The organism is Domibacillus sp. PGB-M46 (assembly GCF_022668875.1).
Taxonomy (GTDB): domain Bacteria; phylum Bacillota; class Bacilli; order Bacillales; family Domibacillaceae; genus Domibacillus.
Genome location: NZ_JAKGCR010000020.1, coordinates 1 through 57,671 on the forward strand (window position 1 = coordinate 1; position 57,671 = coordinate 57,671).

Sequence of the window (57,671 nt, forward strand, 5' to 3'; positions counted from 1 at the left end):
GACTTGCATGTATTAGGCACGCCGCCAGCGTTCGTCCTGAGCCAGGATCAAACTCTCCAAAAAAATTTGACTTGCTCGTTTGTTTCTATAAAGATGACGGGCATCTTCTATAGAAGTTTAATTCTTAAAACGTTGACGTTTATTTTGTTCAGTTTTCAAAGATCAATTCTCTTTGCTGTCATTTCCGACAGCTAAATAATCATATCATACAGAATGTTTTAAGTCAAAAAACTTTTATCGAGAATATTATCTCAATAAATCATCATTTAACTAGGTAAACTTATCTTTTTTCGCTGGATTCTCTTACAATAGAAGTGAAAAATGTAACAACATCCAAACAAAAAGTCAATACCATCCCTTGAAAATAATTATCTTAAAATAGAAATTATCTTTCTTTTGCTTTACCACTTTGTCAGCGAAGCTTAAAAATATACCATACCATTTTGTTTACATCAACGATTTTTTCGTTGTTTTTACTTCCTGAATTTCATTTTTGCACCTATAAGCATCCAGGATAAGCTTGCGGATTGGTGGCATTCTAATTCAGTATGCAGTTCTTAAAAATGATGGACAGGAATTGTAATAAAGATGATGCATTTCTTTCATTGTACATAAACTGAAAAGGCACTATTTCTTCTTTAAGAAGAAGCAGCGCCTCACATCTTTTTATGATTGATGATATTCCAAACAACTTTGCTCATTTACATTACAATTTTCATGCGTGATAAAAAACCTTTTTCTTCATTATTCTTTTGCATGGCCCGCTGAATGCCCATGCATGTGTCCTGACTTCATTTCAACGGCCAGCCAGTCCACCCGGTAAAAGCGGATCAAAACAGCAATGCCAATAACTGTAGTAAATCCATAAAGCGCAAGCCAGGCACCGATGCTTCCCCAGTGAAGAAGGTTCGTACATATATATGTCAGCGGCACAAAAAACAGCCAGGACAAGACGAGTGAAATTTTCAGCAAAAATGTGGTGTCGCCGATACCCCGCAGGCCGCCTGCGTAAAAGTTAAACCACGCATCAAACAGTTGGAGGAAAGCAGAAATTTGAATTAACTGCACAGCAAGCCCATGTACATCCGGGTCGTTTGTATACATCCCAATAATGGAATCCGCAAATATAAATTCAAGAAGACCCAGAATGAAAATAAATATACTGCCAATAATAGCCGTTTCTGTCCCCATCCTTCTTGCCGCTAATGGGTTTCCGCGGCCAATATCCTGGCCGACTAAAATGGTGGCCGTCGTACCAAAAGCAAAAGCCGGCATGAATCCAAAACTCATGACACTTAAAGCTACTTCATTAGATGCCAGCGCATTCGTGCCCAGCTGTGTCACAAAAATCGTAAAAATAAACATCGCCATACTTTTTGAAAATTCTTCTGCCCCTAATTTTCCGCTTTCTGAAGCAATTAACGTACAATCCGTACGGTCCACCCTCGCTTTTGAGCGTGTACGATAGCGTTTATGCAGGATAATAAAATAAACGTAGGCAGAAAAAAGAAAAATTGTACATTCTCCGATTAATACAGCCCAGGCAGCCCCGATCAAGCCTATTTCAGGAAATCCTGCATTTCCATAAGTCAGCGCGTACGTAAAAAACACCATGACTCCGTTCCCGATGAGGGATGTAACCATGGGGGTTCTTGTATCACCAATTCCCCGGAAAAAGCCATGCAGTACAAAAGTAAACACTGTTGCGGTCATCGCCAAAAAACGGACCGTCAAATAGCCGGTTCCTTCTCTGATCAGATCTTTTGAAGAACCCATTAAGGATAAAATGGCTTCCGAGGCAAACAAACCAGTGAGAATAACGAGTATGTTGGCGATCACACATAAATAAAGAGCAATTGCTGTCTGGTTTACGCCTCGCTTCATGTTATTGGATCCATAGTGCTGGGCTACAAGATAATTTACAGTATGGCCAATCCCGGAAAACAATGCCCATACATTGTACATAATGATATTAGAGACACCAACAATCGCAATGGCTAAAGCACCCAGGTTTCCAACCATAATTAAATTGATCGTGCCGGTCGCGGTCATGGCCGCGAAAGAAGCAATCGAGGGAAGGGCAAGGACCAATATTTTTTTATAATTCATGAAAGCAGCTCTCCTGTTCAAACATTTGATAATTTCAATGAGTATCTAGCAACATGATTGCCGCTTACTTCCGTTTCTCAATTTTGCACTGCTTTTTATATTTAAAGCGATTTCAAAAAAAGCTTTAGTCATTAGAAATCAGGAAAATAGGAAAATAGGAATTCAGTTATTAGGCAGCACACAAATTTTTACAAGAATGGTCCAACTCTATTATACAAAAAGCTTGCAGACTTTGTCCTCTTAATAAGGATCGTGCCTGCAAGCTGAATCTTGGTTAGTTTTTCACCTGAAGAGAAGCATATTCGAACGATGAGAAGGTTTTATACTTTCTATTAAGAGAAGCCATTATTGGAAAAAGGATTTTTTGCTTTTCGTACTTAAAATGTCGCCCATCCATCCCTTTCTTCTTAAGTAACAATAGATTGCCAGCGTACTGATGACCATTAAGCCGCCTGCAAACAGGTAGCCCAGCTTCCATTCCAGCTCGGGCATATGTTTAAAGTTCATCCCCCACACCGCTCCAAGTACTGTGGCTGGAGCAAATAAGGTCGTGATAACGGTCAGTGTTTTCGTAATTTCGTTACCTCGGTGGGCAGAAACAAGGCTTTCAAAATCAAGCAGGGAATCAATTTCTTCTTCGTACGCTCTTACAAGAAACATGGCCCGTTCAAGCCGGTTTTTGGCCAGTTTATATTGTTTCCCTCCTGTCACTTCTTCTCCAAACGCTTCTTTTAAAGCCATGCGGATTTCCATGGCCGGAACAATGAGATTTTTCCAGATGAGCAGCTCTTGATCCGCACGGGCAACCTGGTCCAGTATTTTGATATTATTCCGCTTTTTTATTTTCCAAAATAAATCATGAAGCTCTAATTCAAAAGCATCTATTTTCTTTAAAAAGTGAGAAGTAATATGGCTGACCAAAACAAGAAACCCTTCAATGGGATTTTGAGCTTCATGCATTTTTTCCCTCATTGCTTTAACGTTCACATGATCCAGCTTAAGAAAATCAATATCAACCGTGATCAGCTGTTCCCTCGTTAAATAAAAATGAAAAACCGATTTATCTTCTTCTTCCTTGGCGCTCTGCACATATACGAGAGATCCCCAGAAAGCTTCTTTGCCTTCTGTGCCCGTATCCATATCGATGGCGTTTGTTTGATCTTTCGAGAGATTTTTCAACCACTCTTTACATATAGTATCCGTATTAGGAACCTTTTCTTCTATATTTCCATCATTCAGATTTAATTCGTACCATTGCCATTGTGAAGAATGAAATATGTGTTTCATTTTAATTTGTACCCCCTAGAGAAAAATTCCTGTTCGTTTTATTTCTTTTGCCCCCTCGCTTTCATGCTGATGACTGTCACCTTTTATATAAAATTTTCCTGACTTGTTAAACCAGCTTAATCGTTTAAAAGCTGAACGTTACGCGGCAGAAATATTGCAAGTCCGTAAGAAGCCTTTAAAGTAAAGAATGCCATTCTTATTTGGTTTTTCCCTCGTATCTTTAAAAATACCCTTACTCCTTTGTCAAAAAACGAGGTTTTATGAATCATTCTTTTCCTTTTGACTAAACAAAATTTTTAAAGATTAAACCATCCACCAATAATTTTTTGGCAATTAGAGGTTTAATTGCCTGCTAAACGGGAGAGTAAGAAAAAAAGGGTGAGGTGATAAGATGATCTATGCAGAAATAGCCCTTAAAATCGTAATCGGGCTGATTGGCTTAATTGTCGTAACACGGCTCCTTGGAAAAAAAGAGATGTCTCAGGTGACACCTCTTGATTTTGTATATGCCCTTGTCCTTGGCGGCATTTTAGAAGAGGGTATTTATGATCAGCAGGTATCCATCTGGCAGATTCTTTTTGCGGTTGCTGTATGGGGAGTATCAATCTATGCTATCGAAGTATTGGGGCAGAAAAAAGATGGCGTGAAAGAAATGCTCAAAGGGAAGCCTTCTCTTATTATCCGCAATGGCAAGCTGGATCACAAACAGCTTAAAAAGAATCACTTAGATTTAGAACAGCTGCGAACCATGCTTCGAAAACAAGGCGTTTTCACATTACGGGAAGTACGTGACCTTTATCTCGAGCCCGGCGGAGACATCAGTGTAAAACTACATACAAAATCCGACAGTGTCACTCCCGATATACTTGGCCTTATCCCTGAAGACGATGCTCCTTCTACATTAGTGATTGAAGAAGGAGAAATTAAAGTGAAAGAACTTCAATCGATTGGTAAAACAAAAGAATGGCTTCTTCGTGAATTAAAGAAAGAAAACTATGACAGAATTAAAGATATCTTTTACGGAGAATGGTCAGAAACAAATGGCTTTTATATTCAAACCTATTCCCGCTCTAAATAACGCTGGATAAACAATACACTTTTTTAACACATGTTTAGAAGTTATCAACGTTTGCTTTTAAGACTTTTTCCTTCACGCCTGGCAAGTGTCAGTCGATGGCTTAACAGGATTAAAACAAGCTGCTGTCTGTTTCTAGACAGCCGCTTTTTCTTTGTTCCGGCTTTTCCCTCTATACGGAGAAATAAAGAAATATATTTAATTGAATAAAAACTGCTGCTGGAAGGCGTTCTGCTCGATAAGAATTTGACTTCCATTATCAATTTTTCTTAAAAGGCACCTCTTTTTGCTCCTTTATGCAAATTGTGTAGAAGCTTTTTTTAAAATGATTTAGTATAGTTTTTTAAGCTAAAAGAAAGGGTGAATCGATGACCCGTTTACAGCATTCTAGAACGGTGGTTTTACTGGTTTTTATGATTGGCACATTTGCGATCGGCATGACGGAATATGTAGTGACCGGACTGCTCACCCAATTTGCAAAGGATTTACACGTAGAAGTAGCCACGACCGGGCTGCTGTTAAGTGTGTATGCGATCAGCGTTGCCATCTTTGGGCCTCTTGTTAGAATCATCACGATTAAAATGACCCCAAAGCCTTTATTGATAGGCATGATGGCCATCTTTGTAATCAGTAATATCATTGCGGCTACTGCCCCAACGTTTGAGGTACTGCTTGCCTCCCGGCTTTTATCCGCCTCGATGCACGCACCGTTTTTCGGGCTGTGCATGTCGGTGGCTTTTTACATTTCCGAACCGGAAAAACAGCCGAGTGCGATTGCGGCGGTACAGGGCGGCCTGACCATTGCGATTATGCTTGGTGTTCCGGCTGGCTCATATATCGGCGGCATTTTTGAATGGCGCTATGTCTTCTGGTTTATTACACTGCTTGGTGTAGTGTCGCTGCTTGGCATTATGCTCACCACACCGAACCAGAAGCATGTGGTCGTGCCTAAACTGAAGGAAGAGCTGAAAATTTTTAAAAACAAAAATGTACTGCTTGTGCTTGCTATTATTGTATTTGGCTTTTCTGGTGTGTTTACGGCCTACACGTTCCTGGAACCAATGCTAAGGGAACTATCTGGATTTGGGGTCAGCAGCATTACGATTGGGTTCTTTTTCTTTGGATTAGGTGCCGTAACCGGCAACTTTGTTTCCGGCAGAATTCCAGCAGTCCATTTAACAGAGCGGCTTATTTTAGCGCTCGTAATTTTAGCGGCTGTTTTAGCGCTGTTCACATTCCTGATTCCGTATTACGTGCTTGCTTTCGCTATGTGCTTTTTGTTTGGCGCCGGAACGTTCGGCACAACACCGCTTTTAAATTCAAAAATCATTATCGCCGGACGGGAAGCCCCTTCCTTATCAGGAACTATTGCGGCCTCTGTGTTTAACCTGGCCAACTGCATTGGTGCCACACTTGGGACGATTTTCTTAAACAGCGGCCTAAGCTATACGTGGATTACACTGATTGCGGCCGGAATGATCTTATTCGGCACAGTGATCGCGATCATAACGCACAAAGTAGAGGATAAATCTCTTTATATGCCCAGCAGGCAGCCAGTAGAATCTTGATCATGCAAAACAACCATCCGCATTTTCCAGCAGGAGACTCGGATGGTTGTTTTTTGCTTTTTTATTTTTGAAGAAAGTACCTTTTTTCTTTGTATCGCGTACTCTCCTATAAAGTTTCAGCAGGCAGGCCATTTCTCATAAATACACGCACCATGGCTATTTTGGCTTTTTCTTCGTCCGGTCCATGTATTTCCAGCTTAAAAGTTTTAGAATTCAGCACACTGTAAGTTAGGCCAAGGATACTTTTGGCATCTATATGCTTATCATCTGTACAAATCACAATACTCGACCGAAATGCATTGGCAGTTTGATTAATCTCAACCACTGCTTTTGCCAATGATTTATCTAGGTTCATATGCACGAATGCTCCTGTCTTTATTTAATCAAGTATGCAGCTAGTCGCTGGTCCACTCAAACTCTTTCTAAGTCACAGATGCCCCTTATAACTCCAGAATGCTTCCCGTTTTACGATGCAAAGCATGGATCATTGTAATAAATCACATGTGATAAAACTGCATGGCCGGCCATGTTTTCACAAGCTTCTACTGCCTCTTCTTCTGTATCAAATTCAAACATTTTAATTGCTTCTTTAGAATAAAGCGTGATCACCCACATCGACGTATTCCTCCTGAATATTTAGTTAAAAATTAACCAGCTTTCCTCCTGCTTACTGTTTTTTATCACTTATAAAGGCTTTAAACGAAGGTTACGCCAGCTGGTGGGAAAGTGCATAATTCTTTTTTGTAAACACATTGCCTTCTAAAATTGTTCTTGCCGTGCGGACTACTTTGATGGCACTGATATGCCCGGCAACAAAATCTACTTTCGTTTCCATAATCCCTGCTGGATGAGCCAGCCGGAACACTTCCTGTTTAATATTTATCAAGTCTGACAGAATAGTGTCTTCAAGGAAGGCAGCAGCTGTTGTACAAATGGCACCCGTAATGGCCAGTGCCTGATGTGGTTTCTGCATAGACATCATTCTAATGATAATATCCATATCCGCTGAGTTTCTATGCACCCCTGTACGGTCCGTAAAATCAGCTGGTGCTGCCACGATCGTCATTTTCGGAACAGCTGGCGACTTTAAAGTCGCTTCTTTACGATCCGCAAATCCACACATTTCAGCTGCAATAGAACGAATTTCTTCCAATTCTTTTAATTGGTCCGCTGTATAATCAGCCGGTAATTCTGTACCTTTAAGGCCAATGTCTTGTGCCTGGACAAAAACAAGCGGATTGGCTACATCCACAATAGAAATTGGGATAAGCCGGTCTCTCGTTTTGATCATATCAATCGGATTACCTGTTGGAAATAGTTTTCCAGTCACAGCGCCTTCTGCCTGCGTAAACGACAAGTAAATAGGTGCACCCGTACCCGGAACACCTGGAATAGAACAATCCCCTTCCGCTTTTACCTGTCCGTTTTCCACTTCCACTTCTGCAATGATTAACTTTTTCGTGTTTGTATTGTAAATCCGTACGGTTGTGACCGGTTCTTTTATCGGAACCATCCCCTGCTCAATCGCATACGGCCCAACAGCCGATGAAATATTCCCACAGTTCCCTTTGAAATCCACCATTTGATGATCAATGCTGACCTGCGCAAATGTATACTCCACATCAAATTTAGGAGAGTCAGATTTTTTAATAATGGCCGCTTTGCTTGTTAAAGAGTTAGCGCCGCCTAATCCATCAATCTGGCGCTGGTCCGGGCTTCCCATCACATCAAGCAGGAATTCTTCCCAAAGCGCCGGGTTTGTCGGCATGTGCTGATGATTCAGAAAAACCCCCTTGCTTGTACCGCCTCTCATGATCACTACAGGTACTTTCATCGTCGTTACCACCTTTTCACATTCGATAAGTGTATAGTATGATAAAGATACTGATAAATGAAATACATAATTTTTTCAGTAAAAACAAAAAAAAATTTATAACTAAAAATGGAGGCGGACGGGAATGGATGAAAAAGACTGGGTGGCTCTTCGGGTATTATATGAAGAGAAAAATTTCAGCCGGGCTGCTGAACGTTTATACATTTCACAGCCGGCTCTCACTTATCGTTTAAAAAATCTAGAAAAAGAATTTGGCACAAGCTTGTTTTTTAAAATAAAAAGCGGCATTGAATTTACATCCGAAGGCATTTATTTGGCCGATTATGCAGAAGAAATGATCAAAAAACTGCAAAAAACAAAGGATTACATGCTGAATATGCAAAATGAAGTAAGAGGTACCCTTCGCCTTGGCGTTTCCAGCAATTTTGCCCAGTATAAACTGCCGAAGATTTTAAAAAAATTCTCCGCCCAGTATCCAAATGTTCAGTTCAGTGTAAACACGGGATGGAGCACGGACATTATGCACCTTTTAAATTCCTCCAGTGTGCAGCTGGGCATTTTACGCGGAAACTATGAGTGGTACGGCATTAAAACACTGCTCCATAAAGAGAGGCTTTGTTTAATTTCAAAAGAAGACGTTGATTTGGAAGACCTGCCTGAACTTCCGTTTATCAATTATAAAACGGACAGTTCCCTGAAAAACTTAATGAATGACTGGTGGCATGACCGCTTTCCGGATCCGCCGAGAGTAACGATGGAAAACGACCGGCAGGAAACCTGCAAAGAAATGGTCAAGCAGGGGCTTGGCGTATCGATCCTGCCAGAAATCTGTCTTCAGCCTTCAGACAACCTTCATACATATGGATTGTCTTTTAAAAACGGAGAGCCTGTCCTGAGAAATACCTGGCTTATGTACAGCCAGGATGCGCTGCGGCTTTCTACCGTCAAAACCTTTATCGATTTTTTGAACAAAAAGGAAAATATATAATCATATTCAAAGCGCAGGAACACCTCCTGCGTTTTAGATTATAAATAATTTTTATTAAAAATTTAAAAAATAATGTATTTCCTTTATCTCTTTCTTTGTATTACGCTGAATACAGAGCATATCCTATACGGCCTTTTAACTTGTAAGCGATTACTTTATGAGGAGGGATTTTTATTCTTACATTACTCGGTATATCCATGGTGGTTGTGTTCACGTATTTAATTATGGCTAAACGTTTAACTCCGGTTGCGGCTCTTACCATTGTGCCTATCCTCTTTGCGGTGATCGGCGGGTTCGGTTCCAAACTTGGGGACATGATGATGGAGGGATTGAAAACGGTTGCACCTTCAGCCGCCCTGCTCCTATTCGCTATCCTGTTTTTCGGTGTTTTAATTGATGCGGGTTTGTTTGATCCTCTTATTCAGAAAATGCTGAAGATTGTAAAAGGGGATCCGGTTAAAATCGCAATTGGAACCGCAGTGTTAGCACTGACGGTTGCACTGGATGGAGATGGGACAACGACTCATATGATTACCATCTCAGCTATGTTTCCGCTTTATAAACGTTTAGGGATGAAGCCGCTTGTGCTGGCGACGATTTCCCTGCTTTCTTTAAGCATTATGAGCGGCATGACACCATGGGGCGGTCCTGCCACAAGAGCCATTACCTCGTTAGGTCTTGATGCAGGCGACTTTTTCATTCCACTTCTTCCAACGATGTTTGGCGGTATGGCTTGTGTGATCGGCATTGCTTTTCTTCTAGGTAAAAAGGAACGTGAACGCATTGGGGTTATTGAAATTGATCTTGCTGCGCAGAATCAGGCTTCTCTTTCCGAAGCAGCAGCAGCCTATGCTTTGCAGGAAGATATTAAGCGCCCGAAATTAGTGTGGGTAAACCTGCTGCTGGTTCTTTCGGTTATGGTGATCTTAGTGATGGGGCTTCTTCCGGTGCCCGTACTGTTCTTAATTGGTTTTGTGCTTGCTTCCATGATCAATTACCCGAATTTAGAACAACAGAAAGAACGGATGCTGGCACATGCCGGAAATGCTTTAACGGTAGTAACGCTTGTGTTTGCTGCAGGCATCTTCACTGGTATTTTTGAAGGAACCAAAATGGTCGATGCCATTGCCAATTCACTTGTAGCCATTATTCCTGAATCTTTAGGATCTTTCTTCCCGCTTGTTGTGGCGTTAACCAGCATGCCATTTACATTTGTACTTTCAAATGATGCTTACTATTTCGGTGTGCTCCCCATTTTAGCAGAAGCCGCATCCGCTTACGGAATCGATCCTGTTGAAGTAGCGCGGGCTTCCGTTCTTGGCCAGCCGGTTCATTTTTTAAGCCCGCTTGTAGCTTCTACCCTTCTGCTAGTTGGCATGGTGAAAACAGACCTTGGAGAATTTCAGCGGTATGCCATTAAATGGTCCATTCTTTGTTCCCTTTTCGTCATTGTAGTCGCGGTGCTGACCGGAGCAATTTCTATTTTTTAATAAACAATGAGGGCTGCTCATCAAGAGCAGCCCTCATTGTGTGTAATAACACGTACGATTGTTTTGGCCAGCTTCATCACCGTATGCAGGCGGGTATCGTTTAAAAATTGCGCGGCTGGCAGCGGATCGAGGTAATTCACAACACCGGTTAAATGATAATCTCCTACTGCCGGCAGCACTTTTTTCAATGCCTGGCCCGGCAGAAGAGGCCCTTCCTTCAACAAAACCGCCCCTACCTGCTCTTTTTCTCCGAGCCCCGCATCGATACTAATGATAAACGGCTGCCCAAACCGCCTTTTTACGGCTTTTAATGTACTTTCTAAATTAAACGCATGAACCGGTTCTTCGAGTGTACCGTAAATACAGTAAGAAGTATTTTCTTTTAACATCGTTCCTACTAAAGGTCCCAGCGCGTCGCCAATCGACCGATCTGATCCAACACACAAGAAAATAATTTCCCTGCCTTCATTCAATGGCTGCCGGAGAAGATCATTTAGGACATGGGACATTGTTTCAATCTCCTGGTCTGTGATTCGTGTATTATCATAAACAGAACATAGCACTTTTTGCTTTACCTCTTTGTTCTTTTGGCCGCCGAAAAATCCCATCGTCTTCCCCCTTTGTCTTCATTATAGAACGCTTCGGATCCAAAGGCACCTTCAAACCAGGCGCGCAATGCATTTAAAAACAAAAACATTATATTCTCCTCTTCATATACAAAAATATATGTATACATATATTTTTGTATATAAGTATACACATATACATTTACAATGATGAAAACAAACATGAATAGATATATTTGACACTCTTTGGACTTCGCTAAAAAGTTTAAACAAGGAACAAAAAAGAGCTTTTATAAAAGCTCCCTTCTTGCTTAAATAAAATTCACGCTTTTCACTAATGTCTTAAATTCTTCTTGTCTATCCTCATTTTCAAAAACTCGTTTTGGAACTATATATGCCTCCATTATGCTGATAAAAAGAAAAAAATACGCTTCATTCTCCTCCACTCGCTCAATACCAGACCAGTTTGTTTTTTTCTCGCCTGCACGGTTTTTCTCGGTAAAACCTTTTCTATCCATTACAAGCGTATGCAGTCCAAACATGTTATCATTTCTGCTCTCATTTAACATTTTACTTACATTTCTCTTTATATGCCCGTAAAAGAACTTAGGATACAAAATAACCCATAAGACCGAAGCCACTGCAAACGTAATAAAAAGCCCTGACAGCCATTCTTCTGTCACCCAGGAAACAACCAGCGCAAACAGTAAAAAAAGAACAGGCCCCATCAGACGCTGCATTATTAAAGCACGTTTTACCGTTTCCGATTGCTTGGCAGCATGCAGCTGGAAAGCCAGGTAATCCTCTTTTGTTAAATCGTATGTCAGTTCCATTTTTGTCCCCTTTTTACCATCTCTGTTAGAAAGCTATACTTAGTATGTTAAATAAAATATTGTTTAGCTCATCTTTCCTCTATCATTATCGCATAAACAATGACCGATATATTTTAACACGGTCAAGCCCGCTTTCCTAAAATCTTTTAAGTAGATTGTGATAGACCTATTCGTAACCGCTTTGTATATTTGATGGCTAGTCTCAATATGTTACTTATTTAACGCGATAAAGCTTGAAAGGATCAAAACAGCAAAGCGGTTATGCAGTTCATTGCATGAAAATGAATTTGTCTCTATAATGACCGAAGTGAAAGGAGACGAATTACGTTGTACCAAGTTAAGCAATATTCATTTTTAGTATTAGGCACCTTTATCATTGCCCTATGTTTTAACTTACTGCAAAGTCCGAATCAGATTGCTTCTGGCGGATTAACCGGTGCATCTCTTGTTTTAGGTGATGTATTTCATATTTCTTCAGCTATCATTCTCTGGGCAGCCACACTGGTGCTGCTGATTGGCGGCAGCTGCTTTTTAGGCCTTCATACCATTTTAAAAAATATTATTGGTTCTCTTTTAATTCCTTTTTTCGTTTATGTTACAAAAGAAATCCCTCCGCTTACACATGATCCTCTACTTGCGGCAATTTATGGCGGTTTAGGGGTAGGGCTTGGCTTGGCCGTCGTGTTCCGGGCAGAAGGAAACACGGGCGGGTTTACCCTGATTGCGCAAATTCTGCATAAGAAAAAAGCAATCAAACATAGCACATCCATTATGGTGATGGATGCAGCGGTTATGATTGCAGGAGGAATCGTTTTTTCTCCGGAAAAAGCATTGTACGCATTAGTCGGCGCATTTGTCACCCGGTTAACGATGGATTATGCGTTGCGGGTTCAGCAGAAAAACTCTAAAGTGGCATATATTATTTCTTCAGTGGAATTTGAAAAGCAGATCAGCGAATCTATCTTAACCGAATTGGATCGGGGATTAACGAAGCTTTCTGGTTCAGGCGGCTACACGAATAACGAAAGAATCGTGATGGTGACGGTGCTGGCTCCGTCAAAAATCGCGACATTAAGAGCTCTGGTTCAAGATATTGATTCGCATGCCTTTATTATTTTATGTGAGGCGACGGAAGTATTCGGTGAAGGATTCACCCAGCCGGTTTCTCCTCCTAAGAAGCTTGTTTCTTCCAACGCCATCTAATTACCTGCGCACGCCTCCTTCCCTCCTCTCTTCTGTTTGAATAAAACAGGGTTTGGCAAAAACGTGGTTGATCGTTATGTTAGTTTGAATACTAAACGGGTAACGGAAACTATGGAGTTTGAACACATAGGGAGGAACGGAATATGGCAGATAAGAAATCTCGCGATGGATTAACGGTTGTCATAGCCGGCGCTTCGAGCGGACTTGGAAAAGGCACCGCACGCCGGCTTGCTTCCGAGGGAGCAAACCTTGTACTGGGTGCCCGCCGTACGCAGCTGCTTGAAGAACTTGCGGAAGAATTCGGCCCAAATACAGCCGCTGTTAGGATGGATATTGGAAAAGAAGAAGATGTAAAGAAACTGTTTGATACGGCTATGGAGAAATTTGGCCGTATTGACGTGTGGATGAACATGGCCGGCGTCGGATTAATTGGCCCTTATACGGAACTTCCAACCAAGGATCTGCAGCAGATTGTTCAAACAAATATACTCGGCACTATGTATGGCAGCCATTATGCCCTGCGCCAATTTAAAAAGCAAAAGTCAGGTACACTTATTAACCTTGGCTCCGTAGCCAGTAAAATCGCTTTTCCGTACTACACCGCCTATACAGCGACGAAATATGCAGTAGCCGGGCTGAGCGCCGGGCTTTATCAAGAAATGAAGCTTGAAAACTTTAAGGACATTCATGTATGTGTGGTCCATCCCTGGGCGACCGATACGCCTTGGTTTGATCATGCTGGAAATTACACTGGCCATAAGGCGCAAATGAAACCGATGGACGATGCAGAAAATGTAGTAAGTGCCATTTTAGACTTATTGGATAACCCGCAGGAAAGCGTCGAAGTAGGTGTAAAAACAAAAGGATCCTCGATTTCGAGCAACTTGATGCCGGGATTGACCGAAACCTTGAATGCCAAGTATTTAAATAACGTGATTCAAGACGCTCCCCCTGCTCCTCCAAGCCCAGGTTCTCTGCATGAACCGATGGAAAGCGGCACTGGCGTTTCAGCCGGCCTTCGAGAGCGGATGAAGAAAGAGCAGTAAAAGATTTTCCAAACTTCAATACAAGGGTCCGCCTGCTTCACACAGGCGGACCTTTGTATTTCCATCTATTTGTTAACCATTTTTGGCACGATCGATAATTTCCTGCAATTCCGGCGTAAAACCTTTGATAGCGCGGTTTTCCCATACGGTCACCGGCACGCCTAAAAAGCCGAATTCCTCTACTTCCTGCTGGTACTTCTCACTTGCCCGTACGTCCCTTACTTCAAACGGTACTTTTTCTTCAGTCAGCACCCGTTTTACAAATTCGCACTCCACACAGTCATCCATTGAGTAGACAATTACTTGTTTCATCATAGTCCGGCTGCTTCCTCTGGTCCATTCATACTTGCTTGTTTTTTCATTTTCTCTCTATCCCTCTATCTTCGCTAAATTTTTCTTGTTGCTGTTATTTTATCATATATTGCTGATTCTATATCTATTCAGCCTGACAAACATGTCACTAACCACAAAAACCAGAGAATTTATAATACTCCTACTTACCCATGTTTCTCTATGGTAAAATTTAGAGGTGCTTTTCCAAGTTTGCTAGAAGAACAATGATTATGCTAAAAGGCCAGCCGAAATTTAATCATTAATTGTTTCCGAAGCCATTCTTGTATGAAAGGAAAGATTATATATGCACACAGCGGCAAAACCGCAGCAAGTACAGCCCGTCACCATGTACCGTATTTTGTTTGCCATCAGTTTAGGGCATTTTTTAAATGACTGTATGCAGTCGGTTGTACCGGCACTGTTCCCGATTCTTGAAAAGTCGATGAATCTAAACTATACACAGATCGGCTGGATCGCTTTTGCACTGAATATGACTTCATCCCTTATGCAGCCCGTATTTGGCGTCGTGGCAGATAAACGGCCGTCTCCCTTCCTGCTGCCTATCTCGATGTGCTTAAGTATGATCGGCATGGTCGGTTTGGCCGTGGCGCCAAACTTTTATTTCGTGCTGGCTTCGGTGCTGTTTATTGGATTTGGATCGGCTATTTTTCACCCGGAGGGCTCCCGTGTAGCGTACATGGCTGCAGGAGCAAAGAGAGGGCTGGCCCAATCTATTTACCAAGTAGGCGGCAATACCGGCCAATCGATGGCACCCCTTTTTACCGCGTTTATTTTTATTGGGCTTGGCCAGTTTGGGACGATTTGGTTCGTTCTGTTGGCGGGTCTTGGTGTTTTGATTTTATATGGTGTATCCAAGTGGTACAAAGGAGAAGCAGCTGTCCGAAAGCATGTTAACAAAAAGCAAGCGTCTGACCTTGCCATAAACAAAGAAATTATATTTGCTATAAGCCTTTTGATCTTTCTAGTGTTCGCCCGCTCGTGGTATAGTGCTGGCATTTTAAACTATTTTCAATTTTACGCTATCGAAAAATTTGATTTATCGATCAAAAGTGCGCAGCTGTATGTATTTTTATTTATGATAATGGGCGTATTTGGCACGTTTTTCGGAGGTCCGTTAGCCGATCGTTTCGGAAAACGAAATATTTTGCTTTTTTCTATGCTCGGCGCCGTGCCGTTCACTCTATTCCTGCCCCATGCTTCTCTTGTATTAACTGCGCCGCTGCTTATTTTGGCCGGTTTTATCATTCAATCAAGCTTTAGTGTGACCGTTGTGTATGCACAGGAACTGCTTCCGGGTAAGATAGGCCTTGTTTCAGGATTAATTGTAGGCCTCGCTTTTGGTATGGGAGCCATCGGTGCAGTGATTTTTGGCAAGTTAGCCGATGTATACAGCCTTCAGTTTGTGATGCTGTTTTGCAGTTTTTTACCGCTGCTCGGCCTGTTAACGTGGCTACTTCCGAGTGATAAACGCGTAAAAGAAATCCATGAGATGTCTTGAAACGTTCCCCTCAGCGGGCTCAAAGTGAAGAATAAGCTGCTGAAAACAAAAAGAAAAGCTGGACAAAAGTCCAGCTTTTCTTTTTTAATTATACTTTACTTTCAGTACCAGAATAATTAAGGCGAAAAATAAGGTAATGGAATTGGCCAGTATAACTGGCAGATCGTTCGTGAAAATCCCGTATACTACCCAAAGAGCCAGTCCTGCTGCAAACATACTGTACATCAGCAGGGAAATGCCTTCTGTATTTTTTTCTTTGAGTGTTTTAATCGTTTGAGGCAAAAAGGATAAAGTGGTCAGGCTGGCGCCTAAAATACCAATGATTGTGAAAAGACTCATCGTTCCTCTCTTTTCCGGGCCATTATTTTTTCACCTGGCTTACAGGCTCTAACTGTTTGCCGTTTGTCGCAATGACATTTTTGTACCATTCAAATGAATCTTTCTTGAGACGCTTCATTGAACCGTTTCCTTCGTTGTCACGATCCACATAAATCATGCCGTAGCGCTTCTTCATTTCACCTGTTGTGAAAGACACAATATCGATAATTCCCCATGGTGTGTAGCCCATCAAGTCAACGCCATCGTATGTCACTGCTTTTTCCAATGCTTCGATATGTGATTTCAAGTAATCGATTCTTTGTGTGTCATGAATAGATCCATCTTCTTCTACTGTATCAATCGCACCAAATCCATTTTCGACGATAAAGAGCGGAACTTGATAACGGTCATAGAAACGGTTCAATGTGTAGCGCAGTCCCGTTGGATCAATGGCCCAGCCCCAGTCACTTGATTTGATGTAAGGATTTTCTACGCCATTCGGTAGCCCGCCGTTTACGATATCTCCTGTATTGTCTTGTTCTACATCGCTTTTAACTGTTGTCGACATATAATAGCTGAAACCTAAGTAATCGACTTTACCCTTGCGCAAGATTTCTTCATCTCCGTCTTCAAACGGAATGTTATAGCCTTCTCTTTCAAATTCTTTTAGCGCATAGCTTGGGTAGTAGCCGCGCACTTGTACATCCGCAAAGAAATAACGCTGTCTCATTTCTTCTTCCGCCAGCATCACATCTTCCGGATTAGATGAGTAAGGATAAATCGGTACGTGAGACACCATCGCGCCGATTTGGAACTCTGGGTTAATTTCTTTCCCTTTTGCGACTGCTAGTGCACTGGCAACCAGCTCATGATGCCCAGCCTGATACATGACTTCTTTTGCATTTTCGCCTTCTTTAACCATCACGCCAGAGTTTGTCCATAAGAACAACGGATTGCGGACATCCATTTTGTTGTTGATTTCGTTAAACGTCATCCAGTATTTCACTTTGTTTTTATAACGCTTAAAGCATACTTCAGCAAACTTGGCAAAGAACTCAACCACTTTTCGGTTTCTGAATCCGCCGTATTCCCGTGCCAGATGAAGCGGCATTTCAAAGTGAGACAGGGTAATCACCGGTTCAATGCCATGCTTTAGAAGCTCATCAAATAGATCATCATAAAATTGCAGACCTTCTTCATTTGGTTCCGCTTCATCTCCTTTTGGGAAAATGCGGCTCCAGCCGATTGATGTGCGCAGGCATTTCAATCCCATCTCCGCAAACAGGGCAACATCTTCTTTGTAGCGGTTGTAGAAATCAATTGCTTCATGGTTTGGGTAAAACTCGTTTTCTTCAATCGTGTCGGTAATTTTTCTTGGCACTCCATGCGCGCCTGCTGTCATTACGTCTACGACACTTGGCCCTTTTCCGCCTTGATTCCATCCGCCTTCAAATTGGTGGGCGGCTAGTGCGCCGCCCCATAAAAAGTCTTTTGGCATGTTTGTCATTGTTTTTCCTCCTTATTTTACGACCGTAAACAGTCTGTCACTTAATGTACTTGTTTGGATGTTTTCAACGATTACTTCTTGATAAGCACTTGAGTTTGTAATGATGATTGGTGTGATCGTTGTCAGCCCTTTGCTGTGAACGAAGTTTTTATCAAATTGGATCAGCATATCGCCTTTCTTGAATTTGTCGCCATCGGCCACTTTCAATTCAAACGGCTCTCCATTTAAGTTAACCGTATCAAGGCCAATGTGGACAAGCAATTCAACTCCTGATTCTGAACGAAGGCCGATTGCATGCTTTGTTGGTGCCACCATCACGACCGTTCCATCAAATGGAGCATGCAGCTTGTTGTCTGTCGGCTCAATCGCCAGCCCCTGACCCATAGCACCTGAACTAAATACTTCATCCGGCACTTCAGAAAGCGGGATCACTTTGCCGTTAAATGGAGCGTATATTGCTTCTTCATTGTTATCAGGATTAGTTGATAGCGCTGAAACCTCTTTTTGTCCCTCTTCTGCTGCAAGTTCATTGTCTGCTTTTTTGGCTGTATCTTCACCGTAACCAAAGATTTGAATCAATATGATAGGAAGTACGATCGCAATCGCAACACCCAGTAAAATCCCCCAGATAGACATTGGGTACTCTGGATTAATTCCGTTTACAATCGTGAGCGGTCCTGGAAGTCCTGCATAAGCAAAGTAATATGGATTAAAGAAACTTGCGGCAACCGCACCGATTGCACCGGAAATGCATCCGAAAATAAATGGCTTTTTAAATCGTAATGTTACCCCGTAAATGGCTGGCTCTGTAATACCAAATAGTCCTGTTACACCAGCTGACACACTGACTTTGCGTGTTTCCTGGCTTTTTGCTTTTAAGATCACACCCAGTACTGCACCGACTTGTGCAATAACGGCGATCGTTTGGTACGCCTGGAATGAATCGCGTCCGTATAAATCATAGTTTGCCAGTACCATTGGCGTAATGCCCCAGTGAACGCCGAAGATTACGATCACTTGCCAGAATCCGCCGATGATGGCTCCTGCTACAGCCGGTGCATTTTCAGCTAAGAAGTTGTATCCGTTTGCAATTCCAGTCGCACCCGCTGTTGTAACAGGGCCGATTAAAAGAATTGTGAGCGGAACCATAATGACCAAGGATAAGAATGGAACAAGTAATGGTCTAACAACTTCGTTAATATTCTTGTTTAAAAATCTTTCAAGGTAAGACAAAATCCATACTAAAAATAGCGGCGGCAATACAGACGATGTATACGTCGTTGGAGACAGCGCAAGCCCTAAGAAATTCATGCTGTTTCCTTCTGTAATTTGAGCTGCGATTTCTGCCCATGTTGGACTTACTAATGCCGCACAGCAGGCAACTGCGATATACAAATTGGTTTTAAAATGATTCGCTGCTGTAATTGCGATAAAAATCGGCAGGAACGTAAACGGTGCCCATGAAATAAAACTAAATACTTGATAAGTCCCTGTTTCAGCAAAGCCGGGAAACAATAAATTAATGATGATGAGCGCACCCTGCAAAATACCCGCTGCAGCCAAAATGTAGATAAACGGTGCAAATACGGCTGACATTGTTGCAATAATACGGTTTACAACCGTTCCTTTGTTTTCAGTTTGTACATCACTTGCTTGCAGGTTTACCAGCCCTGCAAACTTCTCGTACACTTCCCCTACGTGCTGGCCAATGACAACTTGAAACTGGCCGCCGTTTTCTACTACGGTGATCACGCCTGGCATGGATGCTACTTTATCTTTTGCTTTTGGATTTGACCGCTTCAGCACTAGTCTTAGCCGTGTCGCACAGCGTGTCGCTCCAAGGACATTTTCTTCTCCGCCAACTGCTTCTAAAATATCTCTTGCAAGCTGAGAATAATCTCTCACTTTTCCGGACATTTGAAACCCTCCTTTAATTGCGTTTTGTTTTGTTAATACGCTTTCATTATAATTGTACCGGTCTAATTTTTCAATACCCAGATAAAAATTTTATTTATAAATAATTTAAAAGGATGGTCGTTCATGAGTTTATGCTATAATGTTGTTATAAATAAAGTGAATAATATCAATACATAAATGAGGACGGACTATGCTAAAATACCAGCAAATCGCAGCGGAAATTGAAAAATACATCGAAGATCATGCGCTTCAGCAGGGAGACAAACTGCCTGTTTTAGAAACATTAATGGCACAGTTTGAAGTAAGCAAAAGCACAATTACGAAATCATTAGATCTATTAGAAAGAAAAGGAGTTGTCTTTCAGGTTCGGGGCAGCGGCATTTTTGTCAGAAGGCATAAGAGAAAAGGTTATATCAGCCTTCTGTCTAACCAGGGGTTTAAAAAGGATTTAGAGGATTATAAAATTACGTCTAAAGTGGTTGAACTAGAAGTCAGAATACCTACCCAAGAAGCAGCCCATAATTTAAATATTGGACTTGATGAGGAAGTGTATTATGTTAAACGGGTCCGTTATATTCAGGAGCAGACGCTATGTTTAGAAGAATCCTACTATAATAAATCCATCGTGACGTATTTAAATAATGAAATTGTGACCGAATCGATCTTTAACTACATTAAAGAAGGATTGGGATTAAAGGTCGGCTTTTCAGATGTATACCTGCATGTAGATAAACTGAACGAGGAAGAAGCGGAGTATTTAGGCTTAAAAAATGGAGACCCTAAGCTTTTAGTGGAAAGTGTTTTTCATTTAACGAACGGACAGCCATTTAACTTCTCAAAAGTGACCTATAACTACCAGCAGTCACAGTTCTTTATCCAGGCAAACAGTCATTTTTCTTAAAATGGCTGTTTTTCCTTTCCAGAGAAATAAGCTAAAGTGATATGAAAACAAAAATAAAAAGACCGCGTTAACAAGCGATCTTGCATGGTCTTATCCCAAGTTCCTCTTCCTAAAAACGTCCATGCGGCTCAAGAATCTACCATATGGACGTTTTCAGCTTTATCTGCAAAATCCCTCTTCAAACCCTCATTAACTGTTATTCGATTCCGCAGGTTTTTCGTAAAGAGACTGTACTTCTTCTGCCGGAAGAGCTAATCCATCATAAATACGCACCTCGTCCATTAACCCCTTGAAAGGAGTGTCCCAATAGTTAACACCTAAGCCAAACACGGCATCCATGGAGGTAAATACATGTGGAAAGCTTCCTCCTGTATATTTTGCTTGACCATTGATATAAAGAACAGCGTTTCCTTCATTGACCGTGAAAGCCAGATGTGTCCACTCACCTGCCGGGATGGTCTTATCTGTCACGGCATCATACCAAGTGTCGCCATTGTGTGACTAAACCATTGTATTTCCCCAGGAGGTTTTTGGTACAATACTGATCCAATGATTAGAGGTTTCTGCGCCAAAGAACGCGGTTGTAAATTCAGTGATTTGATCTGGTTTTACCCACAATGATACAGTGGACGTGTCACCTGTAATTAATCCGTCAGCTAAACGCAGTCCAAAGCTTCCGTTAAACTTAAAGGAAAAAAGCCAGGCATTCGACGATAGAATCGTCGAATGCCTGGCTTAATTAAAACTAGAGGAACTTTTTCAGTGCCCTCATTTATTTGGCTGCCTCTTTTAAAAAACGATATTAACAAGAATATGTTATTATATCCTTTCACTCAAATCTATCATTGAAAAATAAAACATATTCCGGTTATTTGACTTCTATCAGGTAAAGGGCCTCCCTGCAATCCGGGCCATTCACTGTTTTTTTAAGGTTTCGCATGTCTCCATAATAAGTGAGCGGCGGTTTGTCATTAGCATTGTCGGTAAATGCATATTTCTTTTTCTTTTTTTTAATTTCCGAATAGCCATCCTTTTTCTCATATCGAACAATGGCTCCTTCATTTACCGCTTTGATGGCTTCTGTCGGAGTGATAAATTTTTTCTTTGCATTCTCCATAGCATCCTCCTGTTGTGCAAAATAGGTACCCGCTGCCTCTGTCACAACACACGTCACGCTACTAAACTTCTCTTTAACTAATTCTCTACCCATTCGCAAACTGTATAAACAAAATTATTTTAAATTAGGCACAAATCGAAATTAATCTTAAGGATCCAATTGAACTTCCGCCCACTTATTTAACGATTGAAGTGGTGTATTCTCTCCGGAAATGATAAAAAAACGGTCAAGAATATAAGTCTTAACCGGTTTAATCTTATTTCATTTAAAGTTAATTCGATTTAAAATTTTTGCTTTTTGATAATGAAAAATGGATTGGGACCATTCAAAAATGGTGCCGTTCGTTAAGTGCACTGTATTTTCAACAATCAGAGCTGGTTCTTGTGGATTCACCTGAAGTAATTTTGCACTTGCTTCATCAATTTTTTCACAGTTGATGATTTTGTCCGCGAAGCCGATGTTTAACTTTAAGTCGTCTATCAGGTAACTATAAATAGACTTTGTAGCGATCTCTTCGTTTAAGTATGGTACCATATCTTTTTTAAAGTAACTGATTTCAATGGAGAAGGGTTCATCATCGACTACGCGCAGCCGTTTAATATAATAAAGCTTTGTGCCTTCTTCACAGCGCAGCTGCTGTGCTTTTGCTTTATCCGCCTCTATTACCTGTAAAGCTAGAATTTTTGTTTCAATGGTTTTTGAAGCCAAATCTATCGTTAAGCCTCTAAGGCTCCCCAGATTGATATAATCTGTTCCGGATTCTTCTCTTAAAAACATCCCGCTGCCCTGCACTTGATAGATATAGCCGCGGTTCACCAGTTGAAGAATGGCTTTTCGAATTGTATTTCGGCTCACTTCAAACTGTTTTATCAATTCATCTTCTGTCGGCAGTTTTTTCGTTTGACCAAACTTTCCTTCCCGAATGTCCGATTCTAAACGGTCCGCTATTTCTTTATATTTTACAGCCATATAATCTCCCTATCATTCGTTCAATACATACTTGCCTTTATTATACACAAAACCTCTTGATTGGAATCAAGAGGTTTTCTTTTTGTTATAGCTCTTCTCCTCTCGTTTCAATGATTTGCTTGTACCAGTGAAACGACAGTTTTTTCTTACGGTTTAGAGCATCATTATGATCAACGTAAATAAATCCGTATTGCTTTTTAAACCCGTTCAGCCAGCTCAGCAGATCAATGACAGACCATGCGTAATACCCTTTTAAATGAATACCTTCCGCGATGGCACGCTTAATCACTTTTAAATGCTCCTCAATATATTTAATACGCGGAACATCCACGATTTCGCCCTCAATAATCGGATCTTCGTCTCCAAGGCCGTTTTCTGTTACATACATTTTAATATCACCATAGCGGTCTTTTAGCATGTGAAGACCGTCTAAAAATCCTTGAGGCGAGATTTCCCAGCCCCATTTCGTATACGTTTTATCTTCCATTTTCACTGTCCGGTAAAAGCCATCAAAAGATGGGTTTCCAGGAGCCAACGTGGAGGTTTCTCTTGAATGCTCCACGGATGAAACCGCTTCGTAATTTTTTTCTACACGAATCGGCTGGTAATAATTAAGACCGATAAAATCATTTTTTCCTGCATTTCTTCTTAATATATCCAGCTCATCTTTTGTCCAGTTTGGCGTCCAGCCTTTTTCTTTTAATTGCTCTGTCACATAAGATGGATATTCACCTTTTAAGATCGGGTCATAGTACCAAAATGTTTCATATTCATTCGCATGACTGGCAGCGATGATATTTTCCTCCTGATCATCTACGCTGTAAGCTGGCAGAAATACATGCGTAATCCCGATTTCACCATATTGATTCAGCTGTTTATACACTTCTACCGCTTTTGCATGAGCATAGAACACATAGTGCGTTGCCTGAAAGTACTTTTTTTCATCGTTCTGGATACCAGGCGGGTGCGCACCTTTTAAATAACCTAATCCACAAAACATTACCGTTTCATTGAATGTAATCCAATGTTTAACACGATCACCGAATGCCCGGAAACAAATGTCTGCGTATTTGACGAATGCTTCTGCTGTCCGTTTATTTGTCCATCCTCCGTCTTCTTCAAGCGTCAGCGGCAAATCCCAATGGTATAGCGTTACAAACGGGACAATTCCATATTTTAAGCATTCATTGATGATATTGTTGTAAAATTCCAAGCCTTTTTCATTTACTTCCCCGTCTCCTGTTGGCAAAATACGCGCCCACGAAACAGAAAACCGATACGATTCAAGTCCCATCTCGGCCATTAATTCAATATCTTCTTTATAACGATGATAATGATCGATCGCTACATCACCGTTTGTGCCTTCAAATGTTTTTCCTGGGATCTTTGAAAAGACATCCCAGTTAGTCAACCCTTTACCATCTTCATTCCATGCTCCTTCTACCTGATAAGAAGCAGAAGCTGCTCCAAATAAAAAATCGTGTGGAAACTTCATCTCAAATCCTCCGTTTTTATACCAATTTATTTAATTCATAATAATGTATTATATTTATAGGCATAAATTTAATTTGATTATATCCTTTTTTTCAGTACTTGACTACCCAAAATTCAGACGCCGGTACCACTTAAGCCCAAATTACATTGTTGACCTTAATGATGGAATTCCATTCAAGCACCTTCCTAATGGCATGAATACTGCTCAATCAACATATTCACCAGCGAGCTATTTCTAAAAATTTGACATGAACAAAAGGAAAGAATGTTACGTTTTTTTAAGACGGTGGTATAAATATAAAAAGACCACTATATAAGTGGACTTTCTTTAAAATGTTTTGTTTACAAAAGATGATAAACGGGCTTTTTGTTTCGTTCTTACTGGATTCGAGGACTAACTATTAGAGCACTGAGAGGAGCCTGCCAATATGATGGATAAGAATTATGTAAAAAAATTTAAATCTATTGCTTCACACGAAGGCATGAATATAGGGGACCCTTATACTTTTATTGACGACGTTGAAGTAGAACTAGCCGATCTTCTTGAAAACGCTTTAGATAATGAAGAACAGGCCATTAAAATACTAGAAGATCAACAAGAAGGTTTCGAAATACCCTTCTCAATAAAGAGAGCCTTTAATAACCATGATTATCTGGTGATCCACGGCAGCATTATTAAAGACCAAAAAAAATGCGGCAATAAGGCGTTTCCATATTTCTCAAACAGCTATAGTAAAATAGATTTCATAAAAAATGGAAACTATACAGAGCGCAAATTTATATACAAGGACTAACGCTGGCCATTTTCTTAAACCTGCTAGTCATATAAGACGGCATTTTTGAGGACAAAGTTTTAACGGGCAGCTCCCCGTTAGCCACTGAAGCCGAAAATTCCTATTACTCCCTGCTTTTTTTAAACACGTTTATTTCACGAACAAATTTTAGCTTTGATGCTTTGCAGAAACTTTGCGCTTCCCACATTCCTTAGTAAGGCCTTTACCCTCTCATATATTGCGTTTGCAATCTTAATCATTATTTCTTGGTGCTTATTTTGAAGCATATCAGTATGTGGTAATTACGACTTCTCACGATTGCCTAGTTATTCCTCTTGCCGCTAAGTTCCGTAGCTTTTTTGTGCCATTAACATAAATAACGATCTCTTACAGCTGCTTTTCAAACTGTAAATCATAAAAAAGAACCTTTAATCCACAGCAGATTAAAGGTTTGATGTTCTATTATGCTTTATCTGACTTTACGGTTGTGCTGGCGAGCGAAGTGTCCCATACCCGTACAGGTTTGTGTACGCGTGAACAAATTCGTTAAGCACGCACTCGCTTCTTGGACGGACTAGCCAGTCTCTAATTGGCATAAGCAGCCAGGTGGAGTCAAAGAACACCCTTGATGAAAAATCCAGCTTGTATTAACCCTTTAACGCCTTTGTTTCTATACCCGAAGAATTAGCTATGGACCGCTTCTTTTTCGCTTAAACCAAGTACCTGCGCTGTTGAAGCATGAATTTCATGCAGAAGCTCTGGGTTTTCCATTAGCGACAAGCCATAAGAAGGAATCATTTCTTTAATTTTCGGTTCCCATTCTTTCATTTGTTCAGGGAAACATTTTCTCAGCACTTCGAGCATGACATGAACGGCTGTAGAAGCACCCGGAGAAGCGCCAAGCAATGCAGCGATCGACCCATCAGCCGCACTGACGACTTCCGTACCAAATTGCAGTGTTCCTTTGCCGCCGGCCTCCGTATCTTTGATCACCTGCACCCGCTGTCCCGCTACGACTAAATCCCAATCCTCGCTTTTGGCATTCGGGATAAACTCACGCAGCTCTTCCATGCGTTTTTCTTTTGACAACATGACCTGCTGGATCAAATATTTCGTTAATGCCATCTCTTTTACGCCTGCCGATAACATCGTTAAGAGATTATCCGGTTTTACGGAAGTGACTAAATCAAGCATTGAACCGGTTTTTAAAAACTTCGGTGAAAAGCCGGCAAACGGCCCGAACAGCAGTGATTTTTGATTGTCGATAAATCGTGTGTCAAGATGCGGCACAGACATTGGAGGAGCGCCTACCTTTGCTTTGCCGTAAACTTTTGCATGATGCTGTGCCACAACGTCCGGATTTTTGCACACCATAAAGATTCCGCTTACCGGGAATCCGCCAATATGCTTCCCTTCCGGAATACCGGATTTTTGCAGTAAATGTATGCTTCCACCGCCGCCTCCGATAAAGACGAATTTCGCCGTATGGGATTCAACCGTACCGCTGTCAAGGTTCCGCACTTTCAATTCCCACGAGCCGTCGCTCGTACGTTTAAGGTCATTCACGCTATGGTTGTAGTGTACATCGACGTTTTTGCTTTTCAAGTGATCAAACAGCATGCGCGTTAAAGCGCCAAAGTTGACATCTGTGCCAGAGTCGATTTTAGTTGCCGCTATCGGTTCATCCGCTGCGCGGTTCTGCATAATAAGCGGAATCCATTCCATCAGTTTTTTAGGATCCTCGGAAAACTCCATCCCCTGGAACAGCGGGTTATTTGACAGCGCTTTAAAACGCTTTTTTAGAAACGTTACATTTTCTTCTCCCTGCACTAAGCTCATGTGGGGCAGTGGCATAATAAAGTCCTCTGGATTATGTAACAGCCCGCTCTTTACAAGGTAAGACCAAAACTGCATGGAAACTTGAAATTGTTCATTAATGTTGATGGCTTTGCTGATGTCTACAGAGCCGTCCGGTTTCTCGACCGTGTAGTTCAGCTCACACAGTGCCGCATGCCCCGTTCCCGCATTGTTCCATTCGTTAGAGCTTTCCTCTCCTGCTTTTGAGAGCTTCTCAAATACTTTGATGTTCCAGTCCGGTACTAATTCTTTCAGAATTGTTCCCAAAGTTGCACTCATGACTCCAGCACCAATTAAGATAACGTCTGTTTTAGCTTCTCTGTTGCTCATGTTTACCTTCCTTATCCCCTGTATTTGTAAAACCTTAGATGTTACAAAAAGCAAGGCGCCACTTAGAAACACACCTTTTCTGTTTCAATTCTAACTATATCATTATCTATTATAATTATTTATAGAAGGAAATATCCACTGTTTTCTGATAATTATAAGCTATTTAATAAGTTTTAAGCTACTCTTTTAGATCATAAGCCAGTTATTTTTTTTAAAAACCATAAATGAAGAGTTATGAAATGGTTTTCACTTCACCTGGCAGATCAAAACATTTCATACACCATATTTAAATTTCATGTAATAATTTTATGCCTTTTATAAAAAATATTACATGAAAAAGACAATTATTACGAACGTATGTGTGCTATAATAATAAAAAATACACCTATATAAGAGGAATTGTAAAATGAGTGTAGAGAAAATTCAGGAGATTAACAAACTAAAAGCGTTAATGAAAAACTTATTACAATATCGAGAATGTGACATCACGCATAACTTTAGCGGCCTGTCTCTGACATATTGTAATCAATTCAAAACATTCATCATTAAACATATAAGCAGCGGAGAAATCGAAAAACATCATGACATTGATACTTGTTCGTTAGCAATATATGAGAAGTTAAATAATGAGGTGAAAGAAGCTGCTGAATAAGTGTCTTTTTTAAAGCATCAGTATGGCGGAAACAGAAAGTTCCCGGTATCCCTCTGATCTTTTCACAGGCATCTGTTTTGCAGGTGTCCAGCCAGTGGAAGGCGTACTTATGATGCACCACAGTCGTTTAATACCCCGGTTCATTCAAATCGGCCTGATTTTGATTACGGTATTGGTACTGCAACATAAATTTTTTCTTTTTAGTGGTTTATCTTTTCAAGAGAGTGGGTAAAGCGTTAACCTGCCACCTCTTGATTTCTACATACTGATTGCTTTTGCTACGAATTTTCCTCGGCCTTTTCTGTTTTCTTATTCGAGAAGTATCTGTCATTCCATGCAGCTGTTTTTTTACGTTTCTGCCGCAATTGCATAAAATACATTAGACTTTTCCGTTTTTAATCTTCATTCAGTTTATACCTGATTAAACGGCCGCACAGGCCGTTTTTTACTGTTATTCGTTTAACTTTCTACAGCAGCGGATAAATGATTTGGGACGCGGTCTTTAACTTCAATATTACAAATCCACCCTTTTGCTGCGAAGTCATCCCGCAGCCTTTTTTATGTCGTTAATACGGAATGATCACCTTACTTTCTTAAACATACGACAGCTCCTTGTAAAGAAAATAGTTCTTTATTCGATGCAGCTAACTGTTATCGCAGACTAACTAGATGACAAAGATGCTTTTAGTAGACCCGTCTAGTGTCTCATATTTGGCGTATTTAAAGTCTTTCCTCTTCATGAGCCTGGCTTAATCTGCTTGTCAGGATTGCTGCTGTTAAAAAATTGTTTCCTGACCATCGTTTTTTTAATAATCATTTTTTCTATAAAAAAGACCTCTCTAACTGTCAAACTAACAGTTGAAGAGGTCGTTCAATCGCAGACTACGGAATTTTCCTTATCCTGCTTTACGGATCACTATTTTTTTGCCTTTTTTACGCCACTCTTTGTATTCAGCTGCTGCTGTGAACAGAACGTCTGTAGACGAGTTCAGCGCCGTTTCAAATGAGTCTTGTAAAACGCCGATGATAAAGCCTACCCCAACGACTTGCATCGCAATATCAGCCGGAATTCCAAACAAGCTGCACGCCAGCGGAATCAGTAATAAGGACCCACCGGCAACCCCTGAAGCACCGCAAGCACATACAGCGGAAAGTATGCTTAGGATGATTGCCGTTGGAATGTCTACTTCGATGCCAAGCGTGTGAACCGCCGCAAGCGTTAAAACAGAGATCGTCACAGCCGCACCTGCCATATTGATCGTTGCCCCTAACGGAATAGATACGGAATAGCTGTCTTTATCCAAACCTAAATCTTCACACAATCTCATATTAACTGGAATATTGGAAGCGGAGCTGCGTGTAAAGAATGCAGTAATGCCGCTTTCCTTTAAGCACTTAAATACAAGCGGATAAGGGTTTTGGCGGATCATTGCAAACACTATGATTGGATTCACAAAGAGCGCTACGAAAACCATACAGCCAATCAATACAGCAAGCAGTTTTCCGTAGCTAAGCAGCGATTCAAGGCCATTTGTTGTAATCGATTCAATAACCAGGCCCATAATTCCCAGCGGAGCAAACTTAATCACCCACGCCACGATTTTCGATACGGCATCTGAAAAATTCGAAATGAGCGTTTTGGTTGTGTCAGCGGCATTCTTTAGCGCCAAACCAAGAACAATCGCCCAAGCTAAAATGCCGATGTAGTTCGCATTCATAATAGCATTTGCCGGATTATCGACAACATTGAGAAGTAATGTTTTCAATACTTCTGTTACACCGCTGGGAGGCGCGACTCCTTCAGCGCCCTCTGCAAGCGATAAGCTGACAGGAAAAATAAAACTTGCAATAACAGCGATTAAGCCTGCCAAAAATGTTCCTAAAAGATATAGGACAATAATCGACTTCATATTGGTTTTGTGGCCGCTTTTATGCTGAGCGATGGCCGACATAACCAGCACAAGTACCAGTATTGGCGCGACGGCTTTTAAAGCACCGACAAATAAAGTGCCTAAAATGGCCACTGGTTTTGCTGCTTCTGGAATAGTGACAGCCAGAATAATACCGATGATCAAACCGACCAGAATTTGTTTAACCAGGCTCACCTGATTCCACTTCTGCAGTACACTTTTCATAGATGTTCCTCCTATTATCTTAAAATAAATTTATAAAATTGCTCCTAGCGAGCGGCTCTTTTATCATTCCACCTCAAAAGGACAACTGTCTTTCTCATAAATAATATTATAATTAATTTGAGATATATTACAATACTATTTACATTATTAAAAAATGTTGTAATTATCGGAACATTCAAACCAATAAAGCGATAGAAAAATTATTATGCGAATAATTTTTCTATCGCTCTTTATTATCTGAATAACATAATGTCCTTGCGGAGGGGCTGAGTGTCCACCTCAACCAGACATATATTCAAAGCCATAAACTGGAACAAGCCCTCTTATTCGTTTTTCATCGCAAATTTCAGTTTATTTTCCAATGGAATCCAGATTATCACAATAGCACATAAAGCAATCACGGAGCAGGCAGCAAACATGAATGAATAAGAGGTTAACTGCACGATAAATCCCATGACAAGACCCCCAAGCGAAAAGCCTAAATCATAAGAGGCTAAAAAGATGCCCAATAAAATATGCTTTGTTTCCTTTGGCACTGCAAAGGAAATATAGGTCGTTAAAGCTGGATACAGCATGGCCGCTGCTAATCCGTTAAAAACGGCAGCACTATATGCAAATATGCTTGCCACTGGAAGGATCGCCAGCAGGCTTGTACCAATTATAGAGCTGACTAGTATAAGGGAGATAAATTTTGGATGCCATTTTCCATCTGAGGGAATATGCTTGCGGAAAAAGAAACGGCTTGCGACTACCACAATGGCTTGCAGGAACAAATAAAAAGCCGGATTTCCCGTTCCTGTCGTCAGCATGTACAGCGGCAAAAAAGTTGTGATGGCTCCAAAAACACAGGCTCCGATAAGCATCACGATGGATGACAGGATTAAACCATGCTGACTGCGCGCTTCTTTGATTGCTGCAGCCATTTCACGGAATGTAAAAGAAGAGCCAATTTTCTTCTTTTTAGGCAACGGAGATCCTATAAAAAATAACAAAGGAAAAATCGCTAAAAGAAGAATGAATACCCATAAGTAAACAAGATCAAAGCTTGTCCATAAAAGTAGTGCCAGCGCTGGTCCGTAAAGCCCCGGCAGAACGGTGGATAAAGAATAAAGGGACATCCCCTGCCCGCGGTCCTGATCTTTTAATAATTCAGCAATGCCTATTTGCATGGACATGGAGAAAAACGCCGTTGTTCCTCCTTGCAGCACACGCACAATATACAAACTGTCCGGCCCAATCCATACATATAACAAAAGTGCAGCCGCGTGAACGAGCAAAAGCCACTGCATAATTTTAAATAAACTGTGTTTTTCGATCATCTGCCCGGCCCAGGGACGTAAAAACATACAGACAAGCATATACAATCCCATCATGATCCCAATTTCCGCTTCCTCATAGCCTCTTTCTGCTGCTTGCAAAGGGAAAATAATCGTTAATACCGAATTTGCTGTAAAGAAAAACGCAGCGAGTGCGTAGAGTTTTGCCATCTGTGCTGATAACGGCCGATACTTCACGATACAGTCTCCTTTTGGCGTGAATCTTGAATAGAGGCATCACGTTTAATGGATAAACGAGCATCGAGCAAGCGCCGGCTAGTTGGATGCACCATACGAGATAATTCCTTTATGTCCGCTACATATTCAATAATTTCGCCTTGTTCCATAACTGCGACTTCATCAGCAAACAATTTTACAGCATGTAAGTCATGAGTGATAAAAAGATAGGTAAGGTTCTGTGTTTTTTGAAGGCTTTTTAAAAGCTTTAATATGCTGACTTGTACCAATAGATCAAGGCTGTTAATGGATTCATCCAATACAATAAATGACGGGTCAGTGGAAATGGCACGGGCAATGGTTACACGCTGCAGCTGACCTCCGCTTAACTCATGCGGAAATTTTGCCGCGTCTGCCCTTTGCAGGCCGACCTGTACCAATAATTCTTCAACCTTCTGCTGTAAAGCTTCCTTTGACAGCGATAAATGAACTTGCATCGGTTCAGCTATAATATCCTTTATTTTCATACGCGGATTCACTGCACTATAACAATCCTGGAATACAATTTGTAATTCTTTACGCAGCTGCTTTTTTACGCCTGCCTCAGCTTTATGTATATTTTGCGCTTTAAACAGGATTTCTCCGGCTTCCGGTTCTTCTATGCCTAGAATTAGTTTTCCAAGTGTCGTTTTTCCTGAGCCACTTTCCCCGACAAGAGCAAGGCAAATGCCCTCTTTCAGCTTTAGATTCACATTCTTAACTGCTTGAATGTCTTTTTTTCTCCCAAACCAGCCCTGTTTTCGATAGCTTTTTGAAACATTTTTTATTTCCAGCATTCTTATCCCTCTTCTCTAACCCAGCAGCCAGGTTTATACTCATACAGCGGCCCTATTGTCGTTCCTTCCCAAGAATCAGCTAACTTTTCAAGGTCTCCATGCTCGTCTCTTGCAGCCAGTAATGCTTGTGTATAGGAGTGCGCCGGCTGTGCGAGTACCCACTCTGCCGGACCGTATTCTACAACGACCCCCCGGCGCATCACCGCTATGAAATCTGCCATTTTCGCAATAACGCCTAGATCATGCGAAACAATAAGCATGCTTGTTTTTGTTTTTTGATGAAAATGAAGCAGTTCATCCAAAATATCCATCTGTGTCATCGTATCAAGTGCTGTTGTAGGCTCATCGGCAATTAATAAATTAGGCTGCATACAAGCTGCAAGAGCAATCATGATCCGCTGCAGCATTCCGCCGCTCAGTTCATGCGGATAACGATCCAGCAGCTCGTCCTCCGGCAATTGAAAACGGGCCAGCTGTTCGGCTGCCCGCTTTCGTGCGTGATGTTTGGATATGCGTTCATGAGATTGTAATGTTTCAACAAAATGATCCCCAATTTTTACGATAGGATTAAACATGGCCATTGGATTTTGCATAATAAGTGATATCTCTTTCCCACGCAAATGACGCATTTCCCGCTCACTTTTTGCTAATAAAGAGGTACCTTTATATATAATATCACCCGTGTAACGCCGGTTTTGGCGAAACAGCTGCATAATTGCATTGCAGAGCATGGATTTTCCGCTGCCGCTTTCTCCGACGATCCCAACAATTTTCCCCTGGGGAACAGTAAAATTCACATGTGAGACAACTTCTTTTTCACTATTATCTGTTTGGATAAAAACGGATAAATCCCGTATTTCCAGCATGCTTCTTCCTTCTTTCTACTTCATTTTAGGATCTATGGCATCGCGTAATGTATCACCAAACCAATCAAAGATAAGGACCGTCAACGAGATCATAGCCCCTGGTACAAACATAAGCATCGGATTGCTGCTTAAATACATTTTGCTCTCGCTGATCATCATGCCCCACTCTGGCATTGGCGCTGTTACCCCCAGCCCCAGAAAAGACAATTCTGAAATCAGTAAAACTGTACTGCCTGTCCCAATTAACAGCAATAAAAGGATTTGTGGAAAAACAAACGGCAAAATATGGCGCTTTACGATTTTCACAGTGGGAACGCCAGTCATTTTTGCATATTGCACGTATGTACTTTCTTTCAAGCCCCGTACCATGTTTCGAATAATACGCGCATACCCTACCCAGGAAACAATAATGATGGCGATAAACATATTCCAAACGCCGCCGCCTAGTGCTCCTACAATAACAAGAGCAAAAATAAAATGCGGAATGGCCATTAAAATGTCGCAGGCACGCATAAGAACAAGATCCGCTATCCCGCCTAAATATCCTGCTGCAACACCAACAACCATGCTCAGTACAAGCGTCACAGCGAGGACCCCCAGTGCCGTAAACAAAGAAACGCGCGCTCCCATAATGAGGCGTGATAATACACAACGGCCTAAATGATCGGTGCCAAACGGGTAAGCGGCCGACATGCCTTGCAGTTTCATTGCCATATTGGTTGCATACGGATCATTTGGTGCCAGCCACGGTGCAAAAACAGCCGTACTAACAAGCAGTAAAACGATCATGCTGCTGATGATTAATGGAACAGATTTTTTCATCATATGTCGCCTCTCTTTAAACGTGCCCGGGGATCTACGATTGCGCAAAGCAAATCCGCCAGAAAATTAAATATGACGTACAATGTGCCAATGATTAAAATAAAACCCTGCAGCACAGCATAATCTCTCGCTGCCATAGACTCCACAAGATAACGGCCCACACCAGGAATCGCAAAAACCGCTTCAATAATCGCAGCACCGCCCAAAAGCCCTCCGCAAGTCATCGCCAGTGAAGTAAAAAGTGCCGGCAGTATTCCTTTAAGCACGTGTCTGCGAATAATAATAGATTCTTTTACTCCGCGCGCTCTTGCAAAAGCGATATGCGGCTTTTCTATTTCTTCCAGCATGCTTGTCCGGATCAGCCGAATATAATAAGGAATATAACCGAGAGCCAATGTGAATGCCGGCAAAACAGACTGTTCGATTGTGCCCCAGCCCATCAACGGCAGTATACCCCATTTTAAAGACACCACATAAACAAGAACAAAGCCCAGCCAAAAGCTTGGCATAGACGCAGTAGCGAAGACAAGAGCACGTGTAAACCTGTCCACCAAACCTCCCTGCTTCACTACCGACCAAATACCAATAATGCCGCTAATTGCGATAACGATAAAAAAAGCGGCTGCAGCAAGGCCCAGCGTAACTGAAAAGCGGCTCAGCAACTCCTCCGCCACGGGTGTTTTTGTGAGAAAAGACTGACCAAAATCCAATTGCACTGCATTCATCAGCCACAATCCATACTGAAAAAGCAAAGGTTTATTCAACCCTTGCTCTTCTCGTATCTCTTCAATTGCTTCCTCTGTTACAGGCAGATTATTAATCGCAAAATAAGCTTCTACCGGATCGACGGGTATGAGGCGAATAAGGAAAAAAGAAACCAGCGTCACACCCCAAATAGCAGCAAGCATGCTGCCCGCCCGCTTTAACAAAAAAACGCTCATATGTGTTATTTCACCTCATACGTGTTCAGCGGCACTTCGTATTGCTGCATAGAGAATGATAAGTTTTGAACACGTTTATTGGCTGCTAAATAATTGGTCCGGTAAGAGATCGGCATAAAAATTGCTTCCTCGTGGATAGTCTGCAAAATGTTCTCATATAATTTGCGGCGCTCTTCTTCATTTGTTGAACGGATAACTTTTGAAATGTTGTCTGTCAGCTGATCAGATGTCGGGATTCCTTTTTGTGCATAGTATCCGATTTGCTGTTCTCCGGCCATTGTACGGATATACATATGAGGATCATATGGAACGCCCCATGTATCGTTGGCTATTAAATTGAATTCCCCTTTTTTTGCCCGGGCGATCATCAATTGCCATTCCTCGCCGATTAATTGTACATCAATCCCTAATTCACGCCATGCGCCTTGTATATACTCTGCAATGGCTTTATCCACTTGCTCATTGCTGTTATAAGGCATCACCAATGTTAACGTTTCGCCATTCTTCGTGCGGAACTCATTGCCAGGCTCAAGTTTCCACCCGGCTTTTTCTAACAGTTCGATGGATTTGTCTGTATCGTATTGATAAGGATCAAGTGAAATATCACTGTACGGATAACCAGGCGCAAATAAAGACTGTGCTTCTTTTTCAAGATCGTTTAACACATGTTCAATAATAGTTTTCCGATCAAGTGCGTGCTGCAGTGCCAGCCTTACATTTTTATCTTTTGTCGCGCCGTATGTCGAATTAATCGCTAAAATGCGCGTTGAAAGCGGATCTGAAATTTTTGTTTCATACTGCCCGCTCTGTGCCAGTGTTTGATATTCAATCGGAGCAAGCTGGCCGCTGCCAAAGATCAAATCAATGTCACCGTTTTGAAGAGCCATCGTACGTGCCTGTGAATCTGGAATCACTTTGACGATTACTTTTTTAAGCTTCGGCTTTTCTCCCCAGTAGTTTTCATTACGTGAGAATTCTGCGTGACTGTCTTTTTTATAATCTGTTAAAACCCATGGGCCTGTCCCAACCGGCGCTTTGATTCCGTTTTTTGTTCCATCTTCTAGAAAAGCGCTGTCTGCAAGCATACGCAATGGACGAATTAACGTCAGTTCTTGCAGGAATGGATAATATGCTTCTTTCAACTGAACTTTTACGGTTAATTCATCTACTGCTTCAACGTGGTCGATGATCGCTACCGCTTCGAGCCAGCTGTGAGCAGCGCTGTTTTCAAGTACGGCATCAAAATTTCGTTTAACGTTTTCAGCCGTAAGGGTTGTGCCATCTGAGTAAAGAACATTTTCACGCAGCTTAAACGTGTACGTTTTACCGTCTTCTGAAGTTTCCCAAGACGTGGCAAGTGCCGGCTCTATTTTGCCATTTTTACCATATGTAACAAGTGGATCATACAGCATTGCCTGCGCAAACATTTCGTTCTCTGCATATACATGCGGATTCCCCGAGCCAATATCTTTTGCCCAGGACATCGTTAATACATCGGATCCTGTTGTTTCTGAGTTACTGTTCCCCTGTTCTTTTTCCGTGTTGCTACATGCAGCAAGTACGCCAACTAATAAAACAAGTATTAAAGTGAACCAATTTTTCATGACCCTTCTCCTTTTCCCCTTCAACAATGATTATCATTATCAATTATAATGCATATCATAAATTGTTTTCATTTGTTTGTAAAGGTCTTTTTTCCTGTAAGTGCGAACTAATTTACGATACTGAAAGAATGCTAGAACTAGTGGAGTTAAATGGAAGTAGGATAAAAAACTTTTTAATAGCTTGCATTTTCAAAAAATACGTTTAGTCTCCTGCCTGCCATTACTCTATTGAAGCCTTATACCTGCAGTGCTACAGTTAAACATGTAATCAATCAAAATAAAGACAAGGAGGCTGAAACAATGAAATACTACGTGGTAGATGCATTTGCAGAGAAGTTGTTTGAAGGGAATCCTGCCGGGGTTTGTATTATGGAAAGCTGGATTTCTGACGGTCTGATGCAAAACATTGCAGCTGAAAACAACCTTTCAGAAACCGCTTTTGCTGTTAAAGAAGGAGACAGCTATCGATTAAGGTGGTTTACCCCATCTGAAGAAATTGACTTATGCGGGCATGCGACACTTGCCACAGCGTTTGTAATTGCGAATTATTATGAACATGATGCAGAGCGGCTTACCTTCCAGACGATGAGCGGAGAGCTGGCAGTAGAGAAAAAAGGAGACCTATATGAGCTGGACTTCCCAAGCAGAATGCCGGAAGAGGTCCCGTTAACAGAGCAAATGATAGAAGCCCTTGGTGTGACGCCTGTAGAAACGTATATAAGCCGCGATTTGATGTTTGTCCTCGAAAGTGAAGAAGCTGTTCAAAACGCAGCACCCAATTTTTCTAAACTAAAAGAACTGCCGGACGGAGTGGGTGTTTCCATTACGGCAAAAAGTGAAAAATATGATTTTGCATCCCGAAGCTTTTTTCCAAAGTTAAATGTCAATGAAGATCCTGTATGCGGCTCTGCTCATTGCAACTTCATTCCTTTCTGGGCAAACCGTTTGGGCAAACATGAACTGACAGCAAGGCAGCTTTCCAAACGGGGCGGAACATTATACTGCAAGCTGGAGGGTGACCGGGTTAAAATCGCCGGCAGAGCGGTTCTGTACTCCATTGCGGACCTGCAAATCAGGCTATAAACTGGCCTGTACATATAATACAAAACATGGGTGAAAAATGATTTATGATTCTTCACATCTCCTTTTAGCGGTTTTTTCTCATCCAGAACAAAGCAGGAAAGGATCAACAGAATGAAAAAAGGTATTTTACTCTTGATCATCGCCACCCTTCTATGGGCAGGCAACTATATATGCGGCCGTTACTTAGGGCCTGCTTTACCCGCAACACTATTGAATACGATACGCTGGGCTATCTCAACCTTAATTCTCTGGGGGTTACTAGCACTGAATAAAAAACAGCTTCCTCTCATCGCAAAATGGAAAGAATTTTTCATATTAGGCTTCTTGGGCATCTTTGCTTTTTCCACCTTAAATTACATAGGATTAAAGTCGATTAGTGCCTCACAGGCGGGCATGATTTCAGCAGGCATTCCCATTGCCATCTTATTTTTCACCCCCTTCTTTCTTAAGGAGAACATAAAGCTAAAGGCCTGGATTGGTGCAGTAGTATCCATATTGGGCGTGATTCTGCTTGTCTTAGGCAAACAGGGAGCTTCTTCTGAAGGGTCAATTACGGGCGAAGCCGCCATCCTTTTATCCTGTGTGGCCTGGGGCATGTATACCGTTCTCGGCAAAAAATACGGAAGGCAGATCGACCCGCTGACTATGACAGCAGGAGCCGCTTTTTACGGTACCCTGCTCAGTGCCGTCAGCTGTATCGGAACAGTGGATACAGGAGCGATTCATATGACGCCAACTGCATGGCTTTGTATCGTATATGTGAGTACCTTTGCGTCCGTAGCAGCATATTTTGCTTGGAACGCAGGCGTAAAAATCGTGGGGGCCGGACGCGCAGCCCCCTATATTAACCTGCTTCCTGTCTGGACGGTCCTCTTAGGAGTTCTGCTGCTGCAGGAGCAAATATCAGGGCTGACCTTGGCTGGCGGAATCATTACCATCCTGGGAGCGGTTTTAGCCAGCTTATAAATACGGTCTTTTCTTTTATATTTAGTAAAAGGGCATGTTTTGACTTTTCGAAACATGCTCTTATGTTTCTTCTCAAGTATGTACTTTGAGAAATGAAATTTACTATTTTCCTAAAAGTCAATATACACCAGTATAAACAACTATAGGTTATACATATGAAATCTTTTTCGAATGGCTAAAAATCTACTAAAACCGCACTTTAACGGTGAATTTCCGGAACAGTATCAGGAGCCGCCCAGCCTTCAATAAGAAATGAGCCCCCTGCCTGACTGCGGCGAAACCAGTTATAAAGGCTCTGGCAGATTAACAGGCAAAAAAGCGCTTGTTAGAGGCTGGCCGTGCGGCTGCGATTGCTTATGCCCGCGAAGGTGCAGACGTTACGACCAACTACCTGCCTGTGGAACAGCCGGATGCAGAAGAAGTTAAAAAGCTGATTGAAAAAGAAGGCCGGAAAGCAGTTCTAATCCCGGGCGATCTGCGCAGCGAGGATTTATGGTTGAAGAAGCCAACAGCGAGCTTGGCGAATGAGATATCCTGGCGCTCGTTGCTGGTAAACAGCAGACTGTAGAAGACATTATGGATCTTTCGACTCAACAAATCCAAGCGACATTCGAAACAAACGTATTTCTCTGTACTGGACCGTAAAAGCAGCGATGCTTCGTTTATCAGCAGGAGCATCGATTATTACAACCACCTCTGTTGAAGCCTTTAATCAGTCACCGATGCTGTTAGACTATGCAGCAACGAAAGGCACGATTATGAACTTTACAAAAGCATTCGCCAAACAAGCGGCCTCGAAAGGTATCCGGGTAAACTCCGTTGCACCGGGCCCATTTGGACAACTATCCAAATTTCTGGAGGACAGCCGGCCGAAAACATTCCAAAGTTCGGTCAAGGAACTCCGCCTACCCTGCTGCGGCGCGCGGGACAGCCGGTAGAACTATCAGACGTATATGTATTCTTAGCTTCTGATAGCCAGCTACGTTACCGGCCAGATCTATAGCGTAACCGGCGGGATGCCCGCTGCCTAAGGGATCTCTTTTTATTTTCGAATAATATACAAAGCGGCGAATAAGTACCGCTTTGTTTTATGTTGAGTTAAAAAGCAGGAGGTGTCACTGAAAATAAAATACTGACTTCATGGCTGGCTGCGTTTGTCCACCTATGCTCCGTGTGGGCTGGAATTTTAACACTGTCGCCTGTCTGCAGCTCATATTCATCCCCTAACAGCGTTAAACCGATTGGTCCCTTTAATACAAACGCGACTTCTTCCCCTTTATGAGAAAGCGGCTTTTCAGATGAATGGCTGCCGGGGGCCAAGCGCATTATGGCTGTGGCAAGCTGACTCGTAAAGTCAGGCGAAACCAATTCATAATGAAGTCCGTCAATCACCATTTGCTTGCGGTCTTCCTTCCTTACAATCAGCTCTTTTGCATTAATCTCTTCCATAAGAAATGTAAAAACCGGTACATCTAACACTTTCGACAGAGATTTCAGTGTGTGAATGGATGGATTGGCACCGCCTTTTTCAATCTGACTTAACATTGAAGGCGTAATCTCTGCCCGCTTCGCCAATTCCCTTAAAGAAAGACCCAAATTTTTTCTTAATTCTTCTACTTTTTGACCAATGGAAGATCGGTTCATGATGCACCTCTTATTAAATTATATTTAATTTTTTAATTTTTATTGAACAAGTTATTTTACCTGTGTTAAATTAAAATTAACATATTTAATGAAAATGAACAATTAATGGAGGGGCTACATGCTTGCTTTTATCATAATGACGCTGTTTGTAGTAATGAGTCCAGGGGTTGATACCGCCCTGATTACAAAGCGTACAATGGCTGATGGGCGAAAAGCCGGATTTCAGATGGCGGCAGGGATTACAGCCGGTTCTCTTGGCCACACAATTGCAGCGGCATTAGGCTTATCTGCTCTCCTCGTACAATCTGCTATTGCCTTTAGCCTGATTAAATGGGTCGGTGCTGTGTATTTAATTTATCTGGGGGTCACTGCTTTGCTGCCGAAGAAAAAAGAACCTGCACAAGAAAAGCGAGGGCCTACAAAACAAAGATCCGCTTTTCGGGAAGGTCTGCTTTCCAATCTCCTTAATCCAAAAGTAGCGGTATTCTTTTTAACCTTTTTGCCTCAATTTGTTACGAGTTCGGATCGTGCTATGATAGATCTTTTTCTGATGGGCTGTACGTATGCCCTGCTGTCTATTGTCTGGTTTGTGGTGTATGTTTTCTGCCTCCACTTTATCCGCGAATGGCTGTTGTCCCCTGCTGTGCAAAGCTGGACGGAGAAAGCAACAGGAATCGTATTAGTTGGATTTGGCATCAAGCTGTTATTCACAAAAGCCGATTCCGGATAAAGTTTATCCAGCGTTCTAACAGCTAAGCTAAAGCAGTTCTCTTCCGTATTAAAACCCCCGCTTTAGCGGAAATAAAAAAGACCACTTAAAAAAGCGGTCTACTTTAATGGAGCCTTTGTCAAAAAGAGTCAGCAAGGGTTCTTTCTTCTACTCTCTCCTGCGTATCCATGCTGTTTACTCGGCGGGTCTTGGACCCGGATCCATGCCAGAACTCTGCACGGTCATAACAGGGCGAACCGTCATATCTCCATTCACACGGACCTGGCAGGATAAGCGGATATTGTCTTCCACCAGTCCTTTGTCATCAAACGCTTTTTTCTCGATATTGGTTAAATCATCAAAATCGCCTTCCAAAATTTCTACCCGGCAGGTTGTACACCTTGCTTTTCCTCCACATCGGTGAAGAATTCCTACTCCATTATCTTCTAACGCCAGCACCAGCTTCTTCCCTGCTTCCACTTCAAATGTACCTTCTCCTACTACCGTTATGTTCGGCATCATTTTACCTCCTTTAATCAGCGTGTTGAAAAAATCTGCACTTCGTCTACCTTCTCATAAGTTCATTATCTCCAATGAACGCGTCTCTTAAAAACAAAAATACCTTTCAGCTGCTTTTTAGGTATACAATACCCCTTTTCAACTGAAAGGTGTTATTTTCTTGATTAAAAAGTGCTTTGTTCTGAAGATTATATTTAAACAAGATCTCCAGCTGCAGTCATGGAACCCTTTTGAAGGTCATCGGAAAATACACTGTAGGCAATGACTTTATTCTTATATTGCTTCACCACATCAACATGGTCCTCGTAGCGGTAGACAAATAACCGGACATCATTGCGGCCCCTTTTCGTATCGACTACAAATGGAATCCCGCCGTTTTCCGGTTGCAGAAACAAAGATTCATTCCCCGGAAAAATATAATATTTTTTTAAAACAGACGCTTCATTAAATTGTTGAATCACTTGTGCTTTTTCTTCGCCTTCCAGGCGTGTCCCATCAAGCGTAATGGACGTGTTTTCTTCACTGAGTTTGGCATGCATCTCATACTTACGGATAAGCCGTTCCACTGCGCCAGTTGGAAGGCATGTTACTAATATTTTAAACAGACCGAATACCACTGTTAAAAGCAGAGCAGTCGTTGACATCTTCATCATCTCCATTTTTATTTTAAACATAAAGGTGCCTTTTATTCTCTGTTTACTATCATACTAGATTTCCCCAAAAAAGAACCAGCCAATTTATCTCTTTTTAGACCATCCAATATAAAGAATTGGATTGTTTATGTTTGCGGCAAGGATTGAACCGCCTTTAAAGCTTCCGCAAACCGTCCAATTCCCTTTCGGATGGCTTCGGGTTCTTCCCGCCCGAATGTGAATCGGACATAACCTGTTTTTGAACCCATAATACTGCCCGGCACAAAAGCGACGCCTCTTTTCATAGACTCATTTAACAGCCCATATTCATCGACTTCTTCTTTTAATTTGCACCATAAGTGGATACCACCTTGCGGCACGAAAAATTCCACTTGGTCTCCTAGAATCTTTGTCAGACTTGACGTTATTTCATTTCTTTGCGCTTCTAATTTTCCCCTCAACGTTGCAATATGATCGTGAAATTGCTCTGATCCTAGAAATTCTTTCGCTACCCATTGTGGAAAAACACTGTGGCCAAAATCAACCTGCTGTTTGGCATCAGCGAGCCGCTGAATAACCGTGCTTGGGCCAATCACCCAGCCGATCCGAAGCCCTGATGCGACAATTTTGGATAATGAACTCACATACAGCACATTTCCGTTCTCATCCATTGATTTCAGCGTCGGATGCACTTCTCCACTAAAAGACGTTAAGCTGTACGGATCATCTTCAATAACTGGAATACCATATTCGGCTGACAGCTCGAGCACTTTCCGGCGTCTTGCCTGAGACAGGACCGCCCCGCTCGGGTTTTGGTGGTCTGGATTCAAGAAAACCATCCGGATCTTATGCTTTTTATGAAGATCCACCAAATTTTGAGGATTCATGCCCTGTTCATCGACAGGCAGATGAAACGTCTTTAAGCCGGCAGACTGAAAAATCGGCAGAGAATAGCAATAAGAGGGATCCTCTATTGCGACAGCATCTCCGGGCTTGAGCAGGCATTGGATAATCAAATGGAGAGCCTGCTGGGCACCTGAAGTAATCAAAACAGAGGCTGGGTCCGCCTTAATCCTTTTGTATTCTTCAACATGAGCACAGATGGCTTCCCTTAAGGGTTCGTTTCCTTGCGGATGATCATAACCAAGGTAACCAGTAAAAGGCTGGCGGGAAAGAATCTCTTGAAATTCGGTATTCGGAAACAGCGCCGCAGTGAGTTCGCCGCTGGCCAGATTAATCAAATCGTTTTTGTATGTTTCTGTGCGGATACGCTGAACCATAGGAAGATTCGGTAAAAAAGAACCGTCTTCTACATAGCGGCCCCAGTTCGGGACCCGCTTGTGGGCAATCCCCCAAATGTTTGTACTGACTCTGGTGCCGCTTCCCTTTTTTCGTTCAACCACACCTAAAGACTGTAATTCTTCATAAGCCGCCACAACGGTACTTCTGTTCACTTGCAGCTCACTGGCCAAGGCGCGTTCGGAGGGCAGCAGGCTGTCAGGTGAAAATGTGCCTTCAGAAATTCCCTGCTCTATGTAATCTGCAATCTGCTTGTAGATCGGTTTTTTATCCGTCCGGTCCGGTCTCCAGTCCATGTATGTTCCCTTCTTCCCTGATGTCCTTTTTCATTGTTTATATAAAAAAGAGCAACAATCAAAACCTTTTTATCACTAATTTTATTTTAAACCTTAAGCCGTGTAACCATCCACTTTTATCATTTTTCACCCCCCCACTTTATGCGCTGTTGTATGTAAGTAATAGGCTCTGTTACATAATTATCTTGACTGTTTAGCAAAAGAAAAAGGACCTTGTAGGGTCCTTTAGCTGTTCTTTGTTGAGCTGACACCCTCGTTCGTTGAAGAATGTACCGGGAAACAAAGTTACAAAATTCCATAAATCAAGATGGTCATCCATAAATAAATTCGTCTAACTTACTTTCCCTAGCCCTTTATCGCTTTATCAAGACAGATAAGTCACCCTCGAAAACTTTTTCTTCTTTATGGTTATAAGTAGATAACAATACGGTAAGGATACCCGTTTCCTTTTTTGCTGCCTGCTTATCTATAACTTCAACAATGATATGTAATTCATCTCCAGGATAAACGGGTTTTACAAATTTAATGTTATTCATCCGTGTTCCAGCAATAACATCCTCACCGTAGAATCCTTCTTCAACCCAAAGCTTAAATGAAATGGCCAGCGTATGTATACCGGAAGCAATAATTCCGTTAAACCTTCCCTGACTTGCTTTTTCCTCGTCCATATGCATATATTGGGGGTCAAATTCACCTGCAAACCTCATAATATCCTCTTTTGTTAATTTGAATGATTTCGTTTGGAACACCTGTCCAATTGTAAACTCATCTAACTTCATTTCTACACCTCTATTTTGTAATGGTTGAACTCGGTTATGCCCGCGCTGCATACTTAACGAGCGGAAAATAACACCAAGCTTTCTTTCGATATAATAACCTGTTAATTTTAAAAAATTAGTATAGTAAGCCAAACAAAAAAAGAAAAGCCTATAAAACTGGCTTTTCTATCACTGTATCACAATAAAGTCGGTTAAAATAAAACAGTTTCTAACTGTAAGATCTATTTCCGCTTTTTCTTAGATTCATCAAGTTCAACAAATTGGGGATAGAAATGAAATAAAATTAGCCCTGAGAACCCAAGGACAGCAAGAGTAATGATCCAGCTACCGATTGAATTCTCCTGGACGACTGCTGTGCTCAAAGCTAGTGCTACAACGCCAAAACCCGCCAGTACACCCTGTTTTGCGTACATAAATAGCAATAGAATAAAAGCGCTGATCCTTTCTAATGTCCCTCCTGTGTTACATTCCTTAAAAAATTGAATGATAAATAGGACAAGATTCCATGAAATTAAAATTGTGATTCCTGCTGCAAAAATTAAATCGTATAAACCTGCAAACATATTAATCTCCTTACAATGTTTGTGTTCACTAACACATTTAGCGTTCTTTGCGTTACGGTGAATGCAAAATCTAAATGGCTTAAACGAATCGTCAAAATCCCTTTTAACAGATTTACGGTCATGATGCTGTTCACTTTAAACGGGACTACTTTTTTACTTTTGGACTGTACGCACAATATCTATCTTACACCAGATTCAGCAAAATAACACCCGCCAGGATCGATAAGATGGAAAAAATCTTCCTTCTGCTCCGCGATTCTCCAAATACGAAAATACCAATTAATGTGGTACTTACAATCGTCAGCCCCGCCCAAACCGCAAAGACAACGCCTACTTCTAAATATCGGGCAGATAATGACACAAAATAAATACATGTAATAAACAGCCCAAAAGCACCAATTGTCGGCTTGATTACTTTAAAGCCATTTGACATCTTTACACATAGCTGGCCTGCAACACCCAATAAAATGCTCAGGCCCAAAAACACATACCCCATTATAAACGTTCCCCTTCCAGTGATGATTTTGTTCCAGGCTTCGTATTGATAGCCACGGCACCTACGACAATTAAACCAATGCCAAGTAATTTAACCGCGGATATACTCTCATGAAACAAGAGAATCCCCAGAAGGGTAACCAAAGCTGTTCCAGTTCCTGCAAAAACAGCATTCACAATCCCTACTTCGCGATTTGCCGTGATGAAAATATAAATTGCAATAGATAAACAATAAAAGAAAATCGCTAAAACAGTTGGCACAAAAACAGTAAATCCATCCGCCAGGTTAAGAAAAGTGACCCCAATGACTTCAAATAGGATGGAGAGGAGTAATAAGCTATAATAAGCCATATATAAAAGCCCCATTTCAAGGAAGTGTATGTAGTTGAATAATCTTAAATCAATCGAATACTTTGTTGCTGTGGCAGAATACGGCACGTTGACCAAGGCAGCCCATCATCTTCACGTTACGCAGCCTGCTTTAAGCAAACAAATAAAGTTATTTGAGAACGAACTTGGATATAAGCTGTTTGAACGCTCTCATCAAGGGATGAAGCTTACAGACAAAGGAAGGAACCTGTATGAAGATATTTCTCCCCTGTTGCTTGCTCTGAAAAATAAAATGAAGGAACACAGTGTAATTAAAAACATCCGCTTCGGCGTCTCTCCTTTTCTGGCCACCTATTACCTTCCTGAGTTAGAAGCAGAACAGAAGATTAAAATCGATTTTACGGTGACACGGGAAGAATGCAGGGAATTTCTTCCCATGCTTGAATCAGGGAGGATCGATGCTGCGATTGTGCAGGAATACGCTTCCTACCCGGGTCTTTTTTCAAAGTTTCTTTACGAAGAAGAGTTCCAGGCCGTGGTGCCTAAAGGGCATCCTTTAACCGAAAAAACATCTATACATATAAAAGACTGCTTGAATTATCCGCAGGTTTTGCCGCCGGAAGACAGTCAGTTGTATCGTAATATTCAGTTATTTATAAAAGAAAAGAACATCGACCCAGTGAAAATTGTTTGCATGCCCTATCACACTATTATTGATTATGTGATGAAAGGATATGGGATTACCTACCTTCCTGCGCTTATGATTGAACATCTGTCTTACAAAAATCTGCAGTTTATTCAATTAGAAAACAAAGAGCTGATCAGAAAACTATATCTTTTTGCAAATAGCCGCCACGTTTTTGATATAGTCTGGCAGCAGTTACAAAAAGAACATTCTTTGTAGTTATTTTAGCGGCTTTAGGACATCAGAAAAATTGACCAATCGATATAAAGGTATAACTTAAAGTTATACCTTTATGGTCATTCCTTTTTAGAATTGATTATTCGATAGAAAAGTTCCAAAGATCCTTATCATTTGTTTAACTAAAAACCAGGTTAATTTTAAAATATAGAAGACCAGCTCTTTAGCACTAGGTAATAATATGAGATAATATGATATAATACAGTGATTATGGTTGCATTTAGGAGGCAAATATGGACGATTTATTAAAATTAAAAGATAAAACGATTGTTATCATGGGCGTAGCAAATGAGCGAAGCATTGCTTGGGGAGTAGCAAAATCTCTTCACAAAGCGGGCGCAAAACTTATTTTTACATACCGAAAAGAACGTTCACTTCAGAAACTAGAAAAGGCTTTAGCTGCTACCAACATCGAAGCAGAATTGATTGTTCCATGTGATATCAACAGTGACGAAAGCATTCAAGCTGCTTTTTCCCGCATCGGAGAAAAAGCAGGTACCATTCATGGCGTTGTTCATTCCATCGCTTTCGCACATGCAGAAGATCTAAAAGGCGCGTTCATCGACACGTCCCGCGACGGTTTTGCGTTCGCGCAGGATACAAGCGCTTATTCCCTAATCGCGGTAGCGAAAGCAGCAAAACCTTTTATGACAGAAGGCGGCTCTATTATCGCGATGAGTTACCTTGGTGCTGAACGTGTGGTTCCAGGCTACAATGTAATGGGTATCGCTAAAGCATCGCTTGAAGCTTCTGTTAGATATTTAGCAGAAGATTTGGGCGCAAGTGATATTCGAGTAAATGCTATTTCGGCTGGTGCTGTTCGCACTTTAGCGGCAAAAGGCATCCCATCTTTTAATGAGATTCTTCATCAAATCGAAGAAAAGGCACCGCTTAGAAGAAACGTCACACAAGAAGAAGTCGGCGATATGACTTTAGCGATGCTGAGCCACCTTTCAAGAGGCGTTACAGGCGAGATCGTATATGTGGACTCTGGCTATAACATTCTCGGTTAATCTTTAACCATAGATGCTCACCCTTTAAGAGTGAGTGAATCTTGAATATATGGAGCCCATGTATTTCAAAAAAATGAAAAAATCCACCAAGGTATAAGCTGCCTTGGTGGATTTTTTTATCCGTTCGTTTTTCCACTTTCTTTTTCAATAGCCAGTCTCAATACCAATAACGCAAGCAGGATCGTGAGCGGCGTCATGAGCAGCTTTTCTAAATCAGAATTGGACGCAGCATTGCCCGCTGAATTCAACGCCATAATTCCAAACATGGTCCATAAACCAACATTTACGGTTTTCTTGAATCTGCCTTTTAGAAAATAGCCTAATTTCATAGCAACAATCAAAATAAATGCCGTTTGTACCAGGATCGATATCAATTCAAAAATGATGAAATCTTCCTGACTCTTTAAGCGTCCTCCCCAGACAAAACCATACGGCAGGATGTTCAAGACGATCAAAATATGCATAAAGAGTGCTGCTGTGTTGATGGCAAGTATGATATTCCCTGCCATCCGCGTGCCAGGTACTGTTTTCATCGTGCCTCCTCATTCGATTCGAACATGTTTAATCACACTCAGCACGTAACTTCAAGAATGCAATCGATCATCGTCTGTTTTGCTTATATAGGCAGTGCTATTATTTTTTTAAAGGCGACCCCTATAACGCTTTCCCTGCTTTAAGTCCTTTTCAGTGTATTCAGCTGCTAAGAGTTTATGTTTAAAAGGACTGCTGGCGGCAAGCAACCGTGAACATGCTTATTACCAGGCCAGTCGAAGGATGTTTCGTACATCCTCTTCATGCAGTTTTACAAAATTGCCAAGCGGCCCTCTCTCCGTGCCCTTTTTCGCCATTTCATCAATGCGGTCATCGCCAATGTCTACCTGTCTCAAAGAAACAGGCATGCCGATCGAATGGAAAAACTGCTTTGTTTTTTCGATGCCTTTCAGCGCTGTTTTTTCAAGATCATTCAAGTCGATTTCTACATCCCATACTCGATGCGCAAATTGAGCAAAACGGTTGAGATCATGTTTGTATACATACGTCATCCATGCCGGGAATACGATCGCAAGCCCCGCACCGTGGGCAATGTCATAAATGCCGCTGATTTCATGCTCGATGTCGTGGCTTCCCCAGTCACCTACACGCCCTGTGCTTAACCAGTCGTTGTGAGCAACCGTTCCCGCCCACATGATCTCTGCACGCGCATGATAATTCTCGGGCTCATCCAAAACCGCATGTGCATTGTTAATAATGGTTTTTAGTGTTGCTTCACAAAGCCGGTCTGTCAGTTCCACGTTTTTCTCATTCGTAAAATATCTTTCCAGTATGTGGGCCATCATATCCGTTATACCGCAGGCCGTTTGATAAGCCGGCAACGTATATGTAAGTTCAGGGTTTAAAATGGCAAATTTCGGTCTCATCGAAGGGTGCCCTGTTGCTCTTTTATACCAGCCGTCCTCCGCCGTAATAACCGTACCATTACTTGTTTCACTTCCCGCAGCCGGAATGGTAAGAATGACACCGAGCGGCAGGCACTCTGTAACAGCACTTCTTCCCGTAAAGAAATCCCATACATCTCCCTCATATTTCACACCAGCGGCAATTGCCTTCGCAGAATCAATGACGCTTCCCCCGCCTACAGCTAGAATAAACTCAATATCGTGCTCCCTGCATAGTGAAATACCTTGCCGAACAAGACTCACTCTCGGATTAGGCTGTACGCCGCCTAGTTCAATAACCTGGATTCCCTGCTCCCGCACGGACTGCATAACTCTATCGTATAAACCGCTTTCTTTAATGCTTCCCCCGCCGTAATGCAAAAGCAGTTTTTTGCCGTATGCAGCAGCTTCTATTCCCACTGCTTGTTCCTGCCCTTTTCCAAAAATAACTTTTGTAGCGTTTTGAAATACAAAATCCTGCATTTGTGTATCCTCCCCTAATGTGAATGATTTCCTTAAAACGAGCATTTTTATCGTATCACCAAATTGGCAAAAAGTAGAGGGACCCTTTTCCCGTTCTGCACGCAGCAGGTTGATTTTATTTTTCATTTTTCAAGTAGTGGTATATATCCAATTGGCTTTTTGTCTTTATAAATTAAATAAACTGCCTTTACGCTGGCTGATCCAGCTGGCAGAGTTCGCTTTACTGTTATTGTCCCATCATTCTTTTAAACTGTTATATAAGAAAACACCTCCAAGTTGTTTTCCAGGTAATTACATGCCCGGTTTCAACTTGAAAGTGTTTTGATTTGTTTTATTCTACACTGTCGTTCTTTGTATTACAAATAATAGTCTTTAAAAATCTACAGTTATTTTTTTAGCTTTTTCAATGACATCTCCATTACCGTGAACGGCATCACTTGTTAAAATGTCGACAGAAGTGATGTCATTTCCATCCTCAAGAATAAAGCCCATGTTGCCTTTTTTAATATTGTTTCCTTCCAGGTCTCCAGTTAACTCTTCAAGGTAAATATCGTCTTCCCACGTTTTATGCTCACCTTTGCTTGTCTGAATAAAAGCGACCGGTGTAAACTGCACAGTCTCATTAGATGTGTTGCTTACTTCAACAGAGACTTTAACGAAATCAAATTCTTCATCATGTGTATAACCATGGAAAAAGTCAATCATGCTGTAATCCGGAACGAAATGGACCACTTTCACATCTTTGATAAGCATCTCAACAGATCCCACTTGTACGGTTTTATTTACTTTTTTATATGCTTCGAGTGTCAATTCTCCTTTTGCATCCGTTACCGTCTCGCCGACCTTTACTAAGTTAATGTCATCCGTTATCTGTGCACTTGGAACATAAACATCTTCATTGGTGGCTAAATCTGCTGTTTCTGTCTGATCAGCTGTTTTTGTTTCTGCCTGTTCTTTAGAAGCTGCGTCTTCTGTTTCCGCACCTGCTGAACAGCCTGCAAGAAGCATCAAAACCAGTCCTAGATACGATAACTTTTTCAAAAGAATCCTCCCCTATATCTTCAGCTTCATAAAAGGACCCGCTGTCTGTCATAAGAACAGCGGGGCTTTTACTAATGGGTGCTTTTATTTATTTTCTGTTTCACCTAAAAGATCAAAAATGATTTTTGCCTGGTCGGTATTTTCAATTTGTCCGGCAAAGCGCTCTTTGTAAGGTCCATAAGCATAAACTGGAACATCTTCTCCAGTGTGGCCGCCTGTTGTCCAGCCTGTATGGGAACGCTCATTAAAGATTTCTTCAATCGCATTATCGATTTCTGTTACGTTTTTGGAAGCTGCTGCTTTTTCAACCGATTGAATTTCTTCTGCTGTTAGAGCCAAAAGATTTTGATCAATATTCGCTTTTAACGTTTCTTCCACATTTGCACCTTTTGCAATTTTATCTGCCATAAAGTCAGGTGTACGTTTTGCTGCTTTGATCGGCTCGCCAAACCAGTTATATACGCCGTCAGCACCAATTGAATATCCGCCTGTAGAGTGGTCCGCTGTAATAACAACAAGGGTATGCTTGTCTTTTTTCGCAAAGTCGATTGCGGCTTTTGCTGCTTTTTCAAAGTCAGCCATTTCACTCATCGCGCCAACGATATCATTGTCATGTCCTGCCCAGTCTACCTGGCTGCCTTCTACCATTAAGAAAAAGCCGTCTTTATCTTTGTTTAAACGGTCAATAGCTGATGAAGTCATTTCTTGAAGAGAAGGAATGTCTTCTGTACGGTCGATCATTTTTGGAAGACCGCCTTGAGCAAATAAACCAAGAACCTGCTCGTCCTTATTGTTCAGCATCTCCTCTTTGTTTGTTACATAGCTGTAGCCATCTTTTTGGAAAGCTTTTGTTAAATCAACGTCTTTACGTACAAAGTTTGACTGGCCCCCGCCTAAAAGAACATCAATTTTATGTTCGCCGTTAACAAGCTCTTTGTAATAATCATCTGCGATCGCATTCATGTTTTTACGGTTTTCATCATGGGCACCAAATGATGCTGGTGTGGCGTGAGTAATTTCAGAAGTCGCGACAAGTCCTGTTGCTTTTCCTTTTTCTTTCGCCGTTTCAAGAACCGTTTTTACTTCAGATTTATCGTTGTCTACCCCGATGGCTGCGTTGTATGTTTTTACACCTGCAGACATAGCTGTAGCAGCCGAAGCAGAGTCAGTTACGTTTTGCGCTGGGTCTTCTGGGTACGTCATTTGCTGTCCAACAAGATATGGGTCAAATTCCGTTTGTTCAACAATCCCTTTTGTAGCAGGATCATCTTTTAAATAACGGTAAGCGGACGTATACGATACACCCATTCCGTCTCCAATTAAGAAAATGACGTTTTTAATTTTGGCATTGTTATTTTTTTCTGCAGCTTGTGTATCTGTATCTGGAAGCGTTCCAGCAAAGCTGCCTAATGCCAATGTAGACAACACGCAAACTGGAATAAGCTTTTTAGTTAATTTCTTTTTAAACAATGGAATAACCTCCAAAATAGTATTTATCTTTGCTACAAGCAATACTATAAAGGTATATTATTAAGTCTTTATTGAGTAAAGGTAAAAATATATTAATATAATGTAAATATCGTTTATTTATTACCTTTTATTTCATTTTTATATACTTTATTCATGAAAAGTAGTGCTTAATCTTCAGAAAGAACATGATCTTTATTTGTGTTTACACTTATTAATGGGGCATAGATGCATAAAAAATAAATTTACGCATTATTAATCTTTCTATATAAGCTGAGCTGCTTCGCTCTATACCCACGGTACCTGGTAAAAAGAAATCTCAATGAAAAGAAATCTATATAATTATGTAAGTATCCTTCAACCGCAAAAAAGGACAACCAGCCATGATATGGTTGTCCTTTTCGTTTATAAAATCTTTAAATCTTTTTGCTTTGCTGCCCCTTGTATGTGAGTTTAGCCATTAGTATCCTATATGAAATCAATAACGGTCTGACTGTTATTTTTCAGAAGCTGAACGTACAGACCCTTCTTGTTTAAACAAAAGCATTTGGGCACTCTTGTCTCTCATTTCTTCTTAACTTGGACCAGCTTTACCTTTCGATACTCTCTCAAGTACAAAAAAGTATCCGGATTCCTCTTTTCCGCCTTTCAGATCCATAACACCTAGCACAGTATGGTCATCCACTTTTCTAAACATGTCATACATGCCATGCTGATCATAAATCATTGTGGCACTTAAGACACCTCTATACTCCATCATACGCATTCCCGCTTTGTCTTTTTCGGTTGCGATAAGGGGTGATACAGCGGAAAACAATGGCTTAACCAGGGATCTAGGAATTTTGTCAAATGGCAGGGACAAAGGGATAAAACCCGGATTGACCTTATACAATACACCATTATTTTTTTGAAAAACGAGCGGATGAACGGTTTCAGAATCGATGAACTCCTTGCCAAACCAGTTCAAGGATTCAAGCAGTCCATCCATCGGGTGGTTCGTTCTGAACTCCCTGCCTTTCCATAACCCGGTCATAAATGGAAGATCGACACTTTCCAATTGGTCAAAAAATTGAAAGGCTTCCGTCTGCGGTATGGACCCTTCTGTAAGAAACTTTTCCAGCTTTGTGCGGGGATTCATTCATCGGCCTCCTCACTTTTTTCCCTTTTCTTTCCTCCGTTCGTTTCATTATACCCTTTTTGCGCAAAGAAAAAGACCGAGTGGAAACCCGGCCTTGATTACGGCTTTTCATACTGTAATGGTTTTTGTGTTTTAAAAGGCGCTTCCGCTCATAGCATGCTGAACGGATATTACAAAGGTAACCCCATTTTCCTGAGATACTATTAGTGTTACTTTTCTCTATCTATCTATAACTGCCTGCATGTTTAGAAAATCAAGTAATCTTTTTTGTTTTTTCCACTTGATACCCCGCCAATTGATGCTTTGAAAAATAGGATTTTGCTGCTTTTAAACACTGCTGCGCAAATTTTTCGTAACCCATTTCTTTTAATCGTTTGGTGTGAGGCAATTCGATCGAATACGGCATGGCCGGCAGCCTGTTTATAATAGCCGCCACCCCAATCCCCCCTTCTCCTACATAGGAACGTTCTTCTCGAAGAATACGGGTCATTTCTTCCTGGGATTTTGGGATAGCCGCCGGGGCATCGCATAAATGAAGAAACCGAAACCAATCCCGCGGCAGGTGTTCCAAATCCTCCACTTTTTCTTTGGAGCGATGAAAATGATGAACATCAATCATCAGCCCGGCATTTTTTTGTTTAGCCGCTTTTAATATATCTACGGCTCCTGCCAGCGTCGATACGCTGGCAATCGGCACAAATTCTAGTTCGACAGTAAGCCCAAACGAGTCTGCAAGCTCGCACAACTCTGCGAAGCGTTCGACCGCAAAAGATCGGTCATCTGTCCAAATGCTGCTAAGCACATGGCGTCCACCAAGCTCAGCTGCCACTTCCATTGCAGGAAGATAGCTTTTCGGCTCTATTCGGTCACAAATTCTTGCAAGCTCAATATCCAGCAGCTTCATCCCCGTTTCAGCCATCGCTTTCTTTGTTTCTTTCAGCAGCAGCTTACTTTCCGTTAAAGAAACCGCAGGCTCTCCAGGCACTCCCATGTGAATAGGTCTAAAGCTAACAAAATCATAACCGGTTCTTGAAGCAATATACGTCATCTCAGGCGGCAGACAGCCAAGTACAGTCAGGTAGGCAAGAGAAAATTGTGGAGCCATCTTTCTTCCTCCAATCGTACATTTTGTAAATATTGCTTAGTTTGTCGCCACGTGGTGAACGGTTTTGCCTGGTGAGTAAATATCCATGATGTTCCAATGTCCTGCGGTTGGCACTGGATTATTCAGCATCGCTACATCAATGACAACTGGTTTTTCGGCAGCAATCGCAGCCTCAAGAGCCGGCTTAAAGTCCTCTGCTTTTTCAATTTTCACACCTTCTATGCCGTATGCGCGGGCAATCGCGGCAAAGTCTGGTGAATACGGCTGGCCGTCTTTTTGGAACAATGTGCCGAGTGTGGTGCCATAATGGGCTTTTTGAAGACCCGCAATCGTACCAAAGGCAAAATTGTTCATAATGACCCAGATAACCGGTATATTTTCTTCTGCTGCCGTGGCAAGGAGCGCCGGGTTTTGCCCAAAACCGCCGTCACCCACAAGAGACACAACTACACGGTCAGGATGAGCGACTTTAACGCCCAGTGCAGCTGGTGCGCCAAAGCCCATTGTCGCGAAACCACCCGGAGTAAAAATGGTGCCTGGCTCTAAAATATCAAACTGCTGGCCGACGCCGTTTTTATTCCAGCCTACATCTGTTGTAATAAAGGCGTCACGCGGCAGCACTTCGCGCACTTCTGCTAAAATCCGCTGAGGCTGCATTGGAAAGCTGTTATCTTTAATAAATGCTTCGTTGCTGTTTTTAAACGCTTGCTTGTTCGCAGCGATCTCCGCTTTCAACGCTTCATTTTGGCGGCCTTTTGGCGCTATTTTCTTTGCTACTCGGTTCAATACGCTTAATGCTTGCTTTAAGTCTGCCACCGCACCCATCTCGACTGGATAGTTGCGGCCAATTTCGCTGGCTTCAATGTCGATTTGGATCAACTTGGTTGGCGGAAAATGAAAGGTATATTCGTCTTCCCATGAGCTGCTGTCCGCTTCGGCAAAACGAGTGCCAAGCGCTAACATATAATCTGCTTCTTTACATTTATTGTTGATAAACTCGGTGCCCCAAAAGCCAGTCATGCCAAGCACAAGTGGGTTATCGTCTGCTACCGCCCCTTTGCCCATCAGTGAATGCGCTACCGGAAAATCAAAGTGATTGATAAACTCAGCCAATTCTTCTGCTGCGTCTGCAAGCAGCACGCCGCCGCCCGCGTAAACCACCGGGTTTTTCGCATCAAGAAGAGCGTCAATAATCCTTTCTGCTGTGTCTTCATCGATGGACGGTTTTTGAAGTGCCTTCGTATGGTGTTTTTGTTTTTCAAACAGCTCTGTGTCAATTTCTTTTGAAAAAATGTCCATTGGAACGGATACAAGGACCGGTCCCGGCGTGCCCGTTTCAGCCAGCTGGAATGCTTTCTCTAAAATTTCTGGCAGCAGGTGCGCGCTGTCTACACGCCATGCTCGTTTTACAAAAGGACGGTAAATTTCGTACTGCGTTGCATCCGCATGAAGGTTGATCTCCTGATGTGGGTGCTTCCCGTAGTAATGGCTTGGCACATCGCCCGCGATGACAACCATTGGAATACAGTCCATCGCCGCATTTGCCACCCCGGTTGCGGCATTTGTCATGCCCGGCCCCACATGGCTTAATACAACGGATGTCTGCTTTTTCGCACGCGCATATCCATCTGCGGCATGGGAAGCGACTTGTTCATGGCGTACGTTAACAAATTTAATTGAACTTTTTTCTAGCTCTGTTAAAACAGCAATATTGGTGTGCCCACACAGTCCGAAAATATGTTCTACACCACGGTCTTCTAAATATTTAACGAGTTGACGAGAAATCAGTTCTTTCATTGATGAAAGCCCTCCTTAAAGTTCAAAATAATTTTGGCGTATTGCCCTGAGACAGCCGCTTCGTATGCACGCTCATATTCTTTAAGCGGAATGATATCCGCAATAATAGGATCAATTGTGAATTCCGGCAGCTTCAAGTATTCTGCACTTTCTGAGAAATCAGTCGGAAAGTTGTAAATGATGCTTCCATGAATAGAAATTTCATTGCGGACGATTTTCAGGATCGGCAATTTCGCTTCATCCGTTAAGCCAATTAAAACAACTTCACCGCCCGGTTTTACAATATCTACAGCCTGCTCAACTGCCTGCCTGACCCCTGCCGCCTCAATCACAACATCAAATTTCATCTTTTCTGGCACAGCAGATGGAACAAACGTCTGAATATCACCGTAAGCAGAAACCTTTTGTAATTTTTCCTTATTGATGTCAATAGCTGTAATATCTGCACCGAGGTGAGCAGCAAGCGCAATGGCTAGCTGTCCTTCTGTTCCGCAGCCAATGACCGCAACTGAAGCGCCGTTTGTAATGTTCGCCCGTTTAAAAGCGTGAATGACCACTGCAAAGGGTTCAATTAACACAGCCCGTTCATCCGACAATTCATCAGGGACAGGCAGAATATACTTAGCAGGTACTGTAAATTCTTCTGCAAAACCGCCGTCTATATTGACGCCAAGAGATTTCTTGAAAGCACAGAGGTTGGTTTTGCTTTTTTGGCACTGTTCACACTCACCACAATAGGAGTTTGGCTGTACTACAACTCGTGTGCCGATTGGAATATCCACTTTTTTTCCCGTTTCAATTACCATGCCAAGCAGTTCATGCCCTGGGGTAACCGGATAAGAGGCATGAGCAATCTTTCCTTTATACACGCCAATATCCGATCCGCAGATGCCGCCGTAAATTAATTTGAGTTTTACTTCATCCTGTTTCGGCGCCGGGGCACTGCTTTCTTGTAAAGAAATCTCCCCAGGGCCTGATATATGGAGACTGCGCATTTTATTCACCGCTGCATGTTTATTGAGTTTACGTTCTAAAATACTCATAGGCTCACACCGGAAGCTGAAGCACGATCATTTTTGATTCCGTCATGTCTTCAACCGCGAAACGCGGGCCCTCACGTCCAATACCGCTGTTTTTCACGCCTCCATATGGCCAGTGATCCAGGCGGAAATTGGAAGTTCCATTAATTACAACTCCCCCAACAGCCAGTTCGTGTGCCGCCTTATAGGCAAGGTCAAGCTGATTTGTAAAAATACCTGCCTGAAGGCCGAAATCTGAATCATTCGCTTCTGAGATGGCTTCTTCAATTCTTTCATAAGGAAGAATGCTGACGATTGGGCCAAATACCTCCTGGCAGACAACATTCGTTGTTTTGGGCGGATTCAGCAAAATCGTTGGCTGAACACTGGCACCCTTCTGTCTGCCTCCTGAGACAACTTCTGCTCCATCTTTTACAGCTAGATCGATCCAATTAACGATACGGTCAGCTGCCTGCTCATTGACTAACGTGCCCACATCAGTTGATGGATCAAGAGGGTCGCCTACTTTCAGCTTTTCTACTTCGTGTTTCA

54 protein-coding genes, 1 rRNA gene and 2 pseudogenes (1 of these 57 running past the window's edge) are annotated in these 57,671 nt (G+C 41.8%); 16 read left to right on the forward strand and 41 right to left on the reverse strand.

Features of this window, described 5'->3' with window-relative positions; translation table 11 throughout:
- The 3 genes from L2D08_RS17915 to L2D08_RS17925 form a co-directional block, all read right to left on the reverse strand.
- Nucleotides 1-63 (reverse strand): 16S ribosomal RNA (locus L2D08_RS17915); the annotation flags it as partial.
- Between the two features lie 681 nt (nucleotides 64-744).
- Nucleotides 745-2,109 (reverse strand): MATE family efflux transporter, encoded by a 1,365-nt coding sequence (locus L2D08_RS17920; protein WP_242235817.1) that lies wholly within the window; start codon nucleotides 2,107-2,109, stop codon nucleotides 745-747.
- Between the two features lie 345 nt (nucleotides 2,110-2,454).
- A complete protein-coding gene (locus tag L2D08_RS17925; protein ID WP_242235818.1) occupies nucleotides 2,455-3,396 on the reverse strand; it encodes a magnesium transporter CorA family protein in 942 nt (313 codons plus the stop codon).
- A 391-nt stretch (nucleotides 3,397-3,787) separates the two neighbouring features.
- Between L2D08_RS17925 and L2D08_RS17930 the strand changes: the two genes are divergently transcribed.
- On the forward strand, nucleotides 3,788-4,474 hold the full coding sequence (locus L2D08_RS17930) for a DUF421 domain-containing protein (protein ID WP_242235820.1): 687 nt from the start codon (nucleotides 3,788-3,790) through the stop codon (nucleotides 4,472-4,474).
- Nucleotides 4,475-4,839: 365 nt separating this feature from the next.
- On the forward strand, nucleotides 4,840-6,039 hold the full coding sequence (locus L2D08_RS17935; protein WP_242235821.1) for an MFS transporter: 1,200 nt from the start codon (nucleotides 4,840-4,842) through the stop codon (nucleotides 6,037-6,039).
- Between the two features lie 106 nt (nucleotides 6,040-6,145).
- Here L2D08_RS17935 and L2D08_RS17940 read toward each other — a convergent pair whose 3' ends face one another.
- The 3 genes from L2D08_RS17940 to L2D08_RS17950 all read right to left on the reverse strand — a co-directional run bounded on the left by L2D08_RS17940 (nucleotide 6,146) and on the right by L2D08_RS17950 (nucleotide 7,873).
- Nucleotides 6,146-6,394 carry an HPr family phosphocarrier protein gene (locus L2D08_RS17940; protein ID WP_242235823.1) on the reverse strand — a complete coding sequence of 83 codons (249 nt, stop codon included), beginning with the start codon at nucleotides 6,392-6,394 and terminating at the stop codon, nucleotides 6,146-6,148.
- A gap of 110 nt (nucleotides 6,395-6,504) precedes the next feature.
- A complete protein-coding gene (locus tag L2D08_RS17945) occupies nucleotides 6,505-6,654 on the reverse strand; it encodes a hypothetical protein (protein WP_242235825.1) in 150 nt (49 codons plus the stop codon).
- Between the two features lie 91 nt (nucleotides 6,655-6,745).
- Entirely contained in the window at nucleotides 6,746-7,873 is a 1,128-nt protein-coding gene (locus L2D08_RS17950; protein WP_242235827.1) for a 2-methylaconitate cis-trans isomerase PrpF family protein, read from the reverse strand.
- 124 nt (nucleotides 7,874-7,997) lie between these two features.
- Between L2D08_RS17950 and L2D08_RS17955 the strand changes: the two genes are divergently transcribed.
- Complete coding sequence (locus L2D08_RS17955) at nucleotides 7,998-8,861, forward strand: LysR family transcriptional regulator (RefSeq protein ID WP_242235829.1); 864 nt, start codon at nucleotides 7,998-8,000, stop codon at nucleotides 8,859-8,861.
- A 173-nt stretch (nucleotides 8,862-9,034) separates the two neighbouring features.
- Nucleotides 9,035-10,351 (forward strand): CitMHS family transporter, encoded by a 1,317-nt coding sequence (locus tag L2D08_RS17960; protein WP_242235944.1) that lies wholly within the window; start codon nucleotides 9,035-9,037, stop codon nucleotides 10,349-10,351.
- A 20-nt stretch (nucleotides 10,352-10,371) separates the two neighbouring features.
- Here the strand turns inward: L2D08_RS17960 and yyaC are convergent, their stop codons facing one another.
- Together yyaC and L2D08_RS17970 are read right to left on the reverse strand one after the other, a co-directional pair.
- Complete coding sequence (gene yyaC, locus L2D08_RS17965; protein WP_242235831.1) at nucleotides 10,372-10,959, reverse strand: spore protease YyaC; 588 nt, start codon at nucleotides 10,957-10,959, stop codon at nucleotides 10,372-10,374.
- 269 nt (nucleotides 10,960-11,228) lie between these two features.
- Nucleotides 11,229-11,750, reverse strand: a complete 522-nt coding sequence (locus L2D08_RS17970; RefSeq protein WP_242235833.1) for a YcxB family protein — start codon at nucleotides 11,748-11,750, stop codon at nucleotides 11,229-11,231.
- 327 nt (nucleotides 11,751-12,077) lie between these two features.
- On the opposite strand from L2D08_RS17970, the gene L2D08_RS17975 reads away from it, so the two are divergent.
- Together L2D08_RS17975 and L2D08_RS17980 are read left to right on the forward strand one after the other, a co-directional pair.
- On the forward strand, nucleotides 12,078-12,953 hold the full coding sequence (locus L2D08_RS17975) for a YitT family protein (protein ID WP_242235835.1): 876 nt from the start codon (nucleotides 12,078-12,080) through the stop codon (nucleotides 12,951-12,953).
- A gap of 143 nt (nucleotides 12,954-13,096) precedes the next feature.
- Nucleotides 13,097-13,999 (forward strand): SDR family NAD(P)-dependent oxidoreductase, encoded by a 903-nt coding sequence (locus L2D08_RS17980; protein WP_242235837.1) that lies wholly within the window; start codon nucleotides 13,097-13,099, stop codon nucleotides 13,997-13,999.
- A 72-nt stretch (nucleotides 14,000-14,071) separates the two neighbouring features.
- On the opposite strand, the gene L2D08_RS17985 is transcribed toward L2D08_RS17980, so the two are convergent.
- The gene (locus L2D08_RS17985) at nucleotides 14,072-14,314 is read right to left on the reverse strand and encodes a glutaredoxin family protein (protein WP_242235839.1); all 243 of its coding nucleotides are present in this window, start codon (nucleotides 14,312-14,314) and stop codon (nucleotides 14,072-14,074) included.
- A 322-nt stretch (nucleotides 14,315-14,636) separates the two neighbouring features.
- Here L2D08_RS17985 and L2D08_RS17990 point away from each other — a divergent pair, with 322 nt between their 5' ends.
- Complete coding sequence (locus tag L2D08_RS17990; protein ID WP_242235841.1) at nucleotides 14,637-15,851, forward strand: MFS transporter; 1,215 nt, start codon at nucleotides 14,637-14,639, stop codon at nucleotides 15,849-15,851.
- An 84-nt stretch (nucleotides 15,852-15,935) separates the two neighbouring features.
- Here L2D08_RS17990 and L2D08_RS17995 read toward each other — a convergent pair whose 3' ends face one another.
- The 3 genes from L2D08_RS17995 to L2D08_RS18005 are packed head-to-tail and all read right to left on the reverse strand — an operon-like array spanning nucleotide 15,936 to nucleotide 19,593.
- A complete protein-coding gene (locus tag L2D08_RS17995; protein WP_242235842.1) occupies nucleotides 15,936-16,190 on the reverse strand; it encodes a SemiSWEET transporter in 255 nt (84 codons plus the stop codon).
- Between the two features lie 22 nt (nucleotides 16,191-16,212).
- Nucleotides 16,213-17,676, reverse strand: a complete 1,464-nt coding sequence (gene bglA / locus L2D08_RS18000) for a 6-phospho-beta-glucosidase BglA (protein WP_242235844.1) — start codon at nucleotides 17,674-17,676, stop codon at nucleotides 16,213-16,215.
- Nucleotides 17,677-17,688: 12 nt separating this feature from the next.
- Complete coding sequence (locus L2D08_RS18005) at nucleotides 17,689-19,593, reverse strand: beta-glucoside-specific PTS transporter subunit IIABC (RefSeq protein WP_242235846.1); 1,905 nt, start codon at nucleotides 19,591-19,593, stop codon at nucleotides 17,689-17,691.
- A gap of 190 nt (nucleotides 19,594-19,783) precedes the next feature.
- Here L2D08_RS18005 and L2D08_RS18010 point away from each other — a divergent pair, with 190 nt between their 5' ends.
- A complete protein-coding gene (locus L2D08_RS18010; protein ID WP_242235848.1) occupies nucleotides 19,784-20,494 on the forward strand; it encodes a GntR family transcriptional regulator in 711 nt (236 codons plus the stop codon).
- A gap of 189 nt (nucleotides 20,495-20,683) precedes the next feature.
- On the opposite strand, the pseudogene L2D08_RS18015 reads toward L2D08_RS18010, so the two are convergent.
- From L2D08_RS18015 to L2D08_RS18030, 4 genes and pseudogenes are all read right to left on the reverse strand, one after another.
- Nucleotides 20,684-20,977 (reverse strand): annotated as a pseudogene (locus tag L2D08_RS18015) (LamG domain-containing protein); the annotation flags it as partial.
- Between the two features lie 385 nt (nucleotides 20,978-21,362).
- A complete protein-coding gene (locus tag L2D08_RS18020; protein ID WP_242235852.1) occupies nucleotides 21,363-21,704 on the reverse strand; it encodes a hypothetical protein in 342 nt (113 codons plus the stop codon).
- A gap of 168 nt (nucleotides 21,705-21,872) precedes the next feature.
- Nucleotides 21,873-22,580 (reverse strand): GntR family transcriptional regulator, encoded by a 708-nt coding sequence (locus L2D08_RS18025; protein WP_242235854.1) that lies wholly within the window; start codon nucleotides 22,578-22,580, stop codon nucleotides 21,873-21,875.
- A gap of 85 nt (nucleotides 22,581-22,665) precedes the next feature.
- Complete coding sequence (locus tag L2D08_RS18030) at nucleotides 22,666-24,075, reverse strand: glycoside hydrolase family 1 protein (protein ID WP_242235856.1); 1,410 nt, start codon at nucleotides 24,073-24,075, stop codon at nucleotides 22,666-22,668.
- Nucleotides 24,076-24,502: 427 nt separating this feature from the next.
- Between L2D08_RS18030 and L2D08_RS18035 the strand changes: the two genes are divergently transcribed.
- A complete protein-coding gene (locus L2D08_RS18035) occupies nucleotides 24,503-24,868 on the forward strand; it encodes a hypothetical protein (RefSeq protein ID WP_242235857.1) in 366 nt (121 codons plus the stop codon).
- Nucleotides 24,869-25,531: 663 nt separating this feature from the next.
- On the opposite strand, the gene L2D08_RS18040 is transcribed toward L2D08_RS18035, so the two are convergent.
- On the reverse strand, nucleotides 25,532-27,049 hold the full coding sequence (locus L2D08_RS18040; RefSeq protein WP_309241411.1) for a malate:quinone oxidoreductase: 1,518 nt from the start codon (nucleotides 27,047-27,049) through the stop codon (nucleotides 25,532-25,534).
- A 391-nt stretch (nucleotides 27,050-27,440) separates the two neighbouring features.
- Here L2D08_RS18040 and L2D08_RS18045 point away from each other — a divergent pair, with 391 nt between their 5' ends.
- The gene (locus L2D08_RS18045; RefSeq protein WP_242235861.1) at nucleotides 27,441-27,686 is read left to right on the forward strand and encodes a hypothetical protein; all 246 of its coding nucleotides are present in this window, start codon (nucleotides 27,441-27,443) and stop codon (nucleotides 27,684-27,686) included.
- An 896-nt stretch (nucleotides 27,687-28,582) separates the two neighbouring features.
- Here the strand turns inward: L2D08_RS18045 and sstT are convergent.
- The 7 genes from sstT to nikA all read right to left on the reverse strand — a co-directional run bounded on the left by sstT (nucleotide 28,583) and on the right by nikA (nucleotide 36,383).
- Nucleotides 28,583-29,821 (reverse strand): serine/threonine transporter SstT, encoded by a 1,239-nt coding sequence (gene sstT / locus L2D08_RS18050; RefSeq protein WP_242235862.1) that lies wholly within the window; start codon nucleotides 29,819-29,821, stop codon nucleotides 28,583-28,585.
- Nucleotides 29,822-30,144: 323 nt separating this feature from the next.
- Nucleotides 30,145-31,335 (reverse strand): staphylopine family metallophore export MFS transporter CntE, encoded by a 1,191-nt coding sequence (cntE, locus tag L2D08_RS18055; RefSeq protein ID WP_242235864.1) that lies wholly within the window; start codon nucleotides 31,333-31,335, stop codon nucleotides 30,145-30,147.
- Nucleotides 31,332-32,150: an ABC transporter ATP-binding protein gene (locus tag L2D08_RS18060; protein ID WP_242235866.1), complete on the reverse strand. Its 819-nt coding sequence runs from the start codon at nucleotides 32,148-32,150 to the stop codon at nucleotides 31,332-31,334. Before L2D08_RS18060 ends, cntE begins: the two co-directional genes overlap by 4 nt.
- Before the next feature lie 2 nt (nucleotides 32,151-32,152).
- Nucleotides 32,153-33,016 carry an ABC transporter ATP-binding protein gene (locus L2D08_RS18065; RefSeq protein WP_242235868.1) on the reverse strand — a complete coding sequence of 288 codons (864 nt, stop codon included), beginning with the start codon at nucleotides 33,014-33,016 and terminating at the stop codon, nucleotides 32,153-32,155.
- 15 nt (nucleotides 33,017-33,031) lie between these two features.
- On the reverse strand, nucleotides 33,032-33,841 hold the full coding sequence (locus L2D08_RS18070; RefSeq protein ID WP_242235871.1) for an ABC transporter permease: 810 nt from the start codon (nucleotides 33,839-33,841) through the stop codon (nucleotides 33,032-33,034).
- Complete coding sequence (locus L2D08_RS18075; RefSeq protein ID WP_242235873.1) at nucleotides 33,838-34,779, reverse strand: ABC transporter permease; 942 nt, start codon at nucleotides 34,777-34,779, stop codon at nucleotides 33,838-33,840. Before L2D08_RS18075 ends, L2D08_RS18070 begins: the two co-directional genes overlap by 4 nt.
- 5 nt (nucleotides 34,780-34,784) lie before the next feature.
- Nucleotides 34,785-36,383 (reverse strand): nickel ABC transporter substrate-binding protein, encoded by a 1,599-nt coding sequence (nikA, locus tag L2D08_RS18080; protein ID WP_242235874.1) that lies wholly within the window; start codon nucleotides 36,381-36,383, stop codon nucleotides 34,785-34,787.
- 300 nt (nucleotides 36,384-36,683) lie between these two features.
- Between nikA and L2D08_RS18085 the strand changes: the two genes are divergently transcribed.
- The 3 genes and pseudogenes from L2D08_RS18085 to L2D08_RS18095 all read left to right on the forward strand — a co-directional run bounded on the left by L2D08_RS18085 (nucleotide 36,684) and on the right by L2D08_RS18095 (nucleotide 39,463).
- Nucleotides 36,684-37,466, forward strand: a complete 783-nt coding sequence (locus L2D08_RS18085; protein ID WP_242235875.1) for a PhzF family phenazine biosynthesis protein — start codon at nucleotides 36,684-36,686, stop codon at nucleotides 37,464-37,466.
- A 111-nt stretch (nucleotides 37,467-37,577) separates the two neighbouring features.
- The gene (locus tag L2D08_RS18090) at nucleotides 37,578-38,432 is read left to right on the forward strand and encodes a DMT family transporter (RefSeq protein WP_242235877.1); all 855 of its coding nucleotides are present in this window, start codon (nucleotides 37,578-37,580) and stop codon (nucleotides 38,430-38,432) included.
- A gap of 171 nt (nucleotides 38,433-38,603) precedes the next feature.
- Nucleotides 38,604-39,463 (forward strand): annotated as a pseudogene (locus tag L2D08_RS18095) (SDR family oxidoreductase).
- 67 nt (nucleotides 39,464-39,530) lie between these two features.
- On the opposite strand, the gene L2D08_RS18100 reads toward L2D08_RS18095, so the two are convergent.
- Complete coding sequence (locus L2D08_RS18100; RefSeq protein ID WP_242235878.1) at nucleotides 39,531-40,076, reverse strand: helix-turn-helix domain-containing protein; 546 nt, start codon at nucleotides 40,074-40,076, stop codon at nucleotides 39,531-39,533.
- Between the two features lie 118 nt (nucleotides 40,077-40,194).
- On the opposite strand from L2D08_RS18100, the gene L2D08_RS18105 reads away from it, so the two are divergent.
- Nucleotides 40,195-40,806, forward strand: a complete 612-nt coding sequence (locus L2D08_RS18105; protein ID WP_242235881.1) for a LysE family translocator — start codon at nucleotides 40,195-40,197, stop codon at nucleotides 40,804-40,806.
- 174 nt (nucleotides 40,807-40,980) lie between these two features.
- Here the strand turns inward: L2D08_RS18105 and L2D08_RS18110 are convergent, their stop codons facing one another.
- The 7 genes from L2D08_RS18110 to L2D08_RS18140 form a co-directional block, all read right to left on the reverse strand.
- Nucleotides 40,981-41,304, reverse strand: coding sequence for a 2Fe-2S iron-sulfur cluster-binding protein (locus tag L2D08_RS18110; protein WP_242235882.1), 324 nt, complete (start codon nucleotides 41,302-41,304; stop codon nucleotides 40,981-40,983).
- Nucleotides 41,305-41,498: 194 nt separating this feature from the next.
- The gene (locus L2D08_RS18115) at nucleotides 41,499-41,948 is read right to left on the reverse strand and encodes a YfmQ family protein (RefSeq protein WP_242235884.1); all 450 of its coding nucleotides are present in this window, start codon (nucleotides 41,946-41,948) and stop codon (nucleotides 41,499-41,501) included.
- 134 nt (nucleotides 41,949-42,082) lie between these two features.
- Nucleotides 42,083-43,531 (reverse strand): MocR-like pyridoxine biosynthesis transcription factor PdxR, encoded by a 1,449-nt coding sequence (pdxR, locus tag L2D08_RS18120; RefSeq protein ID WP_242235885.1) that lies wholly within the window; start codon nucleotides 43,529-43,531, stop codon nucleotides 42,083-42,085.
- Nucleotides 43,532-43,884: 353 nt separating this feature from the next.
- On the reverse strand, nucleotides 43,885-44,310 hold the full coding sequence (locus L2D08_RS18125) for a MaoC family dehydratase (RefSeq protein ID WP_242235886.1): 426 nt from the start codon (nucleotides 44,308-44,310) through the stop codon (nucleotides 43,885-43,887).
- 221 nt (nucleotides 44,311-44,531) lie between these two features.
- A complete protein-coding gene (locus tag L2D08_RS18130) occupies nucleotides 44,532-44,873 on the reverse strand; it encodes a hypothetical protein (RefSeq protein ID WP_242235888.1) in 342 nt (113 codons plus the stop codon).
- Between the two features lie 184 nt (nucleotides 44,874-45,057).
- The gene (locus L2D08_RS18135; protein ID WP_242235889.1) at nucleotides 45,058-45,369 is read right to left on the reverse strand and encodes a DMT family transporter; all 312 of its coding nucleotides are present in this window, start codon (nucleotides 45,367-45,369) and stop codon (nucleotides 45,058-45,060) included.
- Complete coding sequence (locus tag L2D08_RS18140; protein ID WP_242235891.1) at nucleotides 45,369-45,719, reverse strand: DMT family transporter; 351 nt, start codon at nucleotides 45,717-45,719, stop codon at nucleotides 45,369-45,371. Before L2D08_RS18140 ends, L2D08_RS18135 begins: the two co-directional genes overlap by 1 nt.
- A gap of 34 nt (nucleotides 45,720-45,753) precedes the next feature.
- Between L2D08_RS18140 and L2D08_RS18145 the strand changes: the two genes are divergently transcribed.
- Nucleotides 45,754-46,602 carry a LysR family transcriptional regulator gene (locus L2D08_RS18145; RefSeq protein WP_242235893.1) on the forward strand — a complete coding sequence of 283 codons (849 nt, stop codon included), beginning with the start codon at nucleotides 45,754-45,756 and terminating at the stop codon, nucleotides 46,600-46,602.
- 251 nt (nucleotides 46,603-46,853) lie between these two features.
- Nucleotides 46,854-47,633, forward strand: a complete 780-nt coding sequence (gene fabI, locus L2D08_RS18150; RefSeq protein ID WP_242235895.1) for an enoyl-ACP reductase FabI — start codon at nucleotides 46,854-46,856, stop codon at nucleotides 47,631-47,633.
- A 116-nt stretch (nucleotides 47,634-47,749) separates the two neighbouring features.
- On the opposite strand, the gene L2D08_RS18155 is transcribed toward fabI, so the two are convergent.
- The 9 genes from L2D08_RS18155 to L2D08_RS18195 form a co-directional block, all read right to left on the reverse strand.
- Complete coding sequence (locus L2D08_RS18155) at nucleotides 47,750-48,166, reverse strand: hypothetical protein (RefSeq protein WP_242235898.1); 417 nt, start codon at nucleotides 48,164-48,166, stop codon at nucleotides 47,750-47,752.
- A gap of 222 nt (nucleotides 48,167-48,388) precedes the next feature.
- The gene (locus L2D08_RS18160) at nucleotides 48,389-49,552 is read right to left on the reverse strand and encodes an iron-containing alcohol dehydrogenase (RefSeq protein ID WP_242235900.1); all 1,164 of its coding nucleotides are present in this window, start codon (nucleotides 49,550-49,552) and stop codon (nucleotides 48,389-48,391) included.
- A gap of 372 nt (nucleotides 49,553-49,924) precedes the next feature.
- A complete protein-coding gene (locus L2D08_RS18165) occupies nucleotides 49,925-50,593 on the reverse strand; it encodes a DUF4352 domain-containing protein (protein ID WP_242235903.1) in 669 nt (222 codons plus the stop codon).
- Between the two features lie 84 nt (nucleotides 50,594-50,677).
- Complete coding sequence (locus L2D08_RS18170) at nucleotides 50,678-52,063, reverse strand: alkaline phosphatase (protein WP_304653938.1); 1,386 nt, start codon at nucleotides 52,061-52,063, stop codon at nucleotides 50,678-50,680.
- A gap of 571 nt (nucleotides 52,064-52,634) precedes the next feature.
- A complete protein-coding gene (locus L2D08_RS18175; RefSeq protein ID WP_242235907.1) occupies nucleotides 52,635-53,198 on the reverse strand; it encodes a DUF4334 domain-containing protein in 564 nt (187 codons plus the stop codon).
- Between the two features lie 253 nt (nucleotides 53,199-53,451).
- Nucleotides 53,452-54,303 carry a sugar phosphate isomerase/epimerase family protein gene (locus L2D08_RS18180; protein ID WP_242235908.1) on the reverse strand — a complete coding sequence of 284 codons (852 nt, stop codon included), beginning with the start codon at nucleotides 54,301-54,303 and terminating at the stop codon, nucleotides 53,452-53,454.
- A 36-nt stretch (nucleotides 54,304-54,339) separates the two neighbouring features.
- Entirely contained in the window at nucleotides 54,340-56,100 is a 1,761-nt protein-coding gene (locus L2D08_RS18185) for a thiamine pyrophosphate-binding protein (protein ID WP_242235910.1), read from the reverse strand.
- A complete protein-coding gene (locus L2D08_RS18190) occupies nucleotides 56,097-57,143 on the reverse strand; it encodes a zinc-dependent alcohol dehydrogenase (protein WP_242235912.1) in 1,047 nt (348 codons plus the stop codon). The genes L2D08_RS18185 and L2D08_RS18190 overlap by 4 nt, the downstream gene beginning before the upstream one ends.
- Before the next feature lie 4 nt (nucleotides 57,144-57,147).
- On the reverse strand, nucleotides 57,148-57,671 hold the 3' end of the coding sequence (locus L2D08_RS18195) for an aldehyde dehydrogenase family protein (protein ID WP_375337613.1). It continues 946 nt past the right edge of the window; 524 of the gene's 1,470 nt are visible here — the last part of the coding sequence; its start codon lies off the right edge, out of view — the gene reads right to left on this strand; it ends in the stop codon at nucleotides 57,148-57,150.

Bases quoted from the DNA above. Each gene is read 5' to 3' on its own strand.
- L2D08_RS17930 (WP_242235820.1), top strand. From the start codon at position 3,788: ATGATCTATGCAGAAATAGCCCTTAAAATCGTAATCGGGCTGATTGGC.
- nikA (WP_242235874.1), bottom strand. From the start codon at position 36,383: ATGAAAAATTGGTTCACTTTAATACTTGTTTTATTAGTTGGCGTACTT.
- L2D08_RS18070 (WP_242235871.1), bottom strand. From the start codon at position 33,841: ATGATGAAAAAATCTGTTCCATTAATCATCAGCAGCATGATCGTTTTA.
- L2D08_RS18180 (WP_242235908.1), bottom strand. From the start codon at position 54,303: ATGGCTCCACAATTTTCTCTTGCCTACCTGACTGTACTTGGCTGTCTG.
- yyaC (WP_242235831.1), bottom strand. From the start codon at position 10,959: ATGGGATTTTTCGGCGGCCAAAAGAACAAAGAGGTAAAGCAAAAAGTG.
- L2D08_RS18115 (WP_242235884.1), bottom strand. From the start codon at position 41,948: ATGTCAACGACTGCTCTGCTTTTAACAGTGGTATTCGGTCTGTTTAAA.
- L2D08_RS18125 (WP_242235886.1), bottom strand. From the start codon at position 44,310: ATGAAGTTAGATGAGTTTACAATTGGACAGGTGTTCCAAACGAAATCA.
- L2D08_RS17945 (WP_242235825.1), bottom strand. From the start codon at position 6,654: ATGTGGGTGATCACGCTTTATTCTAAAGAAGCAATTAAAATGTTTGAA.
- pdxR (WP_242235885.1), bottom strand. From the start codon at position 43,531: ATGGACTGGAGACCGGACCGGACGGATAAAAAACCGATCTACAAGCAG.
- L2D08_RS17935 (WP_242235821.1), top strand. From the start codon at position 4,840: ATGACCCGTTTACAGCATTCTAGAACGGTGGTTTTACTGGTTTTTATG.
- L2D08_RS18100 (WP_242235878.1), bottom strand. From the start codon at position 40,076: ATGAACCGATCTTCCATTGGTCAAAAAGTAGAAGAATTAAGAAAAAAT.
- L2D08_RS17970 (WP_242235833.1), bottom strand. From the start codon at position 11,750: ATGGAACTGACATACGATTTAACAAAAGAGGATTACCTGGCTTTCCAG.
- L2D08_RS18185 (WP_242235910.1), bottom strand. From the start codon at position 56,100: ATGAAAGAACTGATTTCTCGTCAACTCGTTAAATATTTAGAAGACCGT.
- sstT (WP_242235862.1), bottom strand. From the start codon at position 29,821: ATGAAAAGTGTACTGCAGAAGTGGAATCAGGTGAGCCTGGTTAAACAA.
- L2D08_RS18190 (WP_242235912.1), bottom strand. From the start codon at position 57,143: ATGAGTATTTTAGAACGTAAACTCAATAAACATGCAGCGGTGAATAAA.
- L2D08_RS18155 (WP_242235898.1), bottom strand. From the start codon at position 48,166: ATGAAAACAGTACCTGGCACGCGGATGGCAGGGAATATCATACTTGCC.
- L2D08_RS17990 (WP_242235841.1), top strand. From the start codon at position 14,637: ATGCACACAGCGGCAAAACCGCAGCAAGTACAGCCCGTCACCATGTAC.
- L2D08_RS18160 (WP_242235900.1), bottom strand. From the start codon at position 49,552: ATGCAGGATTTTGTATTTCAAAACGCTACAAAAGTTATTTTTGGAAAA.
- bglA (WP_242235844.1), bottom strand. From the start codon at position 17,676: ATGACAAACATGCCAAAAGACTTTTTATGGGGCGGCGCACTAGCCGCC.
- L2D08_RS17995 (WP_242235842.1), bottom strand. From the start codon at position 16,190: ATGAGTCTTTTCACAATCATTGGTATTTTAGGCGCCAGCCTGACCACT.
- L2D08_RS18085 (WP_242235875.1), top strand. From the start codon at position 36,684: ATGAAATACTACGTGGTAGATGCATTTGCAGAGAAGTTGTTTGAAGGG.
- L2D08_RS18060 (WP_242235866.1), bottom strand. From the start codon at position 32,150: ATGCTGGAAATAAAAAATGTTTCAAAAAGCTATCGAAAACAGGGCTGG.
- L2D08_RS17985 (WP_242235839.1), bottom strand. From the start codon at position 14,314: ATGATGAAACAAGTAATTGTCTACTCAATGGATGACTGTGTGGAGTGC.
- L2D08_RS18020 (WP_242235852.1), bottom strand. From the start codon at position 21,704: ATGGGTAGAGAATTAGTTAAAGAGAAGTTTAGTAGCGTGACGTGTGTT.
- L2D08_RS18135 (WP_242235889.1), bottom strand. From the start codon at position 45,369: ATGGGGTATGTGTTTTTGGGCCTGAGCATTTTATTGGGTGTTGCAGGC.
- fabI (WP_242235895.1), top strand. From the start codon at position 46,854: ATGGACGATTTATTAAAATTAAAAGATAAAACGATTGTTATCATGGGC.
- L2D08_RS18005 (WP_242235846.1), bottom strand. From the start codon at position 19,593: ATGTCCGGAAAAGTGAGAGATTATTCTCAGCTTGCAAGAGATATTTTA.
- L2D08_RS18035 (WP_242235857.1), top strand. From the start codon at position 24,503: ATGATGGATAAGAATTATGTAAAAAAATTTAAATCTATTGCTTCACAC.
- L2D08_RS18130 (WP_242235888.1), bottom strand. From the start codon at position 44,873: ATGTTTGCAGGTTTATACGATTTAATTTTTGCAGCAGGAATCACAATT.
- L2D08_RS17920 (WP_242235817.1), bottom strand. From the start codon at position 2,109: ATGAATTATAAAAAAATATTGGTCCTTGCCCTTCCCTCGATTGCTTCT.
- L2D08_RS18065 (WP_242235868.1), bottom strand. From the start codon at position 33,016: ATGCTGGAAATACGGGATTTATCCGTTTTTATCCAAACAGATAATAGT.
- L2D08_RS17940 (WP_242235823.1), bottom strand. From the start codon at position 6,394: ATGAACCTAGATAAATCATTGGCAAAAGCAGTGGTTGAGATTAATCAA.
- L2D08_RS18030 (WP_242235856.1), bottom strand. From the start codon at position 24,075: ATGAAGTTTCCACACGATTTTTTATTTGGAGCAGCTTCTGCTTCTTAT.
- L2D08_RS17950 (WP_242235827.1), bottom strand. From the start codon at position 7,873: ATGAAAGTACCTGTAGTGATCATGAGAGGCGGTACAAGCAAGGGGGTT.
- L2D08_RS18025 (WP_242235854.1), bottom strand. From the start codon at position 22,580: ATGGCTGTAAAATATAAAGAAATAGCGGACCGTTTAGAATCGGACATT.
- L2D08_RS18075 (WP_242235873.1), bottom strand. From the start codon at position 34,779: ATGAGCGTTTTTTTGTTAAAGCGGGCGGGCAGCATGCTTGCTGCTATT.
- L2D08_RS18010 (WP_242235848.1), top strand. From the start codon at position 19,784: ATGCTAAAATACCAGCAAATCGCAGCGGAAATTGAAAAATACATCGAA.
- L2D08_RS18175 (WP_242235907.1), bottom strand. From the start codon at position 53,198: ATGAATCCCCGCACAAAGCTGGAAAAGTTTCTTACAGAAGGGTCCATA.
- L2D08_RS18105 (WP_242235881.1), top strand. From the start codon at position 40,195: ATGCTTGCTTTTATCATAATGACGCTGTTTGTAGTAATGAGTCCAGGG.
- L2D08_RS18090 (WP_242235877.1), top strand. From the start codon at position 37,578: ATGAAAAAAGGTATTTTACTCTTGATCATCGCCACCCTTCTATGGGCA.
- L2D08_RS17955 (WP_242235829.1), top strand. From the start codon at position 7,998: ATGGATGAAAAAGACTGGGTGGCTCTTCGGGTATTATATGAAGAGAAA.
- L2D08_RS18110 (WP_242235882.1), bottom strand. From the start codon at position 41,304: ATGCCGAACATAACGGTAGTAGGAGAAGGTACATTTGAAGTGGAAGCA.
- L2D08_RS17925 (WP_242235818.1), bottom strand. From the start codon at position 3,396: ATGAAACACATATTTCATTCTTCACAATGGCAATGGTACGAATTAAAT.
- L2D08_RS18045 (WP_242235861.1), top strand. From the start codon at position 27,441: ATGAGTGTAGAGAAAATTCAGGAGATTAACAAACTAAAAGCGTTAATG.
- L2D08_RS17980 (WP_242235837.1), top strand. From the start codon at position 13,097: ATGGCAGATAAGAAATCTCGCGATGGATTAACGGTTGTCATAGCCGGC.
- L2D08_RS18140 (WP_242235891.1), bottom strand. From the start codon at position 45,719: ATGGCTTATTATAGCTTATTACTCCTCTCCATCCTATTTGAAGTCATT.